Source organism: Embleya sp. NPDC127516, from assembly GCF_044765325.1.
Classification (GTDB): Bacteria; Actinomycetota; Actinomycetes; order Streptomycetales; family Streptomycetaceae; genus Embleya.
Genome location: NZ_JBIWJT010000025.1, coordinates 57,545 through 110,431, shown reverse-complemented (window position 1 = coordinate 110,431; position 52,887 = coordinate 57,545). Strand labels below are relative to the sequence as shown.

General features: G+C 71.4%; 36 protein-coding genes and 1 pseudogene. 16 read left to right on the top strand and 21 right to left on the bottom strand.

Annotation, left to right across the window (positions count from 1 at the left end):
- Window positions 1-140: 140 nt before the first annotated feature.
- A complete protein-coding gene (locus ACIRL2_RS36770) occupies window positions 141-1,262 on the bottom strand; it encodes a glycosyltransferase family 4 protein (RefSeq protein WP_402238159.1) in 1,122 nt (373 codons plus the stop codon).
- Between the two features lie 306 nt (window positions 1,263-1,568).
- Entirely contained in the window at window positions 1,569-3,068 is a 1,500-nt protein-coding gene (locus ACIRL2_RS36765) for a N,N-dimethylformamidase beta subunit family domain-containing protein (RefSeq protein WP_402238156.1), read from the bottom strand.
- Window positions 3,069-3,236: 168 nt separating this feature from the next.
- On the opposite strand from ACIRL2_RS36765, the pseudogene ACIRL2_RS36760 reads away from it, so the two are divergent.
- Window positions 3,237-3,845, top strand: a pseudogene (locus ACIRL2_RS36760) (short-chain fatty acyl-CoA regulator family protein); the annotation flags it as partial.
- An 89-nt stretch (window positions 3,846-3,934) separates the two neighbouring features.
- On the opposite strand, the gene ACIRL2_RS36755 reads toward ACIRL2_RS36760, so the two are convergent.
- The gene (locus ACIRL2_RS36755) at window positions 3,935-4,138 is read right to left on the bottom strand and encodes a cold-shock protein (RefSeq protein ID WP_331771990.1); all 204 of its coding nucleotides are present in this window, start codon (window positions 4,136-4,138) and stop codon (window positions 3,935-3,937) included.
- A gap of 401 nt (window positions 4,139-4,539) precedes the next feature.
- Between ACIRL2_RS36755 and ACIRL2_RS36750 the strand changes: the two genes are divergently transcribed.
- The 3 genes from ACIRL2_RS36750 to ACIRL2_RS36740 are packed head-to-tail and all read left to right on the top strand — an operon-like array spanning window position 4,540 to window position 7,625.
- Window positions 4,540-5,844, top strand: a complete 1,305-nt coding sequence (locus tag ACIRL2_RS36750) for an MFS transporter (RefSeq protein WP_402238154.1) — start codon at window positions 4,540-4,542, stop codon at window positions 5,842-5,844.
- A 33-nt stretch (window positions 5,845-5,877) separates the two neighbouring features.
- Window positions 5,878-6,378 carry a MarR family winged helix-turn-helix transcriptional regulator gene (locus tag ACIRL2_RS36745; protein WP_402238151.1) on the top strand — a complete coding sequence of 167 codons (501 nt, stop codon included), beginning with the start codon at window positions 5,878-5,880 and terminating at the stop codon, window positions 6,376-6,378.
- Complete coding sequence (locus ACIRL2_RS36740) at window positions 6,369-7,625, top strand: MFS transporter (RefSeq protein ID WP_395864754.1); 1,257 nt, start codon at window positions 6,369-6,371, stop codon at window positions 7,623-7,625. Before ACIRL2_RS36745 ends, ACIRL2_RS36740 begins: the two co-directional genes overlap by 10 nt.
- Before the next feature lie 147 nt (window positions 7,626-7,772).
- Here the strand turns inward: ACIRL2_RS36740 and ACIRL2_RS36735 are convergent, their stop codons facing one another.
- Complete coding sequence (locus ACIRL2_RS36735; RefSeq protein WP_402238195.1) at window positions 7,773-10,241, bottom strand: ATP-binding protein; 2,469 nt, start codon at window positions 10,239-10,241, stop codon at window positions 7,773-7,775.
- An 869-nt stretch (window positions 10,242-11,110) separates the two neighbouring features.
- On the opposite strand from ACIRL2_RS36735, the gene ACIRL2_RS36730 reads away from it, so the two are divergent.
- Window positions 11,111-12,256, top strand: coding sequence for an isochorismate synthase MenF (locus tag ACIRL2_RS36730; protein WP_402238148.1), 1,146 nt, complete (start codon window positions 11,111-11,113; stop codon window positions 12,254-12,256).
- Between the two features lie 165 nt (window positions 12,257-12,421).
- Here ACIRL2_RS36730 and ACIRL2_RS36725 read toward each other — a convergent pair whose 3' ends face one another.
- The 4 genes from ACIRL2_RS36725 to ACIRL2_RS36710 form a co-directional block, all read right to left on the bottom strand.
- Window positions 12,422-12,832 (bottom strand): VOC family protein, encoded by a 411-nt coding sequence (locus ACIRL2_RS36725; protein ID WP_395864758.1) that lies wholly within the window; start codon window positions 12,830-12,832, stop codon window positions 12,422-12,424.
- Window positions 12,833-12,842: 10 nt separating this feature from the next.
- Entirely contained in the window at window positions 12,843-13,283 is a 441-nt protein-coding gene (locus ACIRL2_RS36720) for a helix-turn-helix transcriptional regulator (protein ID WP_395864760.1), read from the bottom strand.
- A 142-nt stretch (window positions 13,284-13,425) separates the two neighbouring features.
- Entirely contained in the window at window positions 13,426-14,325 is a 900-nt protein-coding gene (locus ACIRL2_RS36715; RefSeq protein ID WP_402238146.1) for an SDR family oxidoreductase, read from the bottom strand.
- Window positions 14,326-14,327: 2 nt separating this feature from the next.
- Complete coding sequence (locus ACIRL2_RS36710) at window positions 14,328-15,272, bottom strand: EamA family transporter (RefSeq protein WP_395864764.1); 945 nt, start codon at window positions 15,270-15,272, stop codon at window positions 14,328-14,330.
- A gap of 103 nt (window positions 15,273-15,375) precedes the next feature.
- On the opposite strand from ACIRL2_RS36710, the gene ACIRL2_RS36705 reads away from it, so the two are divergent.
- Window positions 15,376-15,906 (top strand): MarR family winged helix-turn-helix transcriptional regulator, encoded by a 531-nt coding sequence (locus ACIRL2_RS36705; protein ID WP_395864766.1) that lies wholly within the window; start codon window positions 15,376-15,378, stop codon window positions 15,904-15,906.
- Between the two features lie 144 nt (window positions 15,907-16,050).
- Here ACIRL2_RS36705 and gyrB read toward each other — a convergent pair whose 3' ends face one another.
- On the bottom strand, window positions 16,051-18,141 hold the full coding sequence (gyrB, locus tag ACIRL2_RS36700) for a DNA topoisomerase (ATP-hydrolyzing) subunit B (RefSeq protein ID WP_402238193.1): 2,091 nt from the start codon (window positions 18,139-18,141) through the stop codon (window positions 16,051-16,053).
- Window positions 18,142-18,554: 413 nt separating this feature from the next.
- Between gyrB and ACIRL2_RS36695 the strand changes: the two genes are divergently transcribed.
- Window positions 18,555-18,800, top strand: a complete 246-nt coding sequence (locus ACIRL2_RS36695) for a hypothetical protein (RefSeq protein ID WP_395864768.1) — start codon at window positions 18,555-18,557, stop codon at window positions 18,798-18,800.
- 86 nt (window positions 18,801-18,886) lie between these two features.
- On the opposite strand, the gene ACIRL2_RS36690 is transcribed toward ACIRL2_RS36695, so the two are convergent.
- Both ACIRL2_RS36690 and ACIRL2_RS36685 read right to left on the bottom strand, forming a co-directional pair.
- A complete protein-coding gene (locus ACIRL2_RS36690) occupies window positions 18,887-19,252 on the bottom strand; it encodes a hypothetical protein (protein WP_395864770.1) in 366 nt (121 codons plus the stop codon).
- Between the two features lie 391 nt (window positions 19,253-19,643).
- Window positions 19,644-19,943: a hypothetical protein gene (locus ACIRL2_RS36685; RefSeq protein ID WP_402238141.1), complete on the bottom strand. Its 300-nt coding sequence runs from the start codon at window positions 19,941-19,943 to the stop codon at window positions 19,644-19,646.
- 617 nt (window positions 19,944-20,560) lie between these two features.
- Between ACIRL2_RS36685 and ACIRL2_RS36680 the strand changes: the two genes are divergently transcribed.
- On the top strand, window positions 20,561-20,761 hold the full coding sequence (locus tag ACIRL2_RS36680; protein WP_395864774.1) for a hypothetical protein: 201 nt from the start codon (window positions 20,561-20,563) through the stop codon (window positions 20,759-20,761).
- A 232-nt stretch (window positions 20,762-20,993) separates the two neighbouring features.
- Here ACIRL2_RS36680 and ACIRL2_RS36675 read toward each other — a convergent pair whose 3' ends face one another.
- Complete coding sequence (locus ACIRL2_RS36675; RefSeq protein WP_395864776.1) at window positions 20,994-21,224, bottom strand: hypothetical protein; 231 nt, start codon at window positions 21,222-21,224, stop codon at window positions 20,994-20,996.
- Window positions 21,225-21,585: 361 nt separating this feature from the next.
- The gene (locus ACIRL2_RS36670; RefSeq protein WP_402238138.1) at window positions 21,586-22,728 is read right to left on the bottom strand and encodes a hypothetical protein; all 1,143 of its coding nucleotides are present in this window, start codon (window positions 22,726-22,728) and stop codon (window positions 21,586-21,588) included.
- Window positions 22,729-22,980: 252 nt separating this feature from the next.
- On the opposite strand from ACIRL2_RS36670, the gene nadE reads away from it, so the two are divergent.
- On the top strand, window positions 22,981-23,823 hold the full coding sequence (gene nadE, locus ACIRL2_RS36665; RefSeq protein ID WP_395864780.1) for an ammonia-dependent NAD(+) synthetase: 843 nt from the start codon (window positions 22,981-22,983) through the stop codon (window positions 23,821-23,823).
- Between the two features lie 196 nt (window positions 23,824-24,019).
- Here the strand turns inward: nadE and ACIRL2_RS36660 are convergent, their stop codons facing one another.
- From ACIRL2_RS36660 to ACIRL2_RS36640, 5 genes are all read right to left on the bottom strand, one after another.
- A complete protein-coding gene (locus ACIRL2_RS36660; protein ID WP_395864782.1) occupies window positions 24,020-24,715 on the bottom strand; it encodes a DUF305 domain-containing protein in 696 nt (231 codons plus the stop codon).
- Window positions 24,716-24,819: 104 nt separating this feature from the next.
- Window positions 24,820-25,116, bottom strand: coding sequence for a hypothetical protein (locus ACIRL2_RS36655; protein ID WP_395864784.1), 297 nt, complete (start codon window positions 25,114-25,116; stop codon window positions 24,820-24,822).
- A gap of 544 nt (window positions 25,117-25,660) precedes the next feature.
- A complete protein-coding gene (locus ACIRL2_RS36650) occupies window positions 25,661-26,251 on the bottom strand; it encodes a TetR/AcrR family transcriptional regulator (protein WP_402238136.1) in 591 nt (196 codons plus the stop codon).
- A 53-nt stretch (window positions 26,252-26,304) separates the two neighbouring features.
- The gene (locus tag ACIRL2_RS36645; protein WP_402238133.1) at window positions 26,305-27,783 is read right to left on the bottom strand and encodes an MFS transporter; all 1,479 of its coding nucleotides are present in this window, start codon (window positions 27,781-27,783) and stop codon (window positions 26,305-26,307) included.
- 178 nt (window positions 27,784-27,961) lie between these two features.
- Window positions 27,962-30,121 carry an MMPL family transporter gene (locus ACIRL2_RS36640; RefSeq protein WP_402238131.1) on the bottom strand — a complete coding sequence of 720 codons (2,160 nt, stop codon included), beginning with the start codon at window positions 30,119-30,121 and terminating at the stop codon, window positions 27,962-27,964.
- A gap of 230 nt (window positions 30,122-30,351) precedes the next feature.
- Here ACIRL2_RS36640 and ACIRL2_RS36635 point away from each other — a divergent pair, with 230 nt between their 5' ends.
- From ACIRL2_RS36635 to ACIRL2_RS36620, 4 genes are all read left to right on the top strand, one after another.
- Window positions 30,352-30,570 carry a hypothetical protein gene (locus ACIRL2_RS36635; protein WP_402238129.1) on the top strand — a complete coding sequence of 73 codons (219 nt, stop codon included), beginning with the start codon at window positions 30,352-30,354 and terminating at the stop codon, window positions 30,568-30,570.
- Window positions 30,571-31,203: 633 nt separating this feature from the next.
- Entirely contained in the window at window positions 31,204-31,767 is a 564-nt protein-coding gene (locus tag ACIRL2_RS36630) for a sigma-70 family RNA polymerase sigma factor (RefSeq protein WP_402238127.1), read from the top strand.
- Between the two features lie 123 nt (window positions 31,768-31,890).
- Entirely contained in the window at window positions 31,891-33,561 is a 1,671-nt protein-coding gene (locus ACIRL2_RS36625; protein WP_402238124.1) for a hypothetical protein, read from the top strand.
- Window positions 33,562-33,652: 91 nt separating this feature from the next.
- Window positions 33,653-38,344, top strand: coding sequence for an FtsK/SpoIIIE domain-containing protein (locus tag ACIRL2_RS36620; RefSeq protein WP_402238122.1), 4,692 nt, complete (start codon window positions 33,653-33,655; stop codon window positions 38,342-38,344).
- Window positions 38,345-38,427: 83 nt separating this feature from the next.
- Here the strand turns inward: ACIRL2_RS36620 and ACIRL2_RS36615 are convergent, their stop codons facing one another.
- The 3 genes from ACIRL2_RS36615 to ACIRL2_RS36605 form a co-directional block, all read right to left on the bottom strand.
- Window positions 38,428-38,766: a hypothetical protein gene (locus ACIRL2_RS36615; protein WP_395864800.1), complete on the bottom strand. Its 339-nt coding sequence runs from the start codon at window positions 38,764-38,766 to the stop codon at window positions 38,428-38,430.
- A gap of 52 nt (window positions 38,767-38,818) precedes the next feature.
- Window positions 38,819-39,127, bottom strand: coding sequence for a hypothetical protein (locus ACIRL2_RS36610; protein ID WP_395864802.1), 309 nt, complete (start codon window positions 39,125-39,127; stop codon window positions 38,819-38,821).
- Window positions 39,128-39,236: 109 nt separating this feature from the next.
- The gene (locus ACIRL2_RS36605; RefSeq protein ID WP_395864804.1) at window positions 39,237-40,253 is read right to left on the bottom strand and encodes a serine/arginine repetitive matrix protein 2; all 1,017 of its coding nucleotides are present in this window, start codon (window positions 40,251-40,253) and stop codon (window positions 39,237-39,239) included.
- 183 nt (window positions 40,254-40,436) lie between these two features.
- Between ACIRL2_RS36605 and ACIRL2_RS36600 the strand changes: the two genes are divergently transcribed.
- Genes ACIRL2_RS36600 through ACIRL2_RS36590 form a run of 3 tightly spaced genes read left to right on the top strand, consistent with a single transcriptional unit; the run spans window position 40,437 to window position 52,719 of the window.
- Complete coding sequence (locus ACIRL2_RS36600) at window positions 40,437-49,049, top strand: hypothetical protein (RefSeq protein WP_402238119.1); 8,613 nt, start codon at window positions 40,437-40,439, stop codon at window positions 49,047-49,049.
- Window positions 49,046-51,679: a right-handed parallel beta-helix repeat-containing protein gene (locus ACIRL2_RS36595; protein WP_402238117.1), complete on the top strand. Its 2,634-nt coding sequence runs from the start codon at window positions 49,046-49,048 to the stop codon at window positions 51,677-51,679. Before ACIRL2_RS36600 ends, ACIRL2_RS36595 begins: the two co-directional genes overlap by 4 nt.
- A gap of 47 nt (window positions 51,680-51,726) precedes the next feature.
- On the top strand, window positions 51,727-52,719 hold the full coding sequence (locus tag ACIRL2_RS36590) for a ricin-type beta-trefoil lectin domain protein (RefSeq protein WP_402238114.1): 993 nt from the start codon (window positions 51,727-51,729) through the stop codon (window positions 52,717-52,719).
- Window positions 52,720-52,887: the final 168 nt, after the last annotated feature.

Sequence of the window (52,887 nt, the reverse complement as noted above, 5' to 3'; positions counted from 1 at the left end):
CCCGTTTTGCCCCCCCCGCCCCCCCGGCCCGGCGCGGGGGTCCGTACCCCCCCCTTTTTTGGGGGGGGGTGGGTTTGGGGGGTGGCAACCCATCGGGGGTCCCCCCCCACCACACCGAACGCGAACCTCCCCGATCACCCTCACCGGTCGAGGTTCGCCAGCACCCGGTCGGCACGGTGGCGCCACGTGTGGTGCGCGTGCACTCGGCTCCGGGCCTCGCCGCCGAGCGCGCCGCGCAGTGGTTCGTCGGCCAGGAGTTCGGTGATCGCCAGGGCCCAGGCCGATGCGTCGGTGGGTGGCCGGAGAAGGCAATTGATCCGGTCGTGAAGAATCTCGCGCAGGACGGGCAGGTCGGACGCGACGATGGCCCGCCCGTGGGCCATGTACTCGAACATCTTCATCGGAGACGCCCAACGGCCCGTCTCGCAGTGTCCGTCGGCGGTGTAGACCTCGCTCTGGTAGGGGGCCAGGACCACGTCGAACAGCGGGTAGTAGGCGCCGACGGTCGCGGGCGGCCGGTGCCCGTGGAAGTACGCGTTGGCGACGCGACGACCGGGGCCGGTCCAGCGCGCGAGGTCCTCGGGGGTGCCGCCGACGAGGTGGAAGTCGAGGTCCGGGAGCCGGCGTGCGAGGTCGAGGACCAGGTCGATGCCGCGCCCCTCGTAGAGGTGTCCGACGTAGCCGATCCGTGGAGCGTGTGCCCGCCCCGGGAGTTCCGGTGGGCTCTCGAGGCCGGCGCGGGTATCGGGCGGGTCGGCGCCCTCGGGGGCGACCAGGAGCGGAAGCGGTGCGACCGCGCCGTACACACGCCGGTATTCGCGTTCGAGCGCGTGCGTGATCACCACGATCCGCGCGAGCACGCCCGCGTGCAGCAGCTCGTGTTCGATGCGCAGCGTGTTCGGGTCGTCCCGCAGCCGATGGGTCTCGTACACCAGCGGTGCGACGCCGACCGCGGCGGTGAGGGCGTACAGGTCGTGGCCGTAGATCAGATCGGGGGCGTCGCGTACGAGGAGCACTCGCACTCGTTCGGCGCGTACCCGGTATCCGGCCGGGGTGTAGTCCGGGCTCGGCACCCTGTGAATGGGGAAACGGTGCCGGACGCCGTAGTAGGCGTGCGCGTCATCGACGTCGAACGAGCCGGGCGCGGTGTAGAGGGTCACCTGGTGACCGGCCCGGGCGAAGGCGTCGCACATGCGCATCGCGTGCACGCTGTTGGCGTAGAGGGAGGGGATGCTGCCGGGGTGCAGATAGGCGATCCGCATGCCCGTCTACGCCCGGGCCGATGCGACAGGTGAACGCCCAGTCGCGCGGCGCGGCAACGTCGTGGGAGCCCGCTTCCCCTCGGCCTGTCGTTCGGCCCGAGCGTCCGGGCTCGGTACGAGGTCGTCCCGCATGTCCGGGCCCCCTTCGAATGGCCGACTTCCCCGCCGTCGGCGCGGAACCTCGGAAGCGCCATGGTGTGGGCGGGTCGGCCCCGAGGACAAGACGTGGCACGAGATCGACACGAGGCCGAGCGGTCGGCGCGGGGCCGCGGTGGCGGATCGTCCCGGATCCGCCGGCCTGGCGGGTCATCCGGGTTCCGCCGGCACGGACACATCCTTCGGACCACACGACGCGGGCCCGGGGTTCCGGGACAACATCGTGATCACATTGTGGGTGATGGTGCGCACCTGCCGGTCCAGGGGAAGCACACGCGGCCAGTCGACGGTGGCGGCGGTGAATACGGTGCCGCCTCGGGTGTACAGGCCCAGTGTCGCCATTCGTGCGCACCCGTCGCTCTCGCGCGCGGCGTGATGCCAGCCGGCGGCCGGGTCCGCGGGGAGTTCGGCGACGCCCAGGATCGTGAAGTCGACCGGTGTGCCGTCCTCGCCGGTGGCCACGGCCGCTCCCGACGCGTCGCGGCGCGTTGCCGCGCCGTCGCACTCGTAGCCGACCAGGGCGTGCTCGGCGCCGAGGAGGTCCCCGTCGCGCAGTCCGGTGCCGGTGAAGATCGGGTGCTGGGCGTGTTGCACGGTGAAGCCGAGCGGGGCTCGGGGCCCGAGCCAGTGGCCGCCGCCGTTGCGGTAGCTGACACCGGTCAGCGTGTTCTCCGGTTCGGTTTCCCACCAGTGGTCGGGGACGCCGCGGAGCGCGTCGAGGTCGACGCCCAGCGGTGCGCCCGGTGGGAATTTGGTGCAGGCCAGGGCGGTGCCGTCGTCGGTCACCGTGACGCGCCACCAGCAGGTGTTCGCGCCGAAGTTGGCGATGTTGCCGCCTCGGTCGCGAAAGGCGGTGACGTGTCGGCGGGTGGGCGCGCTCCAGTACTCGTCGTGGCCGGCGGAGAGCAACAGCCGGTGTCCGTCGAGGGGTTCGGGCGACTCGTGCAGATCCAGGTCGGTGCAGTAGTCGACCGTGTGACCGTTCGCCTCCAGCCAGGCGATGAAGGGGGCGTCCCAGTGCGCGAACGTCTGGCGCGGGGTGCGTGGATCGTGGGCGTCCGGGTGCCCCTTCACGGGACCGCCGATGCCACCGCCGGGACGTCGCAGACCGACGATCCTGGTGCCGCCCGGCGGCGGGGTCGCGAGGTGGTGGGTCGAGCGGTACAGGCTCCCGCCGCCGCTCTCGTTGTAGGCGTGGTAGGTGAACACCGGCACCTTGTAGAGGATGCGCGCGGTCGGCACTCGGGGCGTCACCACGAACAACATCCGTCCCGCGCGCGCGTCCACCGCCTCGGTGCTGTCGGGGGCCGGATCCGGCGGCCCGTCCGCGTCCGCCCGCAGGATCGCCACGTACACCCCCGAGGGCCACTTCGCGGGGACGGCGAAGTCATAGCCGGGCCAGCACCAGTCCTGCTCGGGGCGACGTGCGGGGGCGTGGCGGCCGTCCGCGATCAGGAAGGCCATGTGGCGCAGGGTCTCGCCGCACCGGTACACGTCCATCCGGAACCGGTCGGCACGGGTGGACACATGCAGCCGCAGCGTGTCCCCCGCGCGGACCCCCGGCCGGGCGGGATATCCGTCGACGACCGGCTCTCGGGTCGAGGCCGCGATGTCGGGCCCGGGCCGCGCGTGCGGTGGTGAACCGGTCATCGGATGTGTCACCCCTCGGATGCGTGCGTAGACCGGGATGCCTTCCTGCCACGTGGCCCACTCGACGCGGCGTTCTCCCGCCGGTGGCGGCCGCATTCCCGCCGACACGCCTCCCGCCGGCTTCGACCGCACTCGAAACCTAGCCACGCCACAAGGTCCAGAACCCTGATGGTCATGCCCTACACCGCCTTCCACGCCGCGGCCGAGGAGGTGCGCTACGACATCGACCTGCTCGGGGCGCGCTTCGGGGTCGGTTTCGAGACCGTGTGCCATCGGTTCGGCACACTCCAGCGCCCGCGCGGACGTGGGGTGCCGTTCGTGTTCCCGCGGGTGGACCGGGCGGGCAACGTCTCCAAGCGGCAGTCCGCGACCGGCTTCCGCTTCTCCCGCTGCGGCGGCACCTGCCCGCTGTGGCGGGTGTACGAGGCGTTCTCCGCGCCGGGCCGCGTCCTCACCCGGATCGCCACCATGCCCGACGGTCGCGCCTACTTCCGGATCGCCCGTACGGTCACTCGCGGGCGGCGCGCGTGGGGCGGTGCCGGGGCCGGCTTCGCGGTCGCCCCGGGTTGCGAACTCCGGCACGCACACCGGCTGGTGTACACCGACGGCCTCGCCCTGAACGATCCGCGGGCGGCGACGCCGATCGGCCTGGGATGTCGCGTGTGCGAGCGCCGCGACTGTCCCCGGCGGGCCTGTCCCGCCGCCGGGCACCGGCTCGCCGTCGACGAGAACCGCACCACCCTGGTCCCCTACCGGGTCGACTCCCCCGGAGTGTGACCCCGAAGGCCCCGGGTGCGCGCGGCGCCGGTTTTCGGTCGAAATGTGTCGTGCCGCGGTGGCCTGCGGCCACCGCGGCCGGCGACGTACTAGGAGGCGACGATGTTCTCCGCCTGCGGGCCCTTCTGGCCCTGCGTGACGTCGAAGGTCACCTTCTGCCCCTCGAGAAGCTCACGGTACCCACTGCCGGAGATGTTCGAGTAGTGGGCGAAGACGTCGGGGCCGCCGCCGTCCTGCTCGATGAAACCGAAGCCCTTTTCGCTGTTGAACCACTTCACGGTGCCACTGGCCACGGTCGAACTCCTCGATCAGATAAATGGAATCGCGCCACGCGAGGTGCGGGCCCGGAGGTGATCGCCATGGTCCGAGAAGCGCTGTGGACAGCAAAATCGCCCGTGATCGCGATCACGGGCGAACGAACGTCGAGCCACGACTACTGGGGAACGACCGTACCCGAGCAGGGTTCGCCGCGCCATGTCCCCGACCAAACAGTCACGAGCGCAACACCGGCTCGGGGGTCCGACAGCGCCCATGGGCACGGATTTCGGTCGAACTCCCGGAGTGCGCACCCGTCTGCCGACGGTTCGACGAAATTCCGGCTACACACAGCCCGCCCCCGGCCCCCGGTGCCCTCCCCCGGCACGACCCGCCGCGTCGCCGACACCGTGGACGCGCGCGAGTCGGTGGAGGTGCGATGAGCCGCGGCCTGGTCCTGATCCTGTCTCTGACCTGCGCCGTCGGCGTGGGCAACATCTACTTCCCGCAGGCGATCAGCCCACTGATCGCCGCCGGACTGCACGAGTCCCCCGACGCCGCCGCGCTGGCGGTGACCGCGACCCAAATCGGCTACACCGCCGGGGTCTTCCTCTTGGTGCCGCTCGGCGACCGACTCCCCCATCGCGCCTTCCTGGTCACCCTGCTCGCCCTCTCCGGCGTCGCCCTCCTGGCCGCGGGCTGCGCCCCGACCCTGCCGCCCCTGGTCGCCGCGAGCGCCCTCGTCGGCGTCACCACCGTGGCCGCCCAGATCGTCGGCCCGCTCGCGGCCGGGCTGGTCGCCGCCGAGCGCCGCGGCGCGATGATGGGCACCCTGCTGAGCGGCTCGATCGGCGGCATGCTGCTGGCTCGCACCTTCGGCGGGTCACTCGGCGAATGGCTGGGGTGGCGCGCGCCCTACCTGGTGGCGGCGGTCCTGGTGCTGCTGCTCGCCGGCGTCCTGGCGCGCATCCTGCCGAAGACGGTCCCGCCCTCGCGCCGGCCGTACCCGGCCCTCCTGGCCGAACCCCTGCGCCTGCTGCGCACCGAACCGGAGTTGCGCCGCTCCTGCTTCCATCAGGCGACGATCTTCGCCGGGTTCTCGGCCGTGTGGACCTGCCTGACACTCCTGCTCACCGGCCCCACGTACGACCTGGGCGCCCACGCGGTGGGAATGCTCGCGCTGGTCGGCGCGGCAACCATGGTCTGCACCCCGATCGCCGGACGCCTGGTCGACCGCAGGGGACCCGACACGGTGAACCTGGTCTGCCTGCTCGCGGTCCTCGGCTGTGCCCCGGTCCTCGCCGCGGGCGCCGTGGGCGGCACGCCGGGTCTGGTCGCCCTGGTGCTCGGCACCCTGCTGCTCGACATCGCGATGCAGTCCGGCATGGTCGCCAACCAGGCCCGGGTGTTCGCGCTGCGCCCCGACGCCCGCAGCCGGCTCAACACCGCCTACATGACCTGCGCCTACCTGGGCGGCAGCGCGGGTTCCTGGATCGGGGTACAGGTCCACGGCCGAACCGGATGGCTTGGCGTGTGTGCGTTCCTGACGTTCCTCGCCGCGCTCGCCCTGGCCCGCCACCTCGTGGCGCCGCGCGGCCGAGGATCCCGCACGAGCCGTTCGTGCCGGACGGACCGCGCCGGCGACGCCGGAGGAGATCTACCGGAAGTTGCCCGGCGCGCCCGGCACACTGGCCTGGATCGGACTGCACCAACCGGCCGAGGCCCAGCGTCCGGTGAAATCTGACAGCACTTATATAAGTGCTGTTATGATTCCCGCATGCCCCCGGACCACGCACCCGATCCCTCCCGGCAGAGCCACTGGCGTCCTCTACGGCTGCTCCAGGCTTCGATGGACGCGGACATCGCCCGGCTGTACGCGGAGAAGCGCATCGACGGGCTCAAGCCGAGCTTCGTGATGGAACTGCTCCGGCTGCACGCCACCGGGCCGATGACCATCACCGAACTCGCCGAGTCCGTCGGCCGGACCCATTCGGCGCTCAGCCAGAAGGTGTCCGCGATGCGCGCGGCCGGTTGGGTGCGGACCGTCGCGGGCGAGGACGCGCGCAGCAAGAAGGTGACGCTCACCGACAAGGCCCGCGACATCGTCGGCCGACTGGCGGCGGAGTGGCGGGCCACCGAGGCCGCCATCGCCGAGATCGAGGCGGAGATCCCCTACCCGCTCACCCGCGTCGTCACCGACATCGAACAGGCCCTCGAACGCAAGAGCTTCCACGACCGGATCGCCGAGAAACTGGCGCAGGACCCCGCATGGGAGTGAGGCACGCGCTGATCGACGTGTCCCCGCTGCGCACGTCACCACCGTTTCGACGGTTGTGGATCGGTCGGACCCTGTCCGGCCTGGGCAGCCAAATGGCGGTTGTAGCGGTGATGTTCCAGGTCTGGCAGACGACGGGCAGTACCGCCTGGACCGGTGCCGTGGGTCTGGCCCAGGCCCTTCCGATCGTCGTGTTCGGACTCTTCGCCGGGTCGCTCGTCGACCGCGTGGACCGGCGGCGGTTCTATCTGCTCACCACCTGCGGCCTGGCGTCGTGCTCGCTGCTGCTCGCCGTCCAGGGCTTCCTCGGGCACCTCCCGCCCACGGGCGTGCTGCTGCTGGTCGCGCTGCAATCCTGCTTCGTGGCCGGCAGCGGCCCGGCGGCCCGCACTTTCATCCCGCACCTGCTGCCCAGGGAGCAACTCGCGGCCGGGCTGGCCCTGAACGGGATGTCCTTCCAGGGCGCCATGCTGGTGGGCCCCGCACTGGGCGGGCTGATCGTGGGGGGATTCGGCGTCGGCACCTGCCACCTGATCGACGCCCTCACCTTCCTCGCGGCGATCCACGGCGCACTGGGCCTGCCCAAGATGAGCCCCGGTGACGAGCAGGTGCGCCCGGGTCTCCGAGGCGTGCTCGACGGCCTGGCCTTCCTGGTCCGTACCCCCGTCATCCGCGGAGCGCTCCTGACCGACCTCGCCGCCACCGTGCTGTCGATGCCGATCAGCCTGTTCCCGTTGATCAACGCCGAGCGGTTCGACGACAATCCACGCACCCTCGGACTGTTCCTGACCGCCATCGCCGTCGGCGGCGTCATCGCGTCCGTGCTTTCCGGAGCCTTCACCCGACTGCCTCGCCCCGGCCTGGTGATGCTCGGCGGATCCGTCGCGTGGGGCGGGTCGCTCGCACTGTTCGGTCTGTCGCCCAACCCGTGGGTGGGGCTCGGCTTCCTGGTCCTGGCAGGTGCCGCCGACACCGTGTCCGTCATCTCCCGGAACACCATCGTCCAGTTGCACACCCCGAACGAGTTCCTCGGCCGGGTCGGCGCCGCCGAACAGATCGTCGGACAGGCCGGGCCGGACATCGGCAACCTGCGCGGCGGTCTCGTCGCGAACGCCACCTCGGGTACGGCGGCCCTGATCAGCGGCGGCCTCCTGTGCGTCGGCGCGGTCGCCTTGGTCGCGACGGCCACACCGGGCCTCCGCCGATTCGCGACAACGCCTGCCGGTCCGGCCGCGCTCACCAAGTCCTGATCGGCAACTCGGCGGCGCCACACCGAACTTCGTGGGTAGGCTTCCGGCCGGCAGGTGACCGTCGCGGCGTACGGCAGGTCGGCCGGAGGCCCACCCGGAACGCGGCGGGTGACCTGGGCTCGGGAGGCGGCGCACGGCGGATGAACCTCAGCTCGCGAGTTCGCCCCGCACTCCACCCGGGTTCGGCCCGGTCGAGACGGGGAGCACGAAGACCATGGTGAGCCCGCCACCGGGCGTGTCCTCGGCGGCCAGCGAGCCGCCCATCGCCTCGGCGAAGCCGCGCGCGACGGCAAGTCCCAGGCCCACACCACGACTTCGCGGGGCGTCTCCGTGCCGCGCGAACGCCTCGAAGACCCGGTCCTTGGCGTCGTCGGGCAGGCCGGGACCACGATCGACCACCCGCAGTTCGACCCGGCCGCGGACCGTCCCGGCCACGACCGTCACGGGCGTGTCCGCCGGAGTGTGCAAAACCGCGTTCTCCACCAGGTTGGCCATCACCCGCTCCAACAACTCCGCGTCGGCCCGAACGGTCGGCAACGTCTCCGGAATCGACACCCGCACCCCCGACCTCGCGGCCCGCGCCACCGCGCCCGGGATCACCTCGTCCAGCGCGATGTCGCTCGGCAACGGGTCGACCGTGCCCATCCGCAGCCGGCTCATGTCGAGCAGATTGCCGATCAACCGGTCGAGCCGATCGGCGCCCGCCTCGATCGTGGCGAGCAACTCGGCCCGGTCCGCCCGCTCCCAGTCGACCTCCTCCACCCGCAGACCGGACGCCCCGGCCTTGATCGCCGCCAGCGGCGCCCGCAGGTCCCGGGCCACCATGGCGAACAACGCGGTGTCGACCCGGTTGCCCTCGTCGAGCCGACGCGCCTCCGCCGCCTCGGCGACCAGGGCACCCCGCTCCAGGACCAGCGCCGCCTGCGCGGCGAACGCGCCCAGGACGCGGCGCGTGTCCGCGGGCAGCGGGCGGCCGGACAGCACCAGCACGAGCGACTCGTCCACCGCGACCTCGACGTCCGCCGTGTCGGGCCGCGCCGGCGGATCCACGCCGACCGACCCGACGCTCTCCCAGGACCCGCGGGGTCCGTCCCGGCGCAGCAGCGAAACGGATCGCATGTCGAAGGTCACCCGAACCCGCTCCAACAGCGCGGGCAACGCCCGTTCGCCCCTGAGCACGCTCCCGGCGAGGAAGCCGAGCGTCTCCGCCTCGGCCCGACCACGTTCGGCCTGCTGGGTACGTCGCGCGGCGAGGTCGACGACCGACGCCACCGCCAGCGCGATCACCACGAAGACCACCAGCGCGAGCACGTTTCCCGGCGCGGCGATGTCCAGGGTGTCCAGCGGCGGCGTCATGTGGTAGTCCATGAACAACGAGCCGAGCACGGCGGTGGCCACCCCCTGCCACAGGCCGCCGAACAGCGCGACCGCGACGGTCAGGGCCAGGAACAGGAGCATGTCGTGGGGCAGCGCGGCGTTGCCCCGGATCGGTACGAGCGCGGCGGTCAGCGCGGGTGGTCCGAGCAGCGCGACCACCCAGGCCGGCACCGCTCGCCCCCGGGCGGTGACCGTGCGCCTGGGTCGGTCGTCCCGCCCGCGACCGGCGTACTCGTGGGTGACGATGTGGGTGTCGATGTCGCCGGCCCGGGCCGCCACGGTGGCGCCCACGCCCGGACCCAGGACGAACTGCCAGGGCTTGCGCCGGCTGCTGCCGAGCACGATCTGCGTGGCATCCTCCCCCCGGGCGAAGTCCAGCAGGGCGCCGGGTACGTCGTCGCCGACGACGGAGTGGAACGTGCCGTCGAGCGAGTCCACCAGCCGGCGCTGACGGGCCAGGTCGGCCGGTGAGGATCCGGACAGGCCGTCGCTGCGGGCCACGTGCACGGCCAGGAGTTCCCCGCCCGGGCCCCGACCCGCGATCCGCGCCGCCCGCCGGATCAGCGTGTCGCCCTCCGGCCCGCCGGTGAGCGCCACCACGACCCGTTCCCGGGTCGGCCACATCGCGTCGAACCCGTGCCGGTTGCGGTGTTCGCGCAAGTACTCGTCGACCCCGTCGGCCACCCACAACAGGGCCAGCTCGCGCAGCGCGGTCAGGTTGCCCGGGCGGAAGTAGTTCGCGAGGGCGGCATCGGCCCGCTCGGGGGTGTACACGTCCCCGTCGGCGATTCGGCGGCGCAGCTCCTCGGGAGTCAGGTCGACGAACTCGATCTGATCGGCCCGACGCACCGCGCCGTCGGGCACGGTCTCGCGCTGGGGGACGCCGGTGATCGACGCGACCACGTCGTTGAGCGACGCGAGTTGCCGCACGTCGACCGTGGAGATCACGTCTATCCCGGCGTCGAGGATCTCCTCGACGTCCTGGATCCGCTTCTCGTTGCGCGATCCCGGCGCGTTGGTGTGCGCCAGGTCGTCGACCAGCGCCACGCGCGGTCCGCGGGCGATCACCGCGTCCACGTCCATTTCGGTGAACTCGCCGTCATGGTGGACCAGTTCGCGTGGCGCGACGATCTCCAGGCCGACCAGCATCTCCTCGGTGAGCGGCCGGCCGCCGCAATCCACGACGCCGACCACCACATCGGTTCCCCGGAGGAGCCGGCGATGGGCTTCGTCGAGCATCGCGTACGTCTTGCCGACGCCGGGCGCCGCGCCGAGGTAGACCCGCAACGCGCCGCGCCGCGAGGTGTTCGTCTTCGGGACGGATCCGCTCACCTCCGCGGTGGCGCGCTTCGACGACTTCCGGCACCGGCCGTGTCCGTATGGCACCCGCGCTCAGCCCTTCCGTTCGTCCGCTCGCGGCCGGGTGAGGGCCGGGGTCGAGCGTGCCGACCCCGCTCGTGCACCGACCACCCGCCACCCGGTAGTTCCGACGACCGGGCTCCGGACATTGTCGTGGACGAACGCGCCGACCACCGCCGGGTGGAGCCGGCCGGCACGACCGCGGGCGCGGCAACGTCGGCACGGCCGGGCCGGATCGGATGGGTCCGGGCCGGGGCCCGCGTCGGCGGAGCCGACGGGACGACGGGCGAAGCCGGGGCGGATTACGCTCGTTCGAGTCTCGCGGGTCGGATCCGGGTGCGGCCACGGCGCGCGGTCGCGCGTCGGTGCCTTCGGGTGCGCGCGCACCACCCGGTGCGCGCGCACCACCCCCACACGCCCTGCCACGCGAGGGGGTTCGGGTGGTGGAGTGGCAGCCGGGCGGCCACGCGGCCGCCCGGAAGGAGCGGCGTGCGACCGACCGGGGCGGACCAGGATGCACCCGTCGTCACCGGCGCGGTGGGCGGCAACGACCGCACGGTGCGCACGGCCATGCGGCCGCGCATCGCGGGGGGATCCCGCCGGCGTCACCTACCCCGCGTCATCGCCGACGTTGTCGCGTCCCCCGTCTCCGATCACATCCCTCGTATCACCCGCACCGCCGCCATGTCGACGACGGTGCGTCCCCGCGCGGCCGGCACCACCGGCCGCACGACCCCCGGGAGCGGATCATGTCCCACGACCCGGCACACTGGCTCCTGACCACGTCCCGGCACGTCCTGCGGGCCCGGTCCACCACCCCTCTTCCGACCCAAGTCCCGCTCGGTCCTGGGCAGTTCACCCGAGCCGCGCACGCGGCCGCGAGAACACTGCGCGACGCCGACCCGCGCTGGTGCGTCGTCGGCGCCCTGCCCTTCGACGAGGACACCCCCGCGGCGCTCGCGCTCGGCCGGGTGACGGCCACACCCCGGCAGCGCCGGCCGGGCCCACCGGCCGTACCGACCGGACCCCATCGCGTCGACACGCGGGGGGAGGCGGCCTATGTGGGAGCCGTCGCCAAGGCCGTGCGCCGTCTGCGGGCCGGCGAGGCCCACAAGGTGGTCCTGGCCCGGACGCTGACCCTGCGCCGCGACATCGACCCCGTCGCGACCCTGGCCCTGCTGGACCGTCTCCACCCACTGGCCCATCTCTTCCACGTCGCCCTCGACCCGCCGGGCACGCCCGGCGCCCGAGCGCTGCTGGGCGCCTCTCCCGAACTACTGCTCACCCGACAGGGCGACCTGCTGGCCCTGAACCCGCTCGCCGGCACCGCCTCCCGGCACCGCGACCCCGTCCGCGACCTGGCGGCGGCACACGCGCTCGCCGGCTCCGTCAAGGAGCTGCGCGAGCACGCCCTGGTCGTCGACGAACTGCGCCGCGTCCTGCATCCGCTGTGCACCCGCCTGCACATCCCCGACCGACCCCGGCTCAAGGCCGCCGGACGCCTATGGCACCTGTGCACCCCGATCCGCGCCCGGCTGCGCCGGCCCGCGCCCACCGCGTTCGCGTTGGCCGCCCTGCTCCATCCCGCCCCCGCGGTGTGCGGCCTGCCCCGCGACGCCGCGCACACGCTGATCCGCCGACTGGAGACCCGCCCCCGCGACTACTACGGCGGTCTCGTCGGCTGGACCAACCGCCACGGCGACGGCCAATGGGTCGTCGCCCTGCGGTGCGCGCAGACCGACCCGGACGGCGTACGCCTGCACGCGGGGGCGGGCATCCTCGCCGAATCCGATCCGAGACGCGAACTCGCGCAGACCAGGGCCGAGTTCACCACCATGCTGGACGCCCTGCGACCGGCTCCGGCCGTCCTGAGCCCCAGCGCCGCCTTCCGGTGATCCCCGAACACACCACTGCCCCGGCGCGGTTCCCGGGCACGAACACGGGGCCGGGTCCGCCGTGGGATCCATCGACGGCACGCCCGGCTTCCGCGCGCAGCCGACCCCGGAGGCGGGCGAGCCCCGGGGCGGCGGCGCGCGAAAGCCGCGTCCGTGTGCCGGTTGCTACGCCTTGGGAGTCTGCGAGATGCGCACCATGTTGCCCGAGGGGTCCCGGAACGCGCAGTCGCGCGGGCCCCAGGGTTGGTCGATGGGCTCCTGGAGCACCTCGGCACCGGAGGCGCGCACCCTCTCGAAGGTCGCGTCGAGATCGTCGGTGCGGAACACGACCATCGGCAGCACACCCTTGACGAGCAGTTCCTGCAGGGTGTCCCCGTCGGCCTCGGACCGGCCGGCGTGCGGCACCGACAGGACGAGTTCGGCGTCCGACTGGGAGGGGCTGCCGAGCGTGATCCACCGGATCCCGTCCGAGCCGACGTCGTTGCGCACCTCGTAGCCGAGTCCGTCGCGGTAGAACGCGAGCGACTCGTCCACGTCGTTGACGGTGATGTGGCAGTACTGGAGTGAAATGGTCATGCGAACAACGCTAGACGGCGGTGCCGGGAGCCGCTTCTCCAATCCTGACGGATGACTCCCTGGTCGGCCGGGTGCGCACCTTGGCCACACACGTGGGCATCGCCAGCACGGCCTCGTGGTCCGCCGCGCGGTACGCGCTCGGCGTCATGCCCACCAACTCGGTGAACCGCGAGCTGAACGAGCCCAGCGAGGTACAGCCGACCGCCATGCACGCGTCGGTCACACTCATGCCCTCGCGCAACAGCGCCATCGCCCGCTCGACCCGACGGGTCATGATGTAGCCGTACGGCGTCTCGCCGTAGGCCGCCCGAAAGGCCCGGGAGAAGTGCCCCGGCGACATCAGCGCGTGGCGGGCCATGGTCGGCACGTCCAGCGGACGCGCGTACTCGCGGTCCACCAGATCCCGCGCTCGGCGCAGGTGCGCGAGATTGGCAAGGTGTTGCTGGTCCATGCCACGACCCTACCGCCGCATCCCGACAGCCCCGCCGACCTGCGTGAAAGCGGCTCGGCGGGGTTCGTGCCCGGGCGATCGCGGACCCGCCGCCGGCCCCGTCGCGCACCCGCGCGATCGGGCCGGGCGGCCGGTCACGGTCTCAGGCGTCCACGGCCGACCGGGAGTCGTCGGTCGTGAACGCCGCGGCGTGGTCGCGGACGAAGTCGGCGATGTCGCGCGGCGGGCGACCGAGCAGGTCGGCGACCGTACCGGAGGTGAAGTCCCCCCACCCGGAGGCGTACGCCTGTGCGTACTCCTCGAGCATGTCGACGATCCACGGCGGAACGCCGTAGCCGAGCAACGTCTCGCGCTTGGCCGCGTCGCCGACCGGCAGGTACGCCGTGGGTCTGCCGAGAACCCGGCCGGTCTGCTCGGCGACCTCGTCGAAGCTCAGCGAGCGCGGGCCGGTGAGGGTGTACGTCTTGCCGTGGTGGCGATCCGGGTCGTCCGACAACACGCGGGCCGCGCACGCGGCGATGTCGCGTGCGTCGATCATGCCGATCCGAGCCGAGGCCATGTTCAGCGCGAACGTGCCGCCGGCACGAATGTCGCCGGCCTCGTTCAGCAGGTTCTGCATGAACCAGTGCGGGCGCAGGATCGTCCAGCGCATGCCGCAGCGTTCGGTCTCCCGGTCGGACAGCGCGTGCAGCCTGCCGCTGCGGTTCGGCGCGTCGTGCGCCGCGCCGACCACGGACAGGCGTACGACGCGCTCCACACCTGCCCGGCGGGCGGCCCAGAGCAGGTTCATGTTGTTCTCCGGGGCGCGCGGACCGTTCGGGGTGAGCAGCCACAGGTCGTGCACACCCTCGAAGGCGGGCGGCAGCGACCGGGCGTCGTCGAGGTCGGCGACGAAGACCTCGGCGCCCTGCGCGCGCGGGCCGTCCGCCTTGCGTTCGTCGTGCACGAGCGCGCGAAGCGCCACGTCCTTCGCCGTCAGCGTGTTCAGCAGTGCGGTGGACACGGTTCCGGTGGCTCCGGTGATCAGCACGGTGCGCGTCATGTTCATTCTCCCTTGGCGGTGGCGGGGATACGGAGCAGGTCACGGACGACGTCGGGGGTCAGTTGCGCGGCGGCGACGGCGGTCAGCGCGAGCACGAACCCGAAGCACTGCCACGGGGTGAGCGACTCGTCCAGGAACAACCAGCCCAGGAGCGTGGCCACCACGGGCGAGAGCAGGGCCAGGAACGACACGGCGACCACGGGCAGCCTGCCGATGCCCTGGAACCAGACCAGGAAGGAAAGCAGTGCGCCCACACCGGACAACCACGCGTAGCCGCCGAGCGCACGAGCGTCCAGTCCGGACGGAAGTCCTTCGAAGACGAGCGCGAGCGGCAGGAGCACGAGCCCACCGGCGGTGAGCTGCCACGCGGCGATGGTCGCCGGGCCGACGCCGTCCGGACGCCCCCAGCGTTTGGTCAGGACGATCCCGCCTGCCATCACGCCGGCGGCCGCTATTCCGGCCAGGACGCCGAGCAGGTCGAAGGAGAGCCGGCCGCGCAGCACGATCAACCCGACGCCCAGCACACCGACCAGCCCCCAGCCCAGCCGCCAGCCGGTGGGCCTCTCGCCCAGGAGCAGGTACGCCAGGCCGACGACGAGCAGTGGCTGGACGGCGGTGAGGGTCCCCGCGACGCCACCCGGCAGGCGGTAGGCGGCCACGAACAGCAGGGCGAAGAGCGCGCCGATGTTGAGGGTGCCGAGCAGCAGGGAGCGCCACAGCCACGTGCCGTGCGGCAGTCGCCGGGTGACGGCGAGCAGGATCAGCCCCGCCGGCAGCGCGCGGATCACTCCGGACACCAGCGGATAGCCGACCGGGAGGAACTCGGTGGTGACCAGGTATGTCGTGCCCCACGTGGCCGGTGCGGTCGCGGTCAGCAGGGTCAGTCCCAGCGTGCCGCCGGGCGGGGACGCACGTCCCGTTCCGGACCGGCTCGGGTCCCGGAGCATCAATTCTCCTTAACGTTGAACTATTCAACGTTGGCGAATGTAGCTCCCTGTTAGGATGACGTCAAACAGTTTCACGTTAAGAGGTTCTGGGAGGCGGCAGCCCGTGGAGGACAACGTCGACTGGCGGATGGACCAGTGGCGGGTCGAGCGGCCCGACATCGACCCCACGCCGATGGGCGTCGTGGCCCGGATCCAGCGCGCCTGCCGACTGCTCGAGCGGGAGCTTCGCGACCACTTCGCCACGCATGACCTGCAGCTTTGGGAGTTCGACATCCTGGGCACGCTGCGCCGATCCGGTCACCCGTACCGGCTCACCGCCAAGCAACTCGTCGAGTCGTCGATGGTCACCTCCGGGGCGATCACCAACCGGATCGACCGTCTCGTTGCGAGGGAGATGGTGACCCGCGAACTCGATCCGCTCAATCGGCGCAGCGTGCTGATCACCTTGACCGACCGTGGCCGCGAACTCATCGACGGCGTCGTCGTCGACCATGTCGACCTGGAGGCGAGACTCCTCGCGAAACTGAGCGACGGCGACCAGGAACGCCTCGCCGGCCTCCTGCGCCAACTCCTCAACAGCCTCGGCGACCATGCCCCCGGCAACCCCCTGAAAACCGACCGACCCAACGCGTAGCCCCCACGCGGGAGTACGGGCGATCCGCCGCGGAACACGGGTCGATCTCACGAACGTTCGGGTATGCCACGCTTGTGGGGTTCGGCGTGGGATGCTCCGCGAGGGGTGCCCGTCGTGGCCGGTGGCGACGGCGCCGAGGGTGGATCAGATGTCGAGGAAGCGCACGTCCTGGGCGTTGTGTTGGATGAACGAGCGTCGGGCCTCCACGTCTTCGCCCATCAGGACGGCGAACAGGTCGTCGGCCAGGGCGGCGTCGTCCAGCGTGATCTGCCCCAGCACACGGTGGTCCGGGTCCATGGTCGTGACACGGAGCTCCTCGGCGTTCATCTCGCCGAGCCCCTTGAAGCGTTGGATGGTGTCGTCGCGCAGACGCTTGCCCTGTCGCCGACCGATTTCGACGAGGGTGTCGCGTTCACGGTCGGTGTAGGCGTACTCGCTGTCGTCCCGGCTCCACTTGATCTTGTAGAGCGGGGGTCGGGAGAGGTAGATGTGTCCGGCTTCGATCAGGGGCCGCATGAAGCGGAAGAGGAAGGTCAGCAGCAGGGTGTTGATGTGCCGGCCGTCGACGTCGGCGTCCGCCATCAGGATGATCTTGTGATAGCGGAGCTTGCCGAGGTCGAAGTCCTCGTGGACCCCGGTGCCGAACGCCGAGATGAGCGCCTGGATCTCCTGGTTGTGCAGGATCTTGTCGATGCGCGCCTTCTCGACGTTCAGGATCTTGCCGCGAATCGGCAGAATCGCCTGGTACCGGGGGTCGCGGCCGGACTTCGCGGAACCGCCGGCCGAGTCGCCCTCGACGATGAAGATCTCGCACGCGTCGGCCTCGGTGGACTGGCAGTCCGCGAGCTTGCCGGGAAGCGCTGCGGATTCCAACATGCCCTTGCGGCGGGTGAGATCACGCGCCTTGCGGGCGGCGACACGGGCACTCCGGGCCGCGATCGCCTTGCGGACGATGTCCGCCGCTTCGTTCGGGTTCCGGTCGAACCAGTCCGCCAACTGCTCGTGGACCACCTTGTGGACGGACGTCCGCGCCTGCGTGTTGCCCAACTTGGTCTTGGTCTGGCCCTCGAACTGCGGCTCCGCCAACTTCACCGAGACGATCGCCGTCAACCCCTCGCGCACGTCCTCACCGGAGAAGTTGTCGTCCTTGTCCCGCAGCAGCCTCCGCTCTCGGGCGTAGCGGTTGACCACGCCGGTCAGCGCGGTACGGAATCCCTCCTCGTGCGTGCCGCCGTCGTGGGTGTGGATGGTGTTGGCGAACGAGTACACGCCTTCGTTGAAGCGGGTGCTCCACTGCATCGCGACGTCCACGGACAGGTGTTGCCCCGTACCCTGGGCCCGGAGGGAGATGACCGAGGGGTGTACCGGGTCGCCCCTGCGGGAGTTGAGGTGCTGCACGAAGTCGACGATGCCGCCCTGGTAGCGGTACGAGACCGATCGGGCCCGGTCCGCCCCCGCCTTCTCGACACCGCCGTCGCCCGAGCCCGACGGCGCCCGCGCGCCCGCGCGTTCGTCCGTCAGGGTCAGGGTCAGGCCCTTGTTGAGGAAGGCCATCTCCTGGAGGCGGCGGGCCAGCGTCTCGAAGGAGTACTCGGTGGTCTCGAAGACGTTCGGATCGGCCCAGAAGGTGAGTGAGGTGCCCGTGTCGGTCACGCCTTCGTGCCGCGCCAACGGCGCGGTCGGCACACCGTTGCGATATCCCTGACTCCACCGGTATCCGTCGGCGCGCACCTCCACGAACAGGCGCGTGGACAGGGCGTTGACCACCGACAGCCCCACTCCGTGGAGCCCGCCGGAGACCGCGTATCCGCCGCCGCCGAATTTGCCGCCGGCATGCAGCACGGTCAACACGAGTTCGACGGCCGGTTTCCGCTTCTCAGGGTGCAGACCCACGGGAATGCCACGCCCGTTGTCCACCACCCGAACACCGCCGTCGCCGAGCAGCGTCACATCGATCCGGTCCGCGAAACCGGCCAGGGCCTCGTCGACCGAATTGTCCACGATCTCCTGCACCATGTGGTGCAGGCCGGGCTCACCGGTCGAACCGATGTACATGCCGGGCCGTTTGCGAACGGGGTCCAGCCCCTCCAGCACGCTGATCTCGTTGGCGCCGTACGCCACGCCCTCCCCGCCGTCGCCGGACGTGGGTGCGGGGGCGGCGGCCGAGCCGGGGGCGCGGACGGCGGTGGGATCGAGGGAACCGTCGGCTTCGGACTCGGTGGCGACGGAGAGGATGCCGGAATCAGTCACAAGGCACTCTTTTCTGGCACTACAAGCCGCGCTCCCGCCGGGCGGCGGGAGCGTACGTGTCGTCGGGTGGAGCCGGCCGCACGCGGGCAGGCCGAACAAGGCCCTCCAGGGGCGGTACTCCTCAAGCGAGAACGGGCTCCAGCATACCGATCGCGCGCTCATCAAACAGGCATGGAAGCCGTTTCATCATCGATCCAGGATCCAAAAATACAGACCGACAAGTCCCCCCACGCTGAACTGCTCCCAGGCCCGCAGATCGCCACACAGAGCCTCGATAGACAACGGGCAGAGCACCCCTGAACCCGACTCCCAGTGCCCCTTCGCAGGCCGCCGGAGGGGCCTGGGAGCCGCTGGTTCCCCCTCCCGAAGGTGACGGGACCTCCTCCGGACGCCGGCCCGTGAACACGCAACGAGAGGCCGGGAAGGAGGAACCCGACAAGGCGTCCGAGAGCGCCGTCACCCGGCCACCGAGCCCGCGTTGCGGTCCCGGTCGAGACGCGTTCCACATCTCGACCACCTCGTCGACGGTGCGCTTCGCGGACGCGAGCTTCCTCGACGCGCAGATGGCGGTCACGACCTGTGTCGCCACCACCTCCTCCGGCATCAGCCCCCGCACGGCGAACCGACACGCCCCGCAGCGATAGACATCGCCCTCGACCTCGAACCGCAGGCGCTCGTCACAGGTCGCGCACCACACCAGTCCCGCCGGCAGAGCTGCCTGGTGTGCCGGTCAGCTCATCCGAGCCTTGATGTGGTCGATCACCTCGGTGAATTCCTCGGTCGGCGAGAAGTCCACGTACTCGCAATCCTCCAGCGCCTCCGGCACGTGACCGGGTGCCCAATAGAACGCCTGGCCCGCCTCGTAGATCTCGTTCCCGTCCTTCGTGCGCATCCTCAGCCGCCCCTTGAGCAGGTAACCCCAGTGCGGGCACTGGCACATACCGTCGGGCAGTCCTTCGAGCCCCGGTGCCATGTCGGCGCCTCGCGGGAATCGCACGAATGCGACGGACATCCCACCACCGACTTCGCGCATCCGAAGTTCGACACCGTCGCCTTCGATCGCAACGGGTGCGTCGTAACGTGTCGTTGCCGTCATGGCTCCTCCATGTGGCGATGGGCGCGGTGGCGGTGGGCACGCGCTCGGACGCACCGAACCACCGAGTCGACGACCACGCCCATCGGACCGCCGGAAACCGGCACCGACCCGGTCACGGACCGCGGTCGACACGGCCACAAGCCGTCTCGACCGCGGCTGCGGTGCAGCCCCTTCCAGAGTGACACTGCGCGAGGAAGTCGGCGACACGCCGATGCCACCTCGGTGATCGTCCCGGGACTACCCCGGTCGCTCGGCCATCGGCATCCGCCCAGCCCGTGCGAGATGCCACGAACGGTGAGCGAGAGCTATCCCCCGGCGGCGACGACGTGCGTGCGCCGTCGACGATCCGTTCCCCTCCGATGCAGCCGACCGCCGACCGCCGACCCATCCTTCAGCCTTCGCCTGCCTCGTACGGCGGTGACGGTCGGTTCCTGAAGCCGTCCAACCTGTCGATGACCAGGTGGAGTTCCCGTGCGCTTCGACGCGACAGAGCCGACGTCAGGGTGTCGAGGAGAGCGCGGGCTTCGAGGGGACTGCCGCAGCAGTACCAGTGCGCGTTGCCCCACTCGTAGTCGTGCCACAGTTCGCGCTCGGAACGGCCGACGTGGTTCCTCCACAGACGCACGGCCGCGCCGACGTCTCCCGGTTGCAGGTAGTTGCGGGTGCGTTCGAGCCGGAAGATCTCGGACATCGCCCGTGCGGACAGTCCGTCGATCGCCGTCCTCTTCCCCGGTGCCCGCCGACGCGACATGCCGGCCCGGACGTATCCCGGCCGCCTACGCGGCATGGACCTTTCGGTTCGTCGTCATGCCACGCATGCTGCCACGACCACCCAACACATCACCCACCCGACCCCCGAGTTCGCCCCGGCCCCGGCCGGATCAGGGCACGACCCGAGCGCCGCGGGATCTCGGGGGCTTTGCTGGCGGTGCTCGCCTCGACCGACGGTTGGGCGCGACGTGCCGCGGGCCACCTTCCTACCACCGGCGCCGCGCCCGGCGCACCCGGTGTGCCACCGCGACTGCGGGGCCGGTCGGCGGACCGGCCCGGGGTCGGGCGGTAGCCACTCGGTTGGTCGGGCGCGCGTTCGAGTGGGACGTGACCGCCGCACGCCTTACTCGCACATCCACGCGCTCTGTCGCCGGTCCCGGCCGTTGACCACCATGAGCGAACGCCGCCGATCCGGGCTCGCCCCGGCCGTGCGAGGCGATATTCGAACTCCCCTCGACCGGCCCCTCCCCAGGTGCGCCCGGTCGACCTTCGGCGACTGGAACTCCGCTCGCCCTGAGGAAAGTTGGGAACCAACGCGTGAACATCGGCACGAAGGTCAAAGCCCAACAGGACATCGGTGAGGGCCTGCAGCAGCGAGTGCCCCAGGGGACGGAAGGAGTGGTGACCGGCAAGGCGTTCGGCGGAAGAATCATCGTCCGGTTCGTGCTGCCCGGAGTCTTCGGCGGTACCCGCAGCGTCGACGTTCCCGTCGATCCCACACAGGTCGTGACCGTGTGAAGCTCGAATTCCGACCGGGTCCGAGGGCGCCACCGCGGTTGCTTTCCGGGCCGGGCCGCAGGCACCGCGACGATTCGCGGCGCGCTGCGGGCCGAACGGTGCTCTCGGATGAGCGGCCCCGATCGTGCACGGACGAACCTCGGCCCGATCCCGGTCGGCCGATCCCGGATCGACGTCTGTACCCGGACGTACCGGCGCGCCGCCACCGGCCAAGGAGAGTCGAGCGGGGGCTTCAGCCCTCTTCCGGGAGGCTCTGCCACGCGTCGCCGTCGCTGAAGAGTTCGTAGCCGTGCTCCGCGGCGATTTCCCGGGCATGCGCCCGGCTACGGATCACCGTGTCGTGCCGGTTGCTGACCACCTCGCCGTGAACGCCGCCGTCCTCGACCACCTCGATCGAATATGTCTCGTACACGACGTGCTCGGCCGCCTCCGAGTTCCAGACCACATGCATGCTCGTCGCCAACGAAACTCATCCTCCGAGGGTTTGGCCCTGCGCCAAGGTCGACTCTGCACGGGAGTTCCCCGCCGGTTGTGAGGGTTCCAGTCCACACCTCCGGCCGGGCCGTGACGCTCCGCAGGCGGACGGTCCGCCACTCCATCGGGTGAACACAGGGCGGGTGCGCGCCGGCGACACCCCGGACGCCGCCGATGCGGTTGTCCCGGCGATCGCGGGACGGCCGGATCCTCGTGTGGCCTTGAGGCGGCCGTACCGCAGGCGTGTGGGGTCGCCCCGGGCTGTCGGTGGCGACCCCACACGCGAGTGGGCACGGCGCACGCGCCGATCAGAGCGTTCGTGGTCGGACTCGCGGCTCACTGCCGTCCGATCACCGCCGTCCGAAGAGTCGCTTGAATCGGCCCGGCCGGGATCCGGCGGGCGGCGCGGCGGATGCGGAGGGCGCGACGGGCGCGGCATCGTCCGTACCCGCGCCGGCCTTCGCGGTGCGATCGTCCGTCGGTGAGCGCACGCCCTCGTCCGGCTCGTCCGATGGCTCGTTCTCGTCCTGATCGGAGGTCTCGTCGGCCTCCCGGCGCTCCCGTTCGGCCAGATTCCGCGCCAGGCGCAGGGCGTGTTCGTCCATCCAGGCGCAGCAGAGCATCAGCGCGCGGATCGAGCGCAGGATCGTCACCTCGCGGTGTCGAACGCTCTCGGCGATGTTCACCAGCCGTTCCAGCACGAGTGCGCCGATGTCGTCGCGGGTGTCGGGGTGGGTCCACGCGACGGCGACCAGCGCGAAGCCGGCGGCCAGGCCGAGCGGGTGGGCGATGTCGCCGTCGGCCCGGGGGCGCAGACCGTATCGGGCGGGAGCCGCGGTGGGGTGATCCGGTTCGGTGGCCAAGACCCGCTCGAGCCGGTTCAGGCCCTCGGCCGGGCGGTCGGTCGCGCCGTACAGTTCGGCGACGTCCACGGCCAGGTGGGTGTCGAATTCGCGGGCCGGTTGGGCCTCCCAGACCGCCAGGGCCCGGCCGGGGCGGCCGTCGGCGCGCAGGGCGTTGCCGAGCATCACCGCGGGCATGTAGCCGGGGGCGATCCGATGCGCGTGTTCGGCGATACGGACCGCCTCGGCGGTGTCACCCATGCGCCTGACGAGTGCGGAGGTCATCACCGACAACAAGGCGTGGTCGGGGTGTCGGGCCGCGACCGAGCGCACGAGTTGCTCGAACGGCCGCAGTAAAAACCGCTGTTCCTCGGACGTCGGGTCGGGCAGGGATGCGATTGCGCGGGAGACCGCCTCCGCGAGCGCGTCCGGGTCGAGAAGTTGTGCCGGCTCCGTCGCGGCCGGCCAGGCCGCCGGGGTCCAGGGCGTGGTGGGGTCGAAGACGATGACCGAGGCGATCAGCCCGACGGCGGCGTCCCAGTCGCCGACCGCCGCCTCGACGTAGGCCCGGCAGACCAGCGTGCCCAGGTACATCTCCCCGTCGAGCGGGAAGGGCTCCCGGGCCGCCGCCGGTCCTCCCGGCCGTGGCACCCGCGCACGTTGCGTCGACGCCTGCCCGGCCCGACGAGGGCTCACCGTGCGCTGCCGCGACAAACCCCGCCGTCACGACGTCGCCCTCCTCTCACGCACGAGCGATCGGCCGGCTCCGTGCCCCGGCCGACAGGCGCCGGGGTCGGCCCTGCGCGGGGCCCGGACGAGCCCCCTTCCGCACCGACGCAGGCGGACACCGGGCAGCGCCGCCCGGTCGCCGACCACGTCGATTCCGGCCAGTACAGTACGTGGATGGCGAACCCACGCGAGCAGATTCTCGCCGAACTCGGCGTCAAGGCGACCATCGTGCCCAAGGTCGAGATCCGGCAACGGGTCGACTTCCTCAAGGACTACCTGCGGTCGACCCCGGCCAAGGGCTACGTGCTCGGGATCAGTGGCGGCCAGGACAGCACGCTGACCGGGCGGTTGTGCCAACTCGCGAGCGAGGAGCTGCGGGCCGAGGGACACGAGGCGGTCTTCGTCGCGGTGCGGTTGCCGTACGGCGTACAGGCCGACGAGCACGACGCGCAGATCGCGTTGGAGTTCGTCAAGCCGGACCGGTCGATCACGGTCAACGTCAAGCCGAGCGCGGACGCCGTCGCCGCCGAGGCGGCACTCGGCCTGCGGGAGCTGCTCGGCGACGAGCCCACGCTGCGGGACTTCGTACGGGGCAACATCAAGGCCCGCGAACGCATGGTGATCCAGTACTCCATCGCCGGCCAGCTCGGCCTGCTCGTCGTGGGCACCGACCATGCGGCCGAGGCGGTGACCGGCTTCTTCACCAAGTACGGCGACGGCGGCGTCGACATCACCCCGCTGACCGGTCTGACCAAGCGCCAAGGCGCCGCGCTGTTGCAGGAGTTGGGCGCACCGCCGAGCACCTGGGAGAAGGTGCCGACCGCCGACCTCGAGGACGACCGGCCAGCGCTGCCCGACGAGGTGGCCCTGGGCCTGACGTACGCCCAGATCGACGACTACCTGGAAGGCACCGACGTCACGCCGGACCTGGCGGCGAAGGTCGAGTCGGTATACCTCGCGACACGACACAAGCGGGCCGTCCCGGTCACGCCGCTCGACGACTGGTGGCAGGGCTGATCCGGCACGGCAACCGCCGGCGATCGTCCGGAGCGCTCGGGTCGCTCGGGTCGCTCGGGTCGGCGTTGCCGGCAAGCGCCACGCCCACGTCGTAACCGTCGCCGCCGCCCGGGCCGGCCCTTCCCCGGTGCCGGCCCGAACGAGGGGCCGATTCCGCCGTCGCCCGATAAACGGGCGACGGCGAATCCGGGGTGGGTCAGTGGTGCATGCCGGGCATCGCCGACGTGCTCGGCGTACCGGGGATGCTCGGCGTCGCGCCGCCCTTCCCGCCGAGGAGTTGTTGCATCTGCCGGATCTCCGTCGCCTGGGAGGTCTTGATCCGTTCGGCGAGCCTGCGGGCGTCGGGGTTGGTGCCCTTGGCGAGTTCGGTGTCGGCCATGGCGATCGCGCCGTTGTGGTGGGCGATCATCATGGCGAGGAACTGCCTGTCGAACTCGGCGCCGGTGGACGCCTTGAACGTGGTCATGTCCGCGTCCGACATCATGCCGTCGCCGTGGGTCATGCCGCCGGGTGCGGCCGCGGGCTTGCCCCAGCCGGCCAGCCAACCCTTCATCTGTGCGATCTCCGGGGCCTGTGCGGCCTCGATCGCGGCCGCGAGCTTCTTCACCTCGGGGTCGGCCGCCTTGGCCGGGGCTTCCTTGGCCATCTCCACGGCCTGTTCGTGATGCGGGATCATCATCTGCGCGAACATCACGTCCGCGTCGTTGAACGCACCCGCCGATACCGGGGCGGAAGTGCTCGGCACGGCCTGGGGGTTCGCCGGGGCCGAGGCCGACGGCTTGTCCATGCCGTCCATGTCGTGACCCTTGTCGTCGCTGCCGCAGGCGGCGAGGACGAGCGCCGCGGTGGTGGCGGTCGCGGTCAGGGCGATGCTGCGGGACAGTCGTTTCACGGTGGTTCGTCTCCTGGAGGTACCCGGGTCCGCGCGGTGCGACGGCCCGAGGATGCGAAAGAGGGCGCGACGTCACGGGCCGTGGCTCGTGACCGAGCGGCGGCCTATATGCGCAGTACCTGCAGGAGCGAGAGTTCCGCTGGCCCGGGCGGGGGCAGGCCCGACACGAACCGCGCCGCTCGCGCCCGCGGGCGGAACGCGGGCAGATCGCGAGCGCGGCGAAGGGCGAGCAGGGCCAGCGCCGTGGCGAGCGCGCCGAGGCCGGCGAACAGGACCGCCAGGCACATCGAGGCCGGGTCGGTCCCGTGCTCGGACCCGTGCTTGTCACCGGACCCGTCCCCCGGCGCGCAGTCACCGCGCGGGCACGCCTCCCCGTGACCGATCGCGGGTTCGTTCGTCACCGCATGATCCGCGTCGGCCGCGACCCGCTTCCCGGCGACGGACTCGGCACCCGACGCGACGACGGGCTCGGCTCGCGACGCGACGCCGGACCCGGCAACGAACGCGACGCCCGCGGCCCCGCCGGACCCGGAACCGGACACCCCTCCGGACCCGACAGCGGCGCTCGCCGGGTGGCCCAGGGTGTGCATGCCGACCACACCACACGCGAGGACGACGAGCAGAATCCACCGGGTGAGCACACCGACCCGCCGGTTTCGCCCGCGGGAGGCGGATCGGGTCGTGGGGACCACGTCGCTCACCTCCCGTCTCGCGTCGCCGGCGTACCGACGCCCGCGCCGGCACCGGTCGCGTCCCATGGTGCCGGCTCGGCGATGTCCCGCGCCGACAGGGCGTACTCGGAAGGACTGTGCCGCCGACCGCGCGATCGACCGACCCTGCCGCCGACCGCCGGCGCTGTTCCCTCCCGCCACCGCCCTGGCCACGACGCCCACCGAACCGGCGTGCCGGGGCCGAACGCAGCGTCCACGACCGGGTGTCGGCGCCTCACCCGGGTACGGCCAGGACCGTGCGCAGCGTCGCGGCGATGGTCTCGCCCGCGGCGGCGCGATCGAGGCGGCCCGCGTCGACCTCGTCGGCGGCGGTGTGGATCAGGCCGTAGTACGCCGCGGTGAGCCACGCGGCGGGCAGGTCGGTGCGGATGTCGCCCTCGCGCCGACCGCGCTCGACGAGTTCGTCGACCCTGGCCAGGACGTGGGCATGCTGCCGGCGCAGGCTCGCCTCGCCCAGTGCCTTCAGGGCCGCCGTACGCAGGCCCCGGCAGCGGTCCAACACCTGCCAGCCCTCGCGGGCCAGTCGGGTCAGCGCCTGCGGGGCGGGTCCGACGGTGATCCCGGCGTCGTCCATCGCGGCGTGCAGTTCGCCCAGGACTTCCTTGATCGCGGCCTCGATCAACACCTCGCGGGAGCCGAAGTGCCCGTAAAGGGTCACCCGTCCGACCCCGGCCGCTCGCGCGATGTCGGTCATCGTGACATCGGGATCGCGCGCGAAGGCGCCGATCGCGGCGGCCAGGATCGCGGCGATGTTGCGTTCGGCGTCCGCCCGTCGACGTGTGCCGGGTGGTGGTGTCGCGCCCATGGTGGTCAACCCTACGGTCGGGAACGTGGTGGGGGTCGTGCGGGCGGGGCTGCTCAGTGCACGTGCCGCGGGCCGTCGGAGACCGGCGGCCTGCCCGCCGGCACGAGTACGACCACCACGAGCGCCGCGACGAAGGCCGTGCCCGCGCAGGCCCGGAACGCGTCGGTGTAGCCGTCGACGACGCCGGCATCGGCCCCGGCGACGAGGCTGGGCGCGGCGATCGCCGACGCCAGGGCGACGCCGAGCGCGCCGCCGAGTTCGTGGAAGGTGTTGACGACCCCCGAGGTGATGCCCGCCTCGTGGTGTCGCACCTGGGCCATCGCGGTCGTGGTCGCCGCGACGAACGCGGGTCCCACGCCGGCCGCGGCCAGGGCCAGCCCGGGGACGATGTCGAGCGTGTCGCCGCCGTGAGCGGGCAACCGGCTCAGCCACAGTGCCCCGGCCGCGGCGACCGTCAGGCCGAGGGCTCCCACCGGCCGGGCGCCGAGGCGGCCGACGAGCAGTCCCCCGACGTGCGCCCCGAGGGTCACCGCGACGGCGACCGGGAGGAAGGCCGCTCCGGTGCGCAACGGGCCGAATCCGAGCGTGTGTTGCATGTAGAGCGAACCGAGGAAGAACAGCGGGATCATCAGCGCGCTCGCCACCGTCATGACGAACGCGCCGGAGACGACGGGCCGTCGGGTCAGCAGCGCCAAGGGCACCAGTGGATGGCGGGTCGTGCGTTCGACGAGCACGAAGAGCGTGTACCCGACGGCGGCACCGGCCAGCGGCACCAGCGTCCGGGGCGACCCCCAGCCGGCCTCGCCCGCACGGGTCACACCCAGGATCAGCGCCACGGTGCCCCCGGTGGCCGCGAGCGCGCCCGGCAGGTCCGGACGTGCGCCCGAGGCGACCCGCACTTCCGCCGGTATCACCGACACCGCCAGGACCGAAACGATAAGGCCGATGGGGACGTTGGCGAAGAAGATCCATTCCCAACCCGGCCCGGCGGTCGCCAGTCCGCCGACCAGGACCCCGGCCGCCGCGCCCGCGCCGCCGATCGCGGCCCACACCCCGAGGGCGCGGTTGCGCTCGCGGCCGTGGAAGGTGACCGTCACGAGCGCGAGCGCGGACGGCGACAACAGCGCGGCGGCGGCTCCCTGGGCGACGCGGCCGGCCAGCAGTACCGCGCCGTTGGGCGCGAAGCCGGCGGCCAGCGACGCGGCGGTGAAGACGGCCAGGCCGAGCAGAAATCCGGTCCGCCGACCCAGCGTGTCCGCGATCCGGCCGCCGAGGATCATCAGGCCGCCGAAGGTGAGCGCGTAGGCGGTGACCACCCAGGTCAGGGACTCCCGCCCCAATCCCAGGTCCGCGCCGATGCTCGGCAGCGCGACGTTCACCACCGTGACGTCCAGGATCAGCATGAACTGCGCGACGCACACCAGGGTCAGCACGAACCACCGCCGGCTCGGCGCGGACTCGTGTGCTGCGTCGTGCGCGTGGTGGTCGGCGCCGCCGCCTGTGTGGTGGACGCCGTGGGTTTCGTGGGTCAAGGTCCGCTCCTTCGCCGCCGACACGGGCCGCCGGGCCGGCCTTCCGAATCCGGGCCCGTCGACACATGCCGATATCCCGTACAGGTGTGTACGGGATAGCGAACCGCATGCATCGAACGTGTACAACCGTGTTCGAGTTAGCTGCCCGACCCGCGCGTCGAGCGGAGTTTGCCCCGGCTCACGGGTGCGTTCGGGACTCGCTCGAATCCGGCCCGGCCGGCGGTGTCGGGTGCGTGTGCCGCGCGTCCCTGCGCCACAGGGCGCTCGGCCACCACATGCGTTCGCGGAGGTCGAGGATCAGCGCGGTGACGACCACGGAACGCACCACCAGTGTGTCGACCAGCACACCCAGTGCCACCGCGAAGCCGATCTCGGCGAAACCGACGATCGGCAGCGTCGCCAGGGCGGCGAAGGTGCCCGCGAGGACCAGACCGGCCGAGGTGATCACGCCGCCGGTCGCCGCGAGGCCGGTCAACGCACCGGTCCGGGTGTCGCTGCGGATGCTCTCCTCTCGTACCCGGGTGGTCAGGAAGATGTTGTAGTCGATACCCAGCGCGACCAGGAAGACGAAGACGAGCAGGGGGAAGGAGGTGTCCTCGGCGGGGAAGTCGAAGATGTGCCGGAACACCAGCGCGCTGACACCGAGCGCCGCGGTGAACGACAACACCACCGTGGCGATCAGCACCACCGGGGCGACCACGGCCCGCAGCAGCAGCGCCAGGATGATCAGCACAACCGCGAGGATGACCGGGATCAGCAGCTTCTCGTCCCGCACCGACGCCCGGTTGCTGTCGAGTTGGGCCGCCGTACCGCCGCCCACGAGCGCGTCGGCCCGCGGCACCGCGTGCACCGCGGCACGGGCGTCGTCGACCGTGTCCTGGGCCGCGCTACTGTCGGCGGCGTCGGTGAGGGTGGCCTCCAGGTACGACCGCCCGTCACGCTCCGCGGGAACGTCCGGCGGCACCACGATGCTCTCCGGCACCACGCCGGGTACGGTCGCCAACGACGCGCGGACCGCGTCCAGGGATGGTGTGTTCGCGACGACCTGGAGCGGCTGCCCGGTACCCGCCGGGAAGTAGCGGGCCTGCACCGTCTGGCCGACCACCGAATCGGGTTTGCCGGTGAAGCTCTCGGCGGTGGTGAGCCCTTCGGCGTTCAGCGCCAGCAGGCCGAACGACAACGCGCCCAGGGCCGCGACGGTGCCGATCCACACCGCGCGCGGCCGGCGGGCGATGCGCTGACCGGTCCGGGCCCACAGGCCCGTCTCGGTGGGCTCGGGCGAGCCCAGGTGCGGGATGACCGGCCAGAAGATCCACCGCCCGAGGATGAGCAGCACCGCCGGGAACAGGGTCAGCATCACGAGCAGGGCCACCGCGACGCCGATCGCGGCGACGGGACCCAGGCCGTTGGTGGAGTTCATCTCGGCGGCGAGCAGACACAGCATGCCGAGGATCACGGTCGAGGCACTGGCGATCACCGCGGGGCCGGCCCGATGCAGGGCGAGCGCCATCGCCTCGTGTCGATCCTCGTGACGGCGCAGTTCCTCACGGTAGCGGGCGACGAGCAACAGCGCGTAGTCGGTGCCGGCACCGAACACCAGGACGGTCAGAATGCCCGCGCTCTGCGCGTTGACCACCAGCGACGCGTGTCGGGCCAGCACGTAGATCAGCGCCTGCGCGACGAACAGCGCACCGACCACACACACCACCGGGACCAGGAGCAGCGTCGGGCTGCGGTAGGTGAACAGCAGGATCACCACGACCACGGCCAGCGCCGCGAACAACAGGGTTCCGTCGATGCCCTCGAACGCCTCGCTGCTGTCGGCGGCGACCCCGCCGGGGCCGGTGATGTGCGTTTGAAGGCCGTTGTCGGGGTTGTCGTCCAGGACCGCGCGGATCTCGTCCACGGCCTTGCTGATGGAGTTCCACCCGTTGTCACCGAAGGTGATCGGCACCAGGACGAGCGCGGCGCGTGGTGCCTCCGTCCGATCGAGGATGGGGCCCTGCACCTGGGCGCCGACGATCCCGTGAGCGGTCAGGGTGCGCATCTGTGCGGCGTCGGAGGCGATGATCCGGTCGTCGGCCGGCGTCAGACCGGACGAGCGCGCGAACACGACCACGGCTGTGACGTTCTGCGGCAGGAAGTCCTTGGACTGGTCGACGACCTTGGTCGACTCGGCGTTGCCCGGCAACCACGCGGAGGCGTCGTTCTTCTCCGCGTCCGTCAACTTGCTTGCCGCCGGCCCGGCCGCGGCGAGTACCACGACCCACAGCACAAGGATGATCCACTTGGCGCGCCGACCGCATACCAGCCGCGCGGCTCGCCCCGCTCCGCCCATCGTGGCCACCTCCACCGCTCGAACGTGATGTGATGTGGTGTCCCCCGAGGTGCACTCTCACCAGGATGGCATCGGGCCCACGATCACGCGCCCGCTGGAACCCTCCGCACGAGCGGAACGCTGCGAACAGGCGCCCCCGGTAGGGCGATCCGCGTCCGGCGCGGGTGGGGGCGACCCGCCTGCGGCACGGCGATTCGCCGATCGTTGCCCGCCGCGCGACCGTGGAGGACATGAGCGACAAGGCACACGGCCGCTTCGATTTGGTGGTCCAGGCGTATCCCCCGGGGCAGCCGTACCGACTGGTGATGCTCGCCGACGGCTCCTACCGCCAACTGCACAGCCGTCGCGAACTCGACGAACTCGCCGCGCATCTCGGCCTCGACCCCACGGACCGCGACCGGGTCGCGTGGGAGGGCGGCGACGAGTGGCCCCGGAGCGACGCCCGATGACCCGACCACCCTCCGCGTGACGGAGGGCACGCGGTGTAGCCAAGGGCACACGGACCGAACCCTCGACGACTCATGATCGAACCGGTTGTACGAGACGGAGTCACGCCCGACGAGCCGATCGAGGCGATCGAGGCGATCGAGAATCCCGCCGGCGACCAACTCATCGTCGGCATTACCCAACTTCGTTCATATCGCGAACCAGTTCGAGCAACGTGCTCGGGTCTTTGGAAGTCGGATCCTTCACCCGATTTCCCTTTCCCTACCGAAATTTCCCCGGGAAGACGCAAAGGATCCGGTGTCGGTTCGGCGTCGCAGCCATCAATTCATCGATACCTGGGGCGCGAACCTCGAATCGAAAGGCATAGCGCGGTGAGCGTTCGGATCCGGACACGGAGCGGGCGAACTCGATCGGACGTCCCGGGCATCCCGGCCGTATCGATCCCGGGGGAACGTCCGCGACAAGTAATCCCGGCAAAGCGATCAGGAACGTTTCCCCGTCGATCCGCGGCGTCCGCGGCAAACCACGGATGTCGAATCCTCAAATTCAGCACAGATCCAACGAACCTGTAGCCCGCCCTGGTTAGTGTTCGCGGTTCCGAGCCGACACATCGGGGGAAGCGAGGATCCGGGGACGTGACAGCCATCTGTACCCATGACCGTGACACCGGCAGCCAGGCACACCCGACACCCGAGAGCGAACTCGCCGAACTCGCCGAACTGGTCTACCGGCGCTACTCCATGCAGTTGTTGTCCTTCTGCCTCAAGCTCACCGGGGGAGACCGACCGTGGGCCGAGGACGTCGTCCAGGAGACCATGCTGCGGGCATGGCGCCACGCGGACTCGATCGCCGACGCCGCGTCGGACCTGATGCCATGGCTGGCGACGGTGTCGCGCCGAATCGTCATGGACGATCGTCGTGCGCGCCGCGCCAGGCCGCAGGAGTGCAGCCCCGAACCGCTGGAGTACGTACCGGCCGACGACCAGTGGGAACCCCTGCTCTGGAAGATGGCCGTGGCCGACGCACTGCCCTCGCTCACCGACGCGCATCGCGAGATCCTCACCGAGACGGTGTTGCGCGACCGTGGACTCCAGCAGGCCGCCGAGATCCTCGGCATCCCAGTGGGAACGGTGAAGTCCCGTATCCACTACGCGATCCGAGCCCTGCGTCAGGCTCTGGACGAGGGCAGTGCAGGATGAACGCGGCGCAGGGGGAGCGCAGCGCACGATAGGCACTCGGGATTCCATGGTGTGTCGCCCGAGAGGCGCGGCGCCGCGACCGGGTGATCCCCTGGAAGTCCGTTGGGAGGAGTTACCCGGCACATGAGGAACACCGATCCGCTCGACTTCTTCACGAACCACCGTGACACGATCCTCCGTTGGGGCGGCATCTCCGCCGCCGCCCTGGTCCTCTTCCTGATCATCCGATCCATCGCGATGCGATTCGGTGGATGGAAGGCGGCATCGCGTCGCCTGGGTCGGGAAATCGCGCTGACGGCATACGCGTTCGGTGCCCCGATGCGGACCTGGCTGCGCTACCGACGCTCGGTGCGGCTGCTGGTGGGGCGATTGGGCGCGAGCACGACCTGGCGGGACGCGGAACGTGCCCTGGTGGCGGCCAAGTTCCCCGCCGCTCCCGGTCAGCCGTACGCCGCGGTCGTCGGCGACGAAACGGTGACGGTGCTGTTCGCCGCCGCCGACATGCCGCCGCCTTCGGGCCTTTGGCAGCCGGTGCCGGACGACCCCTGGGCGTGGACGGCCTCCAGGGCACAGCTGCCGTCGGTCACGCCGGACGCCGAGGGAAGCAGACCGGTCGTCGTCGCCTTGGGCGAGCGCGACCGGGACTGTGTGTTCCTCGACCTGGTGGTCGGCCCGCCGATGGTGTGCGTGCAGGGCGATCCTCGGTCGGGACCGGCACTGTTCCAGGCCGTCGCGGCGCAGCTGGACGCGCGCCTGCCCGGTGGACAGATCGTGGTCGCCGACGGGGTGCACCGCGACGTACCCGGAGCGCCGGTACGGGACGCGTACCGGGCCGCCCGCGCCACGCCGCCTCGACTGGGCCTGCCGGTGTTCCTGGCGACCCCGGAACTGCCCGACCCATTGCCGCCCGAACTCGCAGAGCCGCAGGGCGATTCACCCTCCTTGCGCGTGCTGCTCGGCGGACCGGGGCGGAGTCATGTACGGACGTTGTTGACCGATGTGCACGGTCGAGTCGCCGTACCCGGAACCCCGTTGGTGGTCTCGTGCAACGCACTCGGGGCTGCCCTCGCCCGGGTACTGCCGACCGTTCCGCCGGTGCTTCCGCCCGTCCCCGCGCCGGTTTCCCGGTCCGGAGCGGGTCACGCCGAGTGGTTCACGGAGGAGGAGAGCGGAACCGCGCTCGCGGAACCGCAGGCGGCGCGGACGGCAACGGTGGATCCGGTGACGACCCTGGAACCGGCCGGAACCATGGCGTCCGCGGTCTCGGCACGTACCGCCGTCTCGGAGCCGCCCGCGCGATCGTCGGGCGGACAGGCCGCTCCGGGTACGTCCCGGCCGGCGGCGTGGAGCACACGCCCCGCGTCGCCTGTCGCCGACGCGGGCCCCGTGCCCGCTCCTTCGGTCGGCGAACCGGCGGCCGGGCCCCCCGCACGAACGTCGACCGCGACGGTGTCGGCAACCCTGGCATCGGACCACGAACCGCCGTTCTCACCCGCCGTGTCGGCCCGAAGGAATCCGACGTCGGAGCGGGAGCCGGAGCCGAAGCCGCCGACTCCGGACGACGGTCCGAATCGGGCTCCCGTCCCCGACCCGACACCCGAGCCCGAACCGACACCGCAGCCCGACCCGACACCCCACCCCGAACCGACCCTCCAACCCGACCCGACACCCGAGCCCGAACCCACCCACGATCCCGACCCGGCGCCCGACACCGACCCCACGCGAGAGCCCGACGCCGCGAACCGCCCGACGGTCGGCCCCCGGCCCCCATCTCCCCCCGCCCCGCCGTCATAGGCCCCGCCACCGCTTCCCGACCGTCCCCCGCGGTCCCTGCCCACCCCCACCCCGCCGTCTCGCCGTCTCGCCCTCCCCGCGAGAGAGTTGGATGCCCGTGAATCTCGCCGTCACCACCACCGATCCGCAGGGCCGCCGCGCCGATCACCTGCTGGACGTCCCCGATTCGGCGACCGTCGCCGAACTCGGTTCAGTGCTCGGTGCCGCCGACCTGTTCCTGGGGAGTCGACGGCTCAACCCCGACGTGCGCGTGGGTGCGAGCGGCATCCGCACCGGGGCGCTGCTCGGCCTCGACGCCCCCGCGCCGACCGAGACGGCGACGCGCGCGTGGCGACCGCCCGGGTCGGATCCGGTGCTCGTCACCGTGCGCCACGTGTCGGGCCCCGGTGCGGGTCGGGTGTGGCGGCTCGGCCCGGGGCGTCACGAGGTCGGCACGGACCGGGCGTGTGCGTTGCGCCTGGACGGCGGCGAGGCACCCGCGCAGGGCACGTGGATCACGGTCGCCACGAACGGATCCGTCGCGGTCGCGCTGCCGAAGGACGCGGACGAGGACCGGTGCGGCCTGCGCAGCCTCACCCCGCCGCCGCCCGTGGATCCGATCACCGGTACGCCCCTCACCGCCGAGGAGCCGGCCGGGACGCAGGAGGGCGGCCCCGGCGGGCATTCCACCGAGCCCGCGCCACCGGGGCCGGACGGGCTGCCGATCGCGCCGCCGTTGCCGCCGATCGGTTACCTTCCACCGCCCGACGACGGCTCGCTCCCCTGGCCGACGTACGCCGACCTGTCGCTCGGCGACCATCTCCTGCGCCTGGGCCCGCCGGACGAGCCCGAGGCGGCGGTGCGCGCGTCGTCGGACGGACTCGGCGTGGAGTACAACCGACCGCCGCGCATCGCGCCGCACCTGGACGGCGAGTCGATCCGGATGATGGGTCCGCCGACCGACAACACCAAGCGGCCGTTCCCCTTCCTGATGATGATGGCCCCGCTCGTGATGGGCCTGGCGATGATGTTCCTGTTCCGGAGCCTGTTCTTCGTCGTCTTCATCTTCTTCACACCGATCATGGCGGTCGGCAACTGGGTCTCCGGTCGGCGCAGCGGGCGCAAGCAGTACGAGGAGGCGAAGCGGGTCTTCCGGATCCGCCGGTCGGCCCTGGAACTGGAGATGCGGCGCGCGACCGTGGAGGAACGCGGGCTGCGCAACTCGACGTTCCCGGATCCCGCGGCGGTCCTGCTGACCGCGACCGGGCCGGGCCTGGGTCTGTGGCAGCGCCGCCGCCGGGACACCGACCACATGACCATCCGGCTGGGCACGCTCACCCGCGCGTCGCTCAAGCGGATCGACGACCAGGCGCGCGAGACGCACTACCGGCAGGTCAACTGGCGCCTGGCCGACGTGCCGTTCGGTGTGGAGATGGCGGACTTCGGCGTGCTGGGCATCAGCGGTCCCGGGGCCGCGCCGCGCCGGATCGCGAGTTGGGCGGTGATCCAGACGGCCGTGCTGCACAGCCCGCGCGACGTGCGCATCGTCGTGTTGACCGAGGACGAACACGCCGACGCGTGGCAGTGGGTCCGCTGGTTGCCGCACCTGCGGCCGGGCCGGGCGGGCGCGGCGGTGGTGGGGCTGGGCACCGATCCCGAGAGCACCGCGCATCGGGTCAACGAGTTGATCGCCGACATCCAGACCCGCGTCGACTCCGCGCAGTCGGCGCTGGGCCGCACGCTGCTGCGCGTACCGGACGTCCTGGTGATCCTGGACGGCGCCCGTCGGTTGCGCGATGTGCCGGGCGTGATCGAGGTGTTGACGACCGGACCGGCCGTACGCGTGTTCAGTCTGTGCCTGGAGGAACGCGAACACCAGTTGCCGGAGGAGTGCACGGCCGTGGTGACCGCGAACGGCGCTCGCCTGAACGTGAAGGCGTCGCACGTTCCGGAGGTGGCGGACGTGCGGGCCGATCTGGTCGACCCGGCCTGGTGCGAGGAGGTCGCGCGGGCGATCGCGCCGATGCGCGACGTCAGCGTGGAGAGCGACTCGGGCCTGCCGGCCGAGGTCGCGCTGCTGCCGCTGATCGGCCAGGAGCCGCCGGACGCCGACGTCGTGGTGGGCGAGTGGGCGCGCCGCCCGGCGTCCACGACGTTCGTGCTGGGCTCCGGGTACGAGGGCACCCTGCGGCTGGACCTGGTCCGCGACGGCCCGCACGGCCTGATCGGCGGCACCACCGGCTCGGGCAAGTCGGAACTGCTCCAGACCGTGATCGCCTCGCTCGCCGCGGCCAACCGGCCCGACGAACTCACCTTCGTCCTGGTCGACTACAAGGGCGGCAGCGCGTTCCGCGAATGCGCCGAACTGCCGCACACCCTCGGCATGATCACCGACCTCGACGGCCATCTGGTCAAACGTGCCCTGGCCTCCCTGGACGCCGAACTCCGGCGCCGCGAGACGGTCCTGAACGTGGTCGAGGCCAAGGACCACACCGAGTACCGGATCAAGCGCTCGCGCGATCCGCGACTGCCCGCGCTTCCCCGACTCATTCTGGTGATCGACGAGTTCGCCACCCTGGTCCGCGAACTGCCGGACTTCGTGCCCGGTCTGATCAGCCTCGCCCAGCGCGGCCGTTCACTGGGCCTGCACTTGCTGCTGGCCACCCAGCGGCCGGGCGGCTCGGTCAGCAACGAGATCAAGGCCAACACCAACCTGCGGATCGCCCTGCGCGTCACCGACCGTTCAGAGAGCCAAGACATCATCGACAGCGGCGACGCCGCCGGGATCTCACCGAACAATCCGGGTCGGGCACTGGTCCGCCGGGGTGAGGGCGCGCCCACGCCGTTCCAGACCGCGTTCGTCGGCGCGGAGCGGCCCGGTGCGATCCCGAGCGCGGTCGCCGAGGCCGCGGTGGCCCGGCCGGTACGCGGCGTGCAACTCGGCTGGCAGCGCCTGGGCCGCCCACTGGACCTCTCGGTCCTGGCTCCGGACTCGCCCGCCGACCCGCAGGAGGGCGGTACGACCACGCCGTCCGAGGAACAGCCCACCGACCTGCGCGCGTTGGTGGACGTGCTGCGCGAGGCGGCGGACCGACTGCCCGACTTCGAGCCGCTGCCCAGTCCCTGGCTGCCGGCGCTCGACAGCCGGCTGCGTCTCGACGATCTGCCGGCCATCCCGGAACCCGAGCCCGGCGCGCTGCCGATGGTCCCCTACGCGCTGCTCGACATCCCGCAGTTGCAGGCCCGACGGCTCGCCGCGATCGACTTCGCGACCTTCGGGCACCTGTACATCATCGGCGCACCCCGCTCGGGCCGCACCCAGGTCCTGCGCAGCATCGCGGGCGCGGCGGCCCTCACCATCCCCTGCTCGGACCTGCACATCTACGCCATCGACGCGGCGGGCGGCGGGCTGGGCGTATTGGAGGCGCTGCCGCATTGCGGCGCGGTCGTCTCGCGCCACGACGCGGAGCGCATGGAACGGCTGATCACCCGCCTGTCCGGCGAACTGACCCTGCGACAGCGGCTCATCGCGCAGCACGACTGCGCGGGCGTCACCGAACTGCGGGCCAAGCTGCCCAAGGACCGCCGCCCCGCGCACCTGGTGTTCATGGTGGACGGCTGGGACGCGCTGAGCAACATGCTCGACGACTACGACGGCGGCCGACTGTACGCCGAATTCGTGCGGCTGTTGCGTGAAGGGCAGGCGGCCGGGATCCACGTGATCGCGACCTCCGAGCGCCTGCTGCTGGGTGGACGCCTCGCGGCGCACAACGACCGCAGACTGTTGTTGCGGCAGACCGACCCGGGCGACTTCACGCTCATCGGCATTCCCCGCAACAGCGTTCCGACGCATGTCCCCCCGGGGCGCGGCTGGTTCGCGCCGGGGGCGGTCGAGGCCCAGATCGCGTTGTTGCCGTCGACCGCCGAGTCGTCCATCGGCCGGCCGTCGATCGATCAGCCGTCGACGGCCTCCGCCGCGGGTGCCGTCGAGGCAGGCGACACCTCCGCGGGCGACCAGAGCGACCAGGCCGAGGCGATGCGGGACCTGGCTCGGCGGGCGACGATCCGCGACAGCAATGTGCCGGGCGTGCGGCGACCGTTCCGGGTCAACGAGATGCCGACGCTGATCGGCTTCCAGGAGGCCCACGACCGGGTGCCGCAGGCGCTGCGCACGCCGCTGCGGGCCCTGTTGGGCGTAGGGGGCGACGCGGTCGAGCCGCTGAGCTACGACTTCTCGGACGGCGCCGGGTCGTTCATGGTCACCGGGCCGCCGCGCAGTGGGCGCAGCACGGCGTTGGCCGCCATGTGCGTGTCGCTGCTGATGGGCGGTACCCATCTGATCGTGCTCACGCCGCGCGACTCACAGTTGCGCAAGCTGGCCGCGCACGGCCTCGCCCAGGTGCTCACCGACCCCGATCCGTCCCCGGAGGAACTGAACGAGGCGTTGGCCGCGGTAGAGGGGAAGCCGGTGGTGGTCGTGGTGGACGATGCCGATCTCATGCTGGCGTGCGACGCCGACTCGGTGCTGCGGAAGTTGGCGACGTCGGGCCGCGACCGCGGGCAGGGTCTGTTGCTGGCCGGCACGGCGGAGTCGATGAGTTCGCTGGGCTGGGTGGGCATGGCCCGCAGGTCGCGCCGCGGCCTGCTGTTGGGGCCGAAGACCCTGGGTGAGGGAGACCTGATCGGGGTCAGGTTGTCGGCCGAGCAGGTGCGCGCGTCACTGGGTCCGGGTCGGGGCTGGACCGCGGGCGACGCGGGGTCGGCGATCGCGGTGCAGGTGCCGCTCACGGTCCTGGACGGCTGACGGGCGGGAGCGCGCACGGCACCTGCGCGCGAGGTGGGGCGGCGGAACGGCGGTGTGTGCGCCGCCCGCCGCCCTTGCGGCGGCTACTTCTTCTGGGCCGCCGCGTCGGCCTGCATCTTGTCGATGGCTTTCCTGATCTCGGTCGTCAGGTTCTCGTCGGAATCCGTGAGCGACTTCGCGATCTCGCGGAAGTTCTGGCCGTACGAGTCGATGTTCTTCGCGGACGACTTCATCTGCGCGCTGAACGTGTTGTATGCCTCCGTCAGGGCGGGGCTGGCCTTCTCGAACACCAGGCCGTCTTGAAGCAGACCGCTCACGGCCGTCTCCAGGTCGCCGAGCTCTTTGGAGATGTCGGCCAGCTTGGCAGCCATTCTCGTTGCGCCGCGGGCGATTTCGTCGACATCGACGTGGATATCGGCCATGAGGTCCTCCCAAGGGGTCGCTGGACGGTTGCTTGCATGGGTAAACGGGCTGCTACTGGGGCGAGTTGACCTTGTCCGCGATGTCCTTGTCCAGGTCCTGCACGGACGTCATGATCTGGCGGAACTGCGTCGCGTAGCCCTTGATGCTCTCGGTGGCCTGGGTGAGCGCGGTGTTGAACTTCTCGTACTGGCTCTGCAACGCCGGACTGGCCTTGGTCAGCACGAGGTTCTGGGTGAGCAGGGTGTCCACCTCGTCCTTGGCCTCCTTCATCCGGGGCACGAGCGTGTGGTCGACACTGTTGTCCAACAGATTGGACACCCGGGTTATCTCGGCGTAGGTGAGTTTGATGTTGGCGGCCATGGCGAATCTCCTCGGTCACGGAAGCGAACGGAATCGGGAACGGGAGCGGGAACGGGAGTCGGTGCGGAGGCGGGTACGAGTGCGCGGGTGAACGCCGGTGGGGCGGGGGTCAAATGATGTGGTTCTTTCCCTTGTCGCCGGTGCCGGTGCCCGTCTTCTTGTCGCGACCGGAGTCGCTGTCGGCGTACGCGGGATCCGGCTTCCACTTGTCTTTCGGTCCGCTCCGGATGTAGTGCTCGGACTTGCCGTCCGCAGTGGAGACCATCGTGCCGCCGCCGTCCTTGTTGATCGTGAAGACGGCCGTACTCGAGGTACCGTCACCGAAGTTGGTGGTGATGGTGTAGTCGCGGACGTCGATCCGGTCCGGCTCGTTGCCCTTGTCGTCGCCGTCCGGGATCTCGACCCATTCCGGCGGGCCCTTGTACGTCGTGATCGTCTCGTAGCTCTGCCCCTGCGCGGTGGTGATCTTCGAGGTCTCCTTGACGACGTTGTTGTCCTTGTCCAACTCGACGCTGACGTCGATCTTGCCGTCCTTGTCCTCGTGGTGGTACGAGGTCGGGGGCTTGTCGTCGGGTTTGGGCGGCTCCTTCCCGGGGTTGGGAGGTGCGCTGTCCTCGCCCTTGGCGATCCACGCGGCACACCACGCCGGGGCGTCCGGGGCGTGGCATACCGACCGGATTCTCTGGTCGGGATGGTCGCGGAAGTAGTCGGTGGCACCGATCGAGGCCAGGTACGCGTCCCACTTGGCCTTGTCCGCCACCCACTTGTCGTGCGTCGCCTTGATGTTCCGCCACTTGTCCAGGCCCAGACCCACGGTCATCAGACCGGCCCCGGCGGCAATCCGCTGGTCGGCGTCGAAGAACCGGTCGGACACCGCCTTGAAGGTGTCCGCAAGCTGGTTGAGACCCTCCTTCGCTTTACCGGTACGGGACTTCGAGTGGCGGTGGAAGCTGTTGAACGCGTACGACAGACTCGACGTGCCCAGACACGCCTTTCGTTCGCCGGCCGCCGCCTCGCCGAGCTCCCGAAATGCTCCGCCACTGCCCGAATCGGCCTGCTTGGCAAGGTTTCGCAGCTTGCTCTGGATCGTGTACAGGTTGTTGTAGTCGACCGCGAAATCGACCATTTCGACCTCCTGCCCCTCGACGAGACCGCGTCGTGCACCGCTCCTCGAACTGCCTCCACTTCTGTACGCGTTGCAACCGATGGAGGTTCAACGACGTTACTCGGAGAAAGATTGAACCTCTCCCGAGGAAGGCGCGTACAGAAGGCGGCCGTGGTTGCACGATCGAGCGAAAGGGGCACCTCGATGGCTCGTCCGGGAGACTGGAGTGCGCTCGGTCTCGACCGCGACCCCACCCCCGGCGACCCCGACCGGATCGACCGCGTGATCGCCGCGGAACTCGAATTCATCGATCTCGCACGGGAGATCGACAACGGCCTGAACGAGGTCAAGAACACCGCGAGCACCGTCTTCATCGGCAAGACGGCGGACGCCATGCGCGGCGTCATCGACGGCAATCTGCGCAACTACATCTCGACGTACAAGAAGGCGCACGAAAAGGTACGCGCCGCCCTGGTGACCTACGTCGCCATCATGCGCACGCAGCAACAACGCGCGGACACGGCCCTGTCCGCGGCCGCCGCGCTGTCCGAGGACGACGACGCGGGCCGGGACACGCACAAAGCCACCGCGGCGGATGCCAAGACCACCCTGGAGGACGCGGCCGACACCGCCGCGCGAGCGCTCAACGCCGCCGCCGAGTCCATCGCCTCCCCCGTGGACGAGTGCGACGAGTTCTGGAAGGCGCTCTCCTGGATCGCGATGTTCCTGGTCGTTCCGGCGATCTTCCTCGGCGGCGTGGTCGCGCTGCTGTCCATCGCCCTGAATGTCGCGCTCATGATCAAGACCGCGATCGACTTCGCGCACGGCAAGGCGGGCGTCACCGAGCTCGTGCTGGGCATCCTGGGGATGATCGCCCCGACCACCAAGGGACTGCATCTCGGCAGTCTGTGGAACGTCATCAAGGGCACCGGTACGCGCGGCCTCGCCGGCACGAAGACCTTCTTCCGCGGCGGCGCCAACTCGTTCGGGCTGCTCGGCCGGATGGGGCTGGGTATCGACGACGCGCTCGCCGCGGGCGGCGCGTGGATCAAGGGCGGGATCCAAGGCATCAAGCTCGGTCCCGCCCTGACCCACATACCCGAACTCTCCATGTTCGGCGTCAATGTCGGGCGCGGCATCCGCGTCTTCCCGATCGGCGCCGACCTGACCGTGATCAACCTCGCCGGCGCGAAGACGTTCTTCGGCCTGCGCAGCGTCGTCAGAACGGTCAACGCCTTCAAGGGGCTGGGGGGTTCGATCGCGAGCGGCCTGAGCGGCTTCAAGAGTCTGCGGCTGTTCCTGCCGGTGGCGGCCGACGAGATGGGCCAGGGCCTGGGGCTCGCCTTCCGGATCGGCTTCATCGACCGCGGCATGTTCAACATGTACCGCTACGGCGCCTTCATCGACGGCAAGTTCATCGGCGCGGGTTCCAAGATCACCGGCGGCGTACACGCGGGCTTCACCGCCTTCGGATCGGGCGGCGGTCTGGGGAAGCTGCCGCATGTCGACATCGGTGGCCTCGACGCGCTGAACACCGGTCCACTCGGTCGCGGGTTCGACATGCCGCCCCTGTCCACGCGATTCACCAGCGGACTCGGCGAGTTGGGCATGGTGAACGTCCCCTCGCTCGGCAAGTTCGGCGACGGGTTCCACGCGGGTACCTTCCCGAGCCTGGACACCTATCTCGCCAACAGCGGCAACCTCGGCGCGGTGGTGCCGCTCACCGGGTTCGGTGCCAAGATCGTCGACCTGCCGCCGTTCTCCTTCAACGGACTGGGCACGTTGGACCTCGGCGGCAGACTCGGCGTGCCGCCCGCCGTCACCGGGACGGGCGTGACCGCGCTGGGCACGGGCGGGCTCCACGCACCGGCGAGTTCGCTCGGCCACATCAGCATCCCGAACCTCGACACGGTCACCAACGCACTGCCCAAGGTCGACGTCGGGCTGCCGGGATCGAGCGCGCTGGTGCACGACCTGCCCTCGACCGGCTCGATCGCCCTCCCCCATGTCGAAGGCATGGGGACCGTCGCCCTCCCGCAGATCGGCAACGTCTCGCTCCCGCACTCGGGCACCGCCGCGCTGCCCAACGTGGCGACGCCGACGCCGGCACACGTCAATCTCCCGACCGTGTCGACCACACCCGTCTCCGGCCTCACCGGCTCCCTCGCCCCCACGCTCGGCCACAATGCCGGGGCCTTCCCGGGCCAACTGCTCGGCGATCTCAAACCGCCCACCGTCGGCGCACAACTGGCCGACGTACCGGCCGTTTCCTCCGCCAACCTCTCCACCCCGCAGGTCACCGGGCTGCACGACGGCGCCCGGGTCAACGTCCCGGAGATCGGCTCGGTCCCGCTCGCATCGCAGGTCCAGGCGCCGAGCGTCGGCGCGATACCCCACACGGGTCAGGTCTCCACGCCGGGGATCGGCGTCACCGGGGGACTCGGACACGTCGCGACCCCGAACCTCGGCAGCGTGCCCAATGTCGCACAGCCGGCCACGCCCAACGTCGGCGGAGTGTCGGGCATCACCCAGGTGGGCACGCCCGACCTCCGAACGCCGCACACCGGCCCCGGGGTCGGGGCGCCGAACACCGGTGCCGTCGAAATACCCCCGGTCCGGGGTGGGCACGTCGCCACCTCGCCCACCACGCCGGCCCCGAACACGGCCGACCTCAAGGGCGCCGGCGGCGCGACGACACACGTCGACGTCAACGGCAGCCGCGTGACGTTCGGCACCCTGTCGCCGCGCGGCGGACCGGGCGACACCCCGCCGGTGGGCCCCGCGGGCACCGCGGGCGTGGGCGGCGTCCCCACCACCGGGGGCCATTTCCCCACGCTGCGCCCGGCGGCCGACGACCTCACGGTGTTCATGGTGAACAACGTGCGGTACGACTTCGCGCACACCTTCAGCAACATCCCCGGCCTGGGCGGCGTCGAGGTGCGGGTGCTGCCGAGCTCCCGGGCGGACCGGCTCGTCGACATCCACGTCGCCTCGGGCGGGCGCACCGACATCAGCGCGAACCACATCACCGTCGGCGACCAACAGATCCTGCGGATCGAACAGGCCTTCGCGGGCGGCGTGCACCGGTGGGACTACGAACTGAGCGCGCTGAACAACCACCGACTCCTCGACGACCAGATCATCGACGCGCACGTCACCGGCCCCGTCCCCGGGCAGTCCGTCGAGCTGACCACCATGCCCCCGGCCGGCACGATCACCGGGTCGACGACCCTCGGTGCCGGCACGACCGTGCCGACGGTGCCCGGCCCGGGCACCGTGACCGGCCCGGGCTCGCACCTCGTCGACATCCCGGGGCTGCCCGGGACCCGGATCGAGGTCCGCCTCGGCGCCGACGGCATCGGAGGAATCCGCACGGTGGGCGCTGCGGACGGACCCCCGCTGATCCCCTCGCACCACACCGGACCGTCCGGGAACACCATCGTGCGCGTCGAGCAGGACGTGGTGCCGAACGTCGAGATCCGCCGTTGGGACTTCGACATGTCCGCGGCCGGCGGCCGACTCGTCGGCATCGAGCGGCGCATCACGCTCAGCGGCGGCGACTTCGACCGCAACCTCGTCGTCATCCGCGTCGATGTGGAGGACCAACCCCTCGGTATCACCCACTTCGACGCCGACGGCAAGGTGCACAACCCGGGCGGGTCACCGGTACGGGTCAGCGCGACCGGGGTCAACATCCCCACCGGCACCGGCTTCCGGATCCACGACCGGACGACCGGCGCACCCTCGCACAGCGGCCTGCGGCTGACCGATTCCACCGGCCACGTGCTGCCCATGCACGTGCTGACCCCGGACGACGGCGGGGCCCTCTCCCTCGTCGACGCCGGCGCCACCAGGACCCTGGGCTCCGTCACCGTGCCGCCGGGTGCGAACGGCATGTTCCATGTCGTCCCCACCGACGCCGGTCCCGCCGTCCGGGTCTTCGGCGCGAACGGCCGGTTCTCGCACGACTCGCTTGCGCTCGGCGGCATCGACGGGCTGGGCGTGCCGGGTGGTCACATCCGCTCGCCGCATGTCGACACGCCGCATCTGGCCGGCGCCGACGGCACGCCGATCCCCGGCACCCGGGTCGTCCCGCAAGTGGGCGGCGAGTTCCGGATCCAGCACCCGGGCGGGCAGTTCCACGTCGACGCCACAGGCGCCCGCGGACACGACGTCGTCACCCTCACCACCGCCGACAACCGGGGAACGGGGCTGCACGTCTTCACCCCGGTCGGCGCCGCGGACCCGCTGCCCGCCCCGCGCGGCGTGGACGGTACGCCGTCCACGACCGCGACCGTCGCCCACGTCGACAACACGTTCCACATCACCCGCACCGGCCCCGACGGGCAACCGCATGGGACGGTGGACGTGCACACGCCACAGGGCGTGTTCTCGCACACCGCGCTCCCGCTCACCGGCGGCGGTGCCCCCGGCGGGTTCATCCGGATGCCCGAGAACGTCGGCGGCGTCCCGCACCTCACCCGAGGCGACGGCACGACCGTGCCGCACACGAGCGTCACACCGCAACACGGCGGCGGGTACCTGGTCGAGTACCGCGGCGGCGCGATCCTCGTCGACGGCGCGGGCGCGCGCACGCACAACGTCCTCGAACTCAGGGTCGGCGACGCGTCGGTCGGGCAGTACGTGCACACGCCGGTCGACACCCCCGACGTGCCGGTGCCGCACCCGAGCAACCAGGCCGGCGTACCCGATCCGAACGTCACCATCACCCGGGTCGGCGACGAACTGCGGCTCACCGACCCCGACGGGTCGTTCGCCGCGCACGGTCTCGACGGAGTGCGCCGGTACCAGGCGATCCACGTGGTCGGCGGCCCGTTCGGGGGGCGGTTCGTCCGGGTCGACGCCGCCGGGACCGCCACCCTCGTGGACGGACGACTCGGCCCCGTCCCGGACACGCACGTCGTGCGGCAGAACGGGTTGCGGGGAGACGGCTTCCGGATCCTCGACGACACCGACCACGTCGTCGTGGGCCTGCGGGGCGAGCACCGCTTCGACGCCATCGGCCTGCGTGGCCTCCATGGGGCTCCGACGGGCGAGTTCGTCTTCTTCAACCCCGCCCCGGCCGCCGGGGCGCCCGCGCCCGGCCCGCTGCCGCTCGTCAAGCACGCGAACGGCCAAAACCTCGAATTCTCGGTGCACACCCGCCCCGACGGCACCCTCCAGGTCGCCGGCCACGAATCGCCGTCGATTCGGGTCTTCTCGAACACCGGCGAGTTCGACTTCCGGGTGTTGCGCCTGCGCGACGTGGGCGGCGCGCACCTGCCGCAGAACGTCCGCGTGCACCCGGGCGGGGCACACTCCCTGGTCGGCGGCGACCTCGTCGACATCCCGAACATCACCGTGCATCCGCGCGACGGCGGCGGGTTCAATGTGCGCACCGCCGACGGCGGGTTCCGCCTGTTCGACGAGAACGGCGGGCTCGAATTCACCGCGACTCCGCACCAGGTGCCGCGCGACGGTGGCCACATCACCGTCTTCCGGGTGAACGACGGCGCCGGCGTCCACCGCTTCGACGGCATCGGGCTGTCGGACGCCCGGATCGGCAAGCCCGGGCAGACGCGATTCCTGGACACGACGGCGGGCAACCTGCGGATCCTGGACGGCAATCTCGACGCGCTCCCGGGCCTGCGGGCGATCCCGCAACCGGGCGGCGGATACCGGGTCGACGGCATCGGCGCGCAGACCCGCGAGTTCCGACTCTTCGACGCGGGCGGTCGCCTGGAGTTCCAGCGCATCGACATGGTCGACGCCAAGGGCCGGATCCACCCGAATCGGCACTTCGCGATCACCCACCCGGCCGACGGCGATCCCACGTGGGCGCTGGTCAAGACCGACGCGCACGGCGTACCGGTGCCCGCTCCGCCGACCCGGAAGTGGTTCGAGGGCGGCCCGGTCGACATGCAGGGCGCGGCGGCGGGCCGGGTCCACCTGATCAGCCATCTCAAGGTCACCGTCTTCGAACGTCGCTGGTTGCCCGACGGCGGCATGCTCGACGCGCACCACTCGACGGCCAGCCTGGGCACCTTCGGCTGGTTCAATCAGCGCGGACCGTGGGCCGAGTTCACCCCGAACGGCAACCTGGTGCAGCACGGCACCCGGCACTGGGGCGAAAGCACGCGCAGTTGGTTCGACGTCAAGAGCGTGTTCGGCTTCGACGTCCGCGTGCGGCACTTCCAACTCAGCGCGGACGGCGGCCACGTGCTGGCCAGGCTGGACACCGTGCCGGCCGGGCAGAGCTTCGCGGACACCACATGGGTGCGGTACGACGCCGACTTCGGGCAGATCGCCTCGGGAACCCGGCACTGGGGTCCCGGGCGTGGCTGGACCGACAAGATGAACCATCCGATCACGAACCGACTCCTCACCTCCCAGGAGAAGTACGGCCGCTTCCAGTTCGGTCTGCACGACGTGCGCCGCTACCACCAGGTCGAGATGGGCCCGGACGGCATCCCCAAGCGGGACTTCGTCTCCCGGCACCCGGACGGCAACGTCAACGGGTTCGGCAAGACACTGTTCAACGGCGACTTCCTCAAGGTCGAGCGGTTCGCCGAGCAGCGGCCTCCGGTGTTCTTCCGCAACATGTTCAGCTCCGACATCCGCACCACCGACCTCAGCGGGCACCAGTGGCTGGCCAAGGACAATCGCCTGCGCGTGGCGACGTGGACCCAGGAGCCGGCGGGCGGCGGCGCGGGCACCCGCGGCGTGCAGTTCACCACCAACAACAAGACCGTGATCGACGTCGCGAGCAACGGCGACATCGTCCGCGAGACACGCACGCTGCTCGGCGGCAAGACCCTGACCGTCGGCGACGTACGGCTGCCCGCCGTCCACGCGGGGCCGAACGTGGGGCAGCCGGTGGCACATCGACCGCACTACCTCCCGTGGACCGAAGGCGCCGACGGTCTCCAAGGCCACCGGACGTTCGTACAGGGCGACTTCGTCCCGACCCCGGGCGTGGGCGGCAAGCGCGTCACCTGGCAGGACCGCGTCACCAACGACCTGGCCGACGGCGACTGGTACACCCCGGGCGCCAAGCCGTGGACCGTGGTCCGGACCGGCTTCGACGACGGCACGTTCATCGACTACCGGCCCAGGCCGAACGACGGCGCGGGGGGCGCGGGGCCCAACACCCGCACCTCCATCGATGCCCACAACGGCGACTGGACGATGTACAACCACCACGGCGTCGTCGTCGGTCGTTCGGATTCCTTTCCCGATCCCAACGGGGCCGGGCACCTCGACATCGTCGGCACCATGGGGGCGAACACCCGCCGGTTCCGGTGGCACGACGCGGCCCACCCGGAGACGGGCGGCATCCGCACCACCGCGTTCGAGCGGCAGATCACGCCGTGGCACTTCGACCGCGAGTCGTTCCAGGACTACGACGCGACCGGCAACCTCCTCCGCGACCATCGACAACTCGGCGAGGGTCTGAGCGTCGTGGCGTGGCGTGGCGTCGACGCCCGGGGCAATGAGGTCTGGCACTGGAACAAGCTGGACCCGAACGGCAATGTGATGTCCTTCGGCGACGGCGTCGGCGACCGCGTCCGGCACTGGTTCGACGCGGACGGCAACCGGCTCCCCGGCTGGGCGAAGGGCGCCCGGTGGTCCGACCGGATCAGCAGCCTCGACGACCAGGTGGTCCAGGAGATCCCGGAGCGCAAGTTCACCAACGCGTTCCGGGACTCTCTCACCGACAGCCCGTTCCGGGTGCGCGACTTCCGCCCCTCGCCCACCGCGGCGTTCGACCGGCACGTGTGGCAGGAGTCCGACCAAGGCATCCTCGCCCAGGTCAAGATTCGGCTCTCGGACGGCACGTTCCTGGAGACGAACAACTTCAACAAGCACGCGCGGCGCTACGACACGGACGGCGTCACCGTCATCAACGACCGCACGATCCCCGGGTACATCCACGAGTACGACGTCAACGGCGTCGACACCATCATCGGACGGGAGACGCACTTCACCGGCTGGGCCAACGAATACCGCGGCCTCAACCGCACGTTCCGCGAACCGAACCGCTGGACCTTCGGTCCGTCCGTGGACGGCGAGGCGGTCCCGGCGCCGTTCGCGCTCCGGGCGATCCAGTCCATCGGCATCGACATGACGCACGAGTTCCTGCTCGACTTCGCCATGAACCTCGTCGTCCTGTCCATGGTCCGGATGATCTCCGGCGGCGCGTTGAGCATGGTGGACGTCGGACGCGCCGCGTTCGGCGCCTCGTTGAGTTCGATGACCAAGGGCAGCGTCTCGGCGGCGCACATGGCTTTCAGCCGGGGCGGCTGGAAGGTGCACTGGTCGAACATCGACTACGGGATGCCGGGGAGTTGGCGGCCCAACGACGACAGCCACAATACCGAGTGGGGGGCGAACGAGCGTCCGGTGCGGTGGCGCGGCGGCACCTACGAGTTCACCCTCGGCCTCGCCACCGGCGCGCTCGCCGGGTTCGTCAGCGGCGCGTCGCAGTCCGCCATCTTCGGGGTCCGCAGCGCCGACGGCGCGATCATCAAACTCACCGGCGGAGACGCCGCGTTGGCCGGCCTGGCGTCCATGGTCGGCGGGGCTCTCGACACCGTCTCGGTCGGCGCGCTCCGCACCCTGGTCCAGCACTTGGTCGGCAGTCGGTGGATCCACCGCCAGGGGCCGATGGACATCTTCGTGGTCGGCGCACTGGGCAAGCTGGTCGACAAGCTCGTCGGCCTGCTGGTGTTCAGTCCCGCGACCGTGCGCTGGATCGGCCATGTGCCCGACGGAACGTCGTCCGACAACCTACTGCCAGGAACGGGTACCGGATGAACACACCGGTCTTCCGCGTCGGCCCCAGGGGCCGAGGCGCCCACCGCGACATCGGGGCCGCACTCGCCGCCGCACCCGCCGGCGCCGAAATCCTCGTCGCGCCCGGCGAGTACGAGGAGCGCCTGCGGCTGGAGCGGCGGGTGGTCCTGCGGCCGGAGAACGGGGCGGGAACCGTCGTGCTCCGCCCGCCGGCCGGAGTGGCCCTGACCGTCGCCGCCCCCGGTTGCGTGGTCCGCGGCCTCGTCCTGCACGGCGCCGACCCGGCGGAGCCGGTGGTCCGGGTGGAGGACGCGGCCGGCCTCACCCTCGACGCGTGCGAACTCGACCGCGGCCGCGTGGACGTGCTCGGCTCGGCGAAGGCGAGCGGCAACGCGCGGAACGCCACACTCACCCTCGCCGACACCCTCGACGCCGACCTCGGCGACCCGACCGGCGGCGGCGTCCTGCTGATCCGCCGGACCCGGCTGCGCGGGGCGCGACACGCCGCGGTGGTGCTGGACGGCGACGCCCGGGCCCGCGTCGAGGACACGACCCTGGAGACCATCGACGGCGTCGGGGTGGTGTTGTCCGGTCACGCGGTACTGATCGCCGACCGGTTGCGGGTGCGCGAGACCTCCGGTTCGGCGCTGCGGGTACGCGGCGACGCCCGACTGCTGGCCCGGGACAGCACGCTCGACGGCGCCGGACGCAACGGCGTCCTGGTCGAGGAGCGCGGCGAGGTGTGCCTCGACGACTGCCGCGTGCGCGACGTCGGGCGCAGCGGCGTCCAGGCCGAACACGAGGCCCGCGTCCACCTCGACGACTGCCGGATCACCGACGCCAAAGGCAGCGCGGTGGCGGTCGGCGGTACGGCGCACCTCACCGCGCACGGCTGCCGGATCGCCGGCCCGGCCGCCAACGGCGTCGTCGCGCTCGGCGAATCCGAGGTGACCGTGACCGCGTCGCTGATCACTCGCACCGGATTCACCGCGGTGCACCTCGGCGCGAACGCCCGAGCCCGGATCGGCGGTTGCCGTCTCGACGGCAGCGAGGAACACGGCTTCGCGGTGGTGGGGTCCGCCGACGCGGAGATCGTGGACACCACGGTCACGGGGGCGAGCATGTGCGGAGTGCACGTGGCCGACCAGGCCACGCTCTCGATGCGCGCCGGCCGGATCGAGGGCGGCGAGACGGGCGTCCGTCTGCGCTCCTCCACGGCCTGCGAGCTGCGCGAATGCGTGGTGAGCGGGCAGCGCAGGACGGGCGTCGAGATCGGCACCGACGCGGTCGCCGCGCTGTACGCGACCCGGATCGCCGAGACCGGCAGCGCGGGTGTCAGCGTCGACGCCGGTGCGCGGCTGCGGATGGACGGTGGCGGCATCTTCGCGGTCGGCGGCAGCGGACTGGTGGTGGGGCGCGGCGCCGAGCCGACGGTGCGCGGCATCCGGGTGGACGGGACCGCGAAGAACGGCATCCTGTTCGGCGAGGGCGCGCGTGGGGTGATCGAACACAGCGACCTGTCGGCGTGCGCGTACCCCGCCCTGCACATCGGCCGCGACGCCGAACCGCGCTTCGTCGGCTGTCGGGTCTTCGACTGCGCACAGGACGTCGGCCACAGCGAGGGTGCGCGCCCGGTGTTCGAGGAGTGCGTGTCCGTCCGGGTGGCCGCGCCCTCGCTGCCCACCCTGTCGGAGGCGTCCACGCGGACACCGCGCCAACCCGCGGCACCGCCCGGGGTCGCGGCCGGCGTCGCTTCGGGGGGCGGGCCGCCCACAGTCGGCGCGCCGGTGTCGGCCGACCTGGCCGAGTCGGGCGAGGCTCCGCCGCCGCCCGAGACCCTGGAGGACCTGCTCGCCGAACTCGCCGAACTCGTGGGACTGGGCGGCGTCAAACGCGATGTCGGCGGCATGGTCAAGCTGATGCAGACGGTGCGCATGCGTCAGGAGGCCGGGCTGCCCGCGCCACCGCTGAGTCGTCACCTGGTCTTCGCGGGCAACCCGGGCACCGGGAAGACGACCATCGCCCGCCTGTACGGAAGGTTGTTGAAGGCGCTCGGCCTGCTCGAACGCGGCCATCTGGTCGAGGTCGACCGCAGTTCCCTGGTCGGCGAATACGTCGGGCACACCGGCCCGAAGACGACCGAGTCGTTCAATCGTGCCCGCGGCGGCGTGTTGTTCATCGACGAGGCGTACGCGCTCGTGCCCGCCGGTGTCGCGAACGACTTCGGCGGCGAGGCCGTCGCGACGCTCGTGAAGCTCATGGAGGACCACCGGGACGAAGTCGTCGTGATCGTCGCCGGATACCCCGGCGAGATGGAGCGGTTCATCGCCTCGAACCCGGGCCTGTCCTCGCGTTTCACCCGCAGCCTGCTGTTCGACGACTACTCGGCCGACGACCTGGTGCGCATCGTCGAGCACCACGCCGGCCTGCACCGCTACGAACTCAGCATCCCCGCGCGCAAGGCGCTCGGCGAGTTGTTCACCGCGATGCCGCGCGGTGCGCAGTTCGGCAACGGCCGCACCGCGCGCCAGGTGTTCCAGCAGATGACCGAGCGTCAGGCCATGCGGATGGCCGAGATCGACACGCCCGACGAGCGGCAACTGGTCGTCCTCGACGAGATGGACCTCCCGCGACTGGTCGGCTCCGACTGACGGCGCACACCGCCCCGTCAGAATGTCGTGCCCACGAAGGAGAGCTTGTGTCCGAACCCAACGAAACCGGCGCGCACGTCGGTTCGTCCGCGCCCTCGTTGGCGCAGGCGTACGCCCGCCGGCCGACCCGGCCCCGACGCGGTCTCGCACCGGGGCGCCGGGTGTGGGTCTCGCTCGGCTCGGCCGCGGGCATCGCCGCGGTCACGACGCTGGCCGTGGCGCTGACCCCGACCGGCGCGAGCGGCGACACGTCGGCCGGCGATCGCACGGTCGCGGCTGCGGGGGCGGGGGCGGGGGCGGGGGTGCCGGGCGCCGTGCCGCCCGGGGAACCCGGGGCGGCCGGCGCACCGGGTGCGCGTGGTCTGCCCGGTTCACCCGGGGCACCGGGTTCGCCTGGAGCACCCGGCGCGCCCGGCCTACCCGGTGCACCCGGCGCACCGGGGGAGGCCGGCGCGCCCGGTGAGGCCGGCTCGACCCCGACGGGCGCCGGGTCGACACCGCCCGCCACGACTCCCGCGCCGCCGGTCGCCGAGCGACCCCCTGCCGCCGGGCGACCCGCGACGCAACCCGCGATGGAGCCCCGGCAAATGCCGCTGACCAAACCCGCCCCGGAGCAACCCAAGGTGGCTCCCCAGCCCCCGCCGGCCCAGCCGAAGCCGAACGTCCCGGGCAACCCGCTGCGGAACGGGTACTCCGGCAAGTGCCTGAGCGGGTCCGCGGGTTCCGACGGCACGCCGCTGGTCCTGTGGTCGTGCAACGGAGACGTGAACCAGAAGTGGGACATCAGATCCGACGGCACGATCCGCACCAAGGGCCTGTGCATGGACGCGGCCTGGGGCTCCACCCAGAAGGGCACCGTCATCCAACTCGCCTACTGCAGTGGGAACCCCGCCCAACAGTTCACGCTGCGCGGCAACAACATCTACGCGAAGGCCTCCAACATGTGCGCCGACGTCTGGGACTTCAAGACCAACGACGGCGCGGCAATCCGCCTCCACCCCTGCCACGCCGGGCAGAACCAGGTGTGGACCCGCGCCTGAGTGCCGCAACGCCCGCTCGACGGCCCTGACCGAACCACGGGCCGCTCCGCCCCGAAACAGGGGCCGGGTCCGGCCCCCCAGCCGGGCCGGGGCGGCCCCGGGTTAAGGCCGGTTGCGGGGGACGGGGGGGGGGGGGGGGGGCGTGGCGCCAAGGGGCGGGGGGGCTCC

Excerpts from the sequence above, each read along its gene's own strand:
- ACIRL2_RS36770 (WP_402238159.1), bottom strand. The coding sequence starts at position 1,262 with ATGCGGATCGCCTATCTGCACCCCGGCAGCATCCCCTCCCTCTACGCC.
- ACIRL2_RS36765 (WP_402238156.1), bottom strand. The coding sequence starts at position 3,068 with ATGACCGGTTCACCACCGCACGCGCGGCCCGGGCCCGACATCGCGGCC.
- ACIRL2_RS36750 (WP_402238154.1), top strand. The coding sequence starts at position 4,540 with ATGAGCCGCGGCCTGGTCCTGATCCTGTCTCTGACCTGCGCCGTCGGC.
- ACIRL2_RS36745 (WP_402238151.1), top strand. The coding sequence starts at position 5,878 with ATGCCCCCGGACCACGCACCCGATCCCTCCCGGCAGAGCCACTGGCGT.
- ACIRL2_RS36740 (WP_395864754.1), top strand. The coding sequence starts at position 6,369 with ATGGGAGTGAGGCACGCGCTGATCGACGTGTCCCCGCTGCGCACGTCA.
- ACIRL2_RS36735 (WP_402238195.1), bottom strand. The coding sequence starts at position 10,241 with ATGCTCGACGAAGCCCATCGCCGGCTCCTCCGGGGAACCGATGTGGTG.
- ACIRL2_RS36730 (WP_402238148.1), top strand. The coding sequence starts at position 11,111 with ATGTCCCACGACCCGGCACACTGGCTCCTGACCACGTCCCGGCACGTC.
- ACIRL2_RS36725 (WP_395864758.1), bottom strand. The coding sequence starts at position 12,832 with ATGACCATTTCACTCCAGTACTGCCACATCACCGTCAACGACGTGGAC.
- ACIRL2_RS36720 (WP_395864760.1), bottom strand. The coding sequence starts at position 13,283 with ATGGACCAGCAACACCTTGCCAATCTCGCGCACCTGCGCCGAGCGCGG.
- ACIRL2_RS36715 (WP_402238146.1), bottom strand. The coding sequence starts at position 14,325 with ATGACGCGCACCGTGCTGATCACCGGAGCCACCGGAACCGTGTCCACC.
- ACIRL2_RS36710 (WP_395864764.1), bottom strand. The coding sequence starts at position 15,272 with ATGCTCCGGGACCCGAGCCGGTCCGGAACGGGACGTGCGTCCCCGCCC.
- ACIRL2_RS36690 (WP_395864770.1), bottom strand. The coding sequence starts at position 19,252 with ATGACGGCAACGACACGTTACGACGCACCCGTTGCGATCGAAGGCGAC.
- ACIRL2_RS36685 (WP_402238141.1), bottom strand. The coding sequence starts at position 19,943 with ATGTCCGAGATCTTCCGGCTCGAACGCACCCGCAACTACCTGCAACCG.
- nadE (WP_395864780.1), top strand. The coding sequence starts at position 22,981 with ATGGCGAACCCACGCGAGCAGATTCTCGCCGAACTCGGCGTCAAGGCG.
- ACIRL2_RS36650 (WP_402238136.1), bottom strand. The coding sequence starts at position 26,251 with ATGGGCGCGACACCACCACCCGGCACACGTCGACGGGCGGACGCCGAA.
- ACIRL2_RS36640 (WP_402238131.1), bottom strand. The coding sequence starts at position 30,121 with ATGGGCGGAGCGGGGCGAGCCGCGCGGCTGGTATGCGGTCGGCGCGCC.
- ACIRL2_RS36635 (WP_402238129.1), top strand. The coding sequence starts at position 30,352 with ATGAGCGACAAGGCACACGGCCGCTTCGATTTGGTGGTCCAGGCGTAT.
- ACIRL2_RS36625 (WP_402238124.1), top strand. The coding sequence starts at position 31,891 with ATGAGGAACACCGATCCGCTCGACTTCTTCACGAACCACCGTGACACG.
- ACIRL2_RS36620 (WP_402238122.1), top strand. The coding sequence starts at position 33,653 with ATGCCCGTGAATCTCGCCGTCACCACCACCGATCCGCAGGGCCGCCGC.
- ACIRL2_RS36615 (WP_395864800.1), bottom strand. The coding sequence starts at position 38,766 with ATGGCCGATATCCACGTCGATGTCGACGAAATCGCCCGCGGCGCAACG.
- ACIRL2_RS36610 (WP_395864802.1), bottom strand. The coding sequence starts at position 39,127 with ATGGCCGCCAACATCAAACTCACCTACGCCGAGATAACCCGGGTGTCC.
- ACIRL2_RS36605 (WP_395864804.1), bottom strand. The coding sequence starts at position 40,253 with ATGGTCGATTTCGCGGTCGACTACAACAACCTGTACACGATCCAGAGC.
- ACIRL2_RS36600 (WP_402238119.1), top strand. The coding sequence starts at position 40,437 with ATGGCTCGTCCGGGAGACTGGAGTGCGCTCGGTCTCGACCGCGACCCC.
- ACIRL2_RS36595 (WP_402238117.1), top strand. The coding sequence starts at position 49,046 with ATGAACACACCGGTCTTCCGCGTCGGCCCCAGGGGCCGAGGCGCCCAC.